Source organism: Saccharopolyspora sp. NPDC047091 (assembly GCF_040643635.1).
In the GTDB taxonomy this organism is placed as follows: Bacteria; Actinomycetota; Actinomycetes; order Mycobacteriales; family Pseudonocardiaceae; genus Saccharopolyspora_C.
In genome coordinates this window covers 1-49076 of the sequence record NZ_JBEYUS010000051.1, presented here as the reverse complement: position 1 = coordinate 49076, position 49076 = coordinate 1, and the positions used below count along the sequence as shown (strand labels likewise).

At 71.8% G+C, this 49076-nt stretch carries 39 protein-coding genes and 2 CRISPR repeat arrays; of the genes, 16 read left to right on the top strand and 23 right to left on the bottom strand.

The window, feature by feature from the left end; translation table 11 throughout:
* Positions 1–125: 125 nt before the first annotated feature.
* A CRISPR array of direct repeats spans positions 126–458; the repeat unit is 28 nt; unit sequence GGAGCATCCCCGCGTGCGCGGGGCCGAC.
* A gap of 310 nt (positions 459–768) precedes the next feature.
* A CRISPR array of direct repeats spans positions 769–1287; the repeat unit is 29 nt; unit sequence GTCGGCCCCGCGGGCGCGGGGATGGTCCC.
* A gap of 76 nt (positions 1288–1363) precedes the next feature.
* From ABZ805_RS20670 to ABZ805_RS20660, 3 genes are read right to left on the bottom strand one after another with little or no spacing between them, the layout of a single operon-like run.
* Positions 1364–2707: a carboxyl transferase domain-containing protein gene (locus ABZ805_RS20670; protein ID WP_358442616.1), complete on the bottom strand. Its 1344-nt coding sequence runs from the start codon at positions 2705–2707 to the stop codon at positions 1364–1366.
* Positions 2708–2738: 31 nt separating this feature from the next.
* Positions 2739–4190 carry an acyl-CoA synthetase gene (locus tag ABZ805_RS20665; RefSeq protein WP_358442607.1) on the bottom strand — a complete coding sequence of 484 codons (1452 nt, stop codon included), beginning with the start codon at positions 4188–4190 and terminating at the stop codon, positions 2739–2741.
* Position 4191: 1 nt separating this feature from the next.
* Complete coding sequence (locus tag ABZ805_RS20660) at positions 4192–5442, bottom strand: SLC13 family permease (RefSeq protein WP_358442604.1); 1251 nt, start codon at positions 5440–5442, stop codon at positions 4192–4194.
* Positions 5443–5614: 172 nt separating this feature from the next.
* On the opposite strand from ABZ805_RS20660, the gene ABZ805_RS20655 reads away from it, so the two are divergent.
* The 4 genes from ABZ805_RS20655 to ABZ805_RS20640 all read left to right on the top strand — a co-directional run bounded on the left by ABZ805_RS20655 (position 5615) and on the right by ABZ805_RS20640 (position 10738).
* Positions 5615–6328 carry a FadR/GntR family transcriptional regulator gene (locus tag ABZ805_RS20655; RefSeq protein WP_358442601.1) on the top strand — a complete coding sequence of 238 codons (714 nt, stop codon included), beginning with the start codon at positions 5615–5617 and terminating at the stop codon, positions 6326–6328.
* Between the two features lie 124 nt (positions 6329–6452).
* Positions 6453–6941 carry a VTT domain-containing protein gene (locus tag ABZ805_RS20650; protein WP_358442598.1) on the top strand — a complete coding sequence of 163 codons (489 nt, stop codon included), beginning with the start codon at positions 6453–6455 and terminating at the stop codon, positions 6939–6941.
* 86 nt (positions 6942–7027) lie between these two features.
* Entirely contained in the window at positions 7028–9133 is a 2106-nt protein-coding gene (locus ABZ805_RS20645; protein ID WP_358442595.1) for a catalase, read from the top strand.
* Positions 9134–9271: 138 nt separating this feature from the next.
* A complete protein-coding gene (locus ABZ805_RS20640; protein ID WP_358442592.1) occupies positions 9272–10738 on the top strand; it encodes an amino acid permease in 1467 nt (488 codons plus the stop codon).
* Here ABZ805_RS20640 and ABZ805_RS20635 read toward each other — a convergent pair.
* Positions 10716–12125 carry an MFS transporter gene (locus ABZ805_RS20635; RefSeq protein WP_358442589.1) on the bottom strand — a complete coding sequence of 470 codons (1410 nt, stop codon included), beginning with the start codon at positions 12123–12125 and terminating at the stop codon, positions 10716–10718. The two genes, ABZ805_RS20640 and ABZ805_RS20635, sit on opposite strands and share 23 nt — an antisense overlap.
* A gap of 194 nt (positions 12126–12319) precedes the next feature.
* On the opposite strand from ABZ805_RS20635, the gene ABZ805_RS20630 reads away from it, so the two are divergent.
* The 3 genes from ABZ805_RS20630 to ABZ805_RS20620 all read left to right on the top strand — a co-directional run bounded on the left by ABZ805_RS20630 (position 12320) and on the right by ABZ805_RS20620 (position 14325).
* Positions 12320–13231, top strand: a complete 912-nt coding sequence (locus ABZ805_RS20630; RefSeq protein ID WP_358442587.1) for a TetR family transcriptional regulator C-terminal domain-containing protein — start codon at positions 12320–12322, stop codon at positions 13229–13231.
* A gap of 93 nt (positions 13232–13324) precedes the next feature.
* Positions 13325–14098 (top strand): enoyl-CoA hydratase-related protein, encoded by a 774-nt coding sequence (locus tag ABZ805_RS20625; RefSeq protein WP_358442584.1) that lies wholly within the window; start codon positions 13325–13327, stop codon positions 14096–14098.
* A gap of 56 nt (positions 14099–14154) precedes the next feature.
* A complete protein-coding gene (locus ABZ805_RS20620) occupies positions 14155–14325 on the top strand; it encodes a hypothetical protein (protein WP_358442581.1) in 171 nt (56 codons plus the stop codon).
* Positions 14326–14574: 249 nt separating this feature from the next.
* Here the strand turns inward: ABZ805_RS20620 and ABZ805_RS20615 are convergent, their stop codons facing one another.
* The 3 genes from ABZ805_RS20615 to ABZ805_RS20605 all read right to left on the bottom strand — a co-directional run bounded on the left by ABZ805_RS20615 (position 14575) and on the right by ABZ805_RS20605 (position 17404).
* On the bottom strand, positions 14575–15516 hold the full coding sequence (locus ABZ805_RS20615) for an NAD(P)-dependent oxidoreductase (protein ID WP_358442579.1): 942 nt from the start codon (positions 15514–15516) through the stop codon (positions 14575–14577).
* Between the two features lie 123 nt (positions 15517–15639).
* A complete protein-coding gene (locus ABZ805_RS20610) occupies positions 15640–15849 on the bottom strand; it encodes a cold-shock protein (RefSeq protein WP_358442576.1) in 210 nt (69 codons plus the stop codon).
* 331 nt (positions 15850–16180) lie between these two features.
* Positions 16181–17404 carry a Glu/Leu/Phe/Val dehydrogenase dimerization domain-containing protein gene (locus ABZ805_RS20605; RefSeq protein ID WP_358442613.1) on the bottom strand — a complete coding sequence of 408 codons (1224 nt, stop codon included), beginning with the start codon at positions 17402–17404 and terminating at the stop codon, positions 16181–16183.
* 573 nt (positions 17405–17977) lie between these two features.
* On the opposite strand from ABZ805_RS20605, the gene ABZ805_RS20600 reads away from it, so the two are divergent.
* Positions 17978–18865 carry a hypothetical protein gene (locus ABZ805_RS20600; protein ID WP_358442574.1) on the top strand — a complete coding sequence of 296 codons (888 nt, stop codon included), beginning with the start codon at positions 17978–17980 and terminating at the stop codon, positions 18863–18865.
* 20 nt (positions 18866–18885) lie between these two features.
* Complete coding sequence (locus ABZ805_RS20595) at positions 18886–20454, top strand: amidohydrolase family protein (protein WP_358442571.1); 1569 nt, start codon at positions 18886–18888, stop codon at positions 20452–20454.
* A gap of 16 nt (positions 20455–20470) precedes the next feature.
* On the opposite strand, the gene ABZ805_RS20590 is transcribed toward ABZ805_RS20595, so the two are convergent.
* Positions 20471–21256 (bottom strand): serine hydrolase, encoded by a 786-nt coding sequence (locus ABZ805_RS20590; RefSeq protein WP_358442569.1) that lies wholly within the window; start codon positions 21254–21256, stop codon positions 20471–20473.
* Positions 21257–21265: 9 nt separating this feature from the next.
* Complete coding sequence (locus tag ABZ805_RS20585; protein ID WP_358442567.1) at positions 21266–22210, bottom strand: ornithine cyclodeaminase family protein; 945 nt, start codon at positions 22208–22210, stop codon at positions 21266–21268.
* A gap of 588 nt (positions 22211–22798) precedes the next feature.
* Here ABZ805_RS20585 and ABZ805_RS20580 point away from each other — a divergent pair.
* The 5 genes from ABZ805_RS20580 to ABZ805_RS20560 all read left to right on the top strand — a co-directional run bounded on the left by ABZ805_RS20580 (position 22799) and on the right by ABZ805_RS20560 (position 30085).
* A complete protein-coding gene (locus ABZ805_RS20580) occupies positions 22799–24376 on the top strand; it encodes an aldehyde dehydrogenase family protein (RefSeq protein WP_358442565.1) in 1578 nt (525 codons plus the stop codon).
* Positions 24373–25515 carry an FAD-binding oxidoreductase gene (locus ABZ805_RS20575; protein WP_358442563.1) on the top strand — a complete coding sequence of 381 codons (1143 nt, stop codon included), beginning with the start codon at positions 24373–24375 and terminating at the stop codon, positions 25513–25515. Before ABZ805_RS20580 ends, ABZ805_RS20575 begins: the two co-directional genes overlap by 4 nt.
* 115 nt (positions 25516–25630) lie before the next feature.
* A complete protein-coding gene (locus tag ABZ805_RS20570; protein ID WP_358442560.1) occupies positions 25631–26806 on the top strand; it encodes a Glu/Leu/Phe/Val dehydrogenase dimerization domain-containing protein in 1176 nt (391 codons plus the stop codon).
* 5 nt (positions 26807–26811) lie between these two features.
* Positions 26812–27894 carry a LysR family transcriptional regulator gene (locus ABZ805_RS20565; RefSeq protein ID WP_358442557.1) on the top strand — a complete coding sequence of 361 codons (1083 nt, stop codon included), beginning with the start codon at positions 26812–26814 and terminating at the stop codon, positions 27892–27894.
* On the top strand, positions 27878–30085 hold the full coding sequence (locus ABZ805_RS20560; RefSeq protein ID WP_358442555.1) for a transketolase C-terminal domain-containing protein: 2208 nt from the start codon (positions 27878–27880) through the stop codon (positions 30083–30085). The genes ABZ805_RS20565 and ABZ805_RS20560 overlap by 17 nt, the downstream gene beginning before the upstream one ends.
* A gap of 350 nt (positions 30086–30435) precedes the next feature.
* On the opposite strand, the gene ABZ805_RS20555 is transcribed toward ABZ805_RS20560, so the two are convergent.
* The 7 genes from ABZ805_RS20555 to ABZ805_RS20525 form a co-directional block, all read right to left on the bottom strand.
* Entirely contained in the window at positions 30436–31824 is a 1389-nt protein-coding gene (locus ABZ805_RS20555; RefSeq protein ID WP_358442552.1) for an FAD-linked oxidase C-terminal domain-containing protein, read from the bottom strand.
* Positions 31825–32246: 422 nt separating this feature from the next.
* On the bottom strand, positions 32247–32438 hold the full coding sequence (locus tag ABZ805_RS20550) for a DUF397 domain-containing protein (protein ID WP_358442549.1): 192 nt from the start codon (positions 32436–32438) through the stop codon (positions 32247–32249).
* Between the two features lie 163 nt (positions 32439–32601).
* Positions 32602–33594: a phosphatidylinositol-specific phospholipase C gene (locus tag ABZ805_RS20545; RefSeq protein ID WP_358442547.1), complete on the bottom strand. Its 993-nt coding sequence runs from the start codon at positions 33592–33594 to the stop codon at positions 32602–32604.
* Between the two features lie 63 nt (positions 33595–33657).
* Positions 33658–33843, bottom strand: coding sequence for a DUF397 domain-containing protein (locus tag ABZ805_RS20540; RefSeq protein ID WP_358442544.1), 186 nt, complete (start codon positions 33841–33843; stop codon positions 33658–33660).
* A gap of 95 nt (positions 33844–33938) precedes the next feature.
* Positions 33939–34124: a DUF397 domain-containing protein gene (locus tag ABZ805_RS20535; RefSeq protein ID WP_358442541.1), complete on the bottom strand. Its 186-nt coding sequence runs from the start codon at positions 34122–34124 to the stop codon at positions 33939–33941.
* Positions 34124–34606 carry a DUF5753 domain-containing protein gene (locus ABZ805_RS20530; RefSeq protein WP_358442538.1) on the bottom strand — a complete coding sequence of 161 codons (483 nt, stop codon included), beginning with the start codon at positions 34604–34606 and terminating at the stop codon, positions 34124–34126. The genes ABZ805_RS20535 and ABZ805_RS20530 overlap by 1 nt, the downstream gene beginning before the upstream one ends.
* Positions 34501–34887, bottom strand: a complete 387-nt coding sequence (locus ABZ805_RS20525) for a helix-turn-helix transcriptional regulator (RefSeq protein WP_358442610.1) — start codon at positions 34885–34887, stop codon at positions 34501–34503. The genes ABZ805_RS20530 and ABZ805_RS20525 overlap by 106 nt, the downstream gene beginning before the upstream one ends.
* Positions 34888–35112: 225 nt before the next feature.
* Here ABZ805_RS20525 and ABZ805_RS20520 point away from each other — a divergent pair, with 225 nt between their 5' ends.
* A complete protein-coding gene (locus ABZ805_RS20520) occupies positions 35113–35337 on the top strand; it encodes a hypothetical protein (protein WP_358442536.1) in 225 nt (74 codons plus the stop codon).
* Positions 35338–35391: 54 nt separating this feature from the next.
* Positions 35392–36321: a homocysteine S-methyltransferase gene (gene mmuM / locus ABZ805_RS20515; RefSeq protein WP_358442533.1), complete on the top strand. Its 930-nt coding sequence runs from the start codon at positions 35392–35394 to the stop codon at positions 36319–36321.
* Between the two features lie 482 nt (positions 36322–36803).
* On the opposite strand, the gene ABZ805_RS20510 is transcribed toward mmuM, so the two are convergent.
* The 7 genes from ABZ805_RS20510 to ABZ805_RS20480 form a co-directional block, all read right to left on the bottom strand.
* Positions 36804–37697, bottom strand: a complete 894-nt coding sequence (locus ABZ805_RS20510; RefSeq protein ID WP_358442530.1) for a mycobacterial-type methylenetetrahydrofolate reductase — start codon at positions 37695–37697, stop codon at positions 36804–36806.
* A gap of 222 nt (positions 37698–37919) precedes the next feature.
* Positions 37920–39380: an adenosylhomocysteinase gene (ahcY, locus tag ABZ805_RS20505; RefSeq protein ID WP_358442527.1), complete on the bottom strand. Its 1461-nt coding sequence runs from the start codon at positions 39378–39380 to the stop codon at positions 37920–37922.
* A gap of 121 nt (positions 39381–39501) precedes the next feature.
* Positions 39502–43095 carry a methionine synthase gene (gene metH, locus ABZ805_RS20500; RefSeq protein ID WP_358442524.1) on the bottom strand — a complete coding sequence of 1198 codons (3594 nt, stop codon included), beginning with the start codon at positions 43093–43095 and terminating at the stop codon, positions 39502–39504.
* A 100-nt stretch (positions 43096–43195) separates the two neighbouring features.
* Positions 43196–44170, bottom strand: a complete 975-nt coding sequence (locus tag ABZ805_RS20495; RefSeq protein WP_358442521.1) for a carbohydrate kinase family protein — start codon at positions 44168–44170, stop codon at positions 43196–43198.
* A gap of 141 nt (positions 44171–44311) precedes the next feature.
* On the bottom strand, positions 44312–45514 hold the full coding sequence (metK, locus tag ABZ805_RS20490) for a methionine adenosyltransferase (RefSeq protein WP_358442519.1): 1203 nt from the start codon (positions 45512–45514) through the stop codon (positions 44312–44314).
* Positions 45515–45646: 132 nt separating this feature from the next.
* A complete protein-coding gene (locus tag ABZ805_RS20485) occupies positions 45647–47356 on the bottom strand; it encodes a methyltransferase domain-containing protein (RefSeq protein ID WP_358442516.1) in 1710 nt (569 codons plus the stop codon).
* A gap of 930 nt (positions 47357–48286) precedes the next feature.
* Positions 48287–48934, bottom strand: coding sequence for an MSMEG_1061 family FMN-dependent PPOX-type flavoprotein (locus ABZ805_RS20480; RefSeq protein WP_358442513.1), 648 nt, complete (start codon positions 48932–48934; stop codon positions 48287–48289).
* Positions 48935–49076 lie beyond the last annotated feature (142 nt).

Genomic DNA, 49076 nt, shown 5'->3' with positions numbered 1-49076 from the left:
GCCTCGGGCCTGACCGCGATGGTCGCCGGGCTCGGTGGCGGCAAGTCGTTCCTCGGCGGCGGCACCGTCTACAAGACGTTGCGGGCCGGGGCTCTGAAGCCGTGGTCCACTGCCTCTCCCCCCTCGGAGCATCCCCGCGTGCGCGGGGCCGACGTTGCGGTTCCGGTTCGGACGGGCGGAGATCGAGGAGCATCCCCGCGTGCGCGGGGCCGACCGAGGCCGCCAGCTCCTGAGCGGAGAGGTTGCGGGAGCATCCCCGCGTGCGCGGGGCCGACACCGGCAAGACGATCATCTCCGTCACCGAGGGGGGAGCATCCCCGCGTGCGCGGGGCCGACGATGTGCATGAGGGACTGGACGTGCTCGCAGAGGGAGCATCCCCGCGTGCGCGGGGCCGACCCGGATGGACAGCGAGGCCGGGTGCTGGGCGCAGGAGCATCCCCGCGTGCGCGGGGCCGACACTTGTTGACCTGCGGGTTCATCGACGGATGGGGCTGTTTTCATTCAGTGCGTTCTGGGTGTTGATCATGGATGCCTGTTGCGGCCGGAGTCGCAGCAGGATCGTTCCTCTTGTGCTTGGCGGGCCTCGATTTCCACCATGCACACTTCCATCCCCGATCCCCTCAGTAACATCGGACGCACGAACCGTAGCGAAGCCCACCGACGAACCAGCCCCGAACACATGAAACCCCACAGGACCTCGACCCCGCCTACGAAGCGGAGTGAATGAAAACCAGACCTCCACGAGATAAACCAGCAGGTCAAGAAGTGTCGGCCCCGCGGGCGCGGGGATGGTCCCTGGCCGCTGACCTCGACCGCCTGCGGGCCGAGGTCGGCCCCGCGGGCGCGGGGATGGTCCCGCGTCGGCCGGGATCGCGTACCGCCGCCCCACGTCGGCCCCGCGGGCGCGGGGATGGTCCCGCCACCGCGAACACCGGGGTGTGCACCAGACCGTCGGCCCCGCGGGCGCGGGGATGGTCCCCCGTAGGCGAGTTCGAACTCACCGGCGGTGTTGGTCGGCCCCGCGGGCGCGGGGATGGTCCACCGGATGCCACCCCTGATGCCACCCGCCCCTGGTCGGCCCCGCGGGCGCGGGGATGGTCCCCCCGCGGGTGCCGCCGTAGACGTCACGGGTCCGGTCGGCCCCGCGGGCGCGGGGATGGCCCCTTGGTCACACCGAGTGATCAAGTTGTCCCGTCGTCGGCCCCGCGGGCGCGGGGATGGTCCCCGATCCGGCAGAGCAGTCACCGGGCCGTTGCTGTCGGCCCTGCGGGCGCGGGGATGGTTTCTCGTTGCTGTGCGGGGAGATCCGTGCGATCAGGTCGGGGTCGCGGATAGCACGGGCCCGCTGCCGGTGGCGGTCGGTCAGCCGGGCGGGGGCCCGTCGAGGATGCCGCGGACGAAGCCGAGTTCGAGCAGGTCCCGGGGCCGCAACCGCAACTGGTCCGCCAGGTGCGGCACCTGCTCCGGCGGGAGCTTGAGGATCGACGCCGCCGATTCCGGGGCGATGACGGCGAAGTAGGCGTCCGCGGTGATCCACGTCGCTCCCGGCGCGGCCAGCGCCAGCGCTCCCCCGGACCCGCCCTCGCCGATCACGAGCGTGGTGATCGGCACCTCCGCTTCGGCGACCGCGGTGAACAGCTCGCCGATCGCGGGCCCGGCCCCGGCGAGCTCGGCCGCCGCGCCGTTCGCCGCCCCCGGGGTGTCCACCAGCGTCAGCACCGGCAGCCGCAGCCGGTCCGCCAGCCGCACCAGCCGGGCCGCGGTGCGGAAACCGGCCGGGGTGTTCGCGGTCCCGGTCTGCGCGGCGTAGGCGACGGGGCGGCCCTCGTGCTCGCCGATTCCGCACAGCATTCCCGAATCCACGCCGCCGGCCCGGTCACCGCTGAGCGCGAACCGGCGGGAGAAGCAGTGGTCCAGGTGCTCGACGGCGCGCGGGCGCCCGGTCGCGCGCGCCCGCTGCACGGCGTCCCACCCCGTCTCCGGAAGCCCAGCCCCCGGAGCCCGCCCCGTCTCCGGCGCAGGACTCCTCGGCGGCGGCGCGGGCGGCGCGACGGATTCCGGGACCGCACGGCCCGGTCGCAGCAGGTCCATCAGCTCGGCCAGCACCGCGGGCAGCTCGTCCTCGGGCACCAACCGGTCCACCTGGCCCGCGGCGAACTTCCCGGCCGCGGTGAACGCCTCCCCCGACTCCTCGGCCGGGCGGACCCGGCTGCCGCCGAACGCGACCTCCGCGCCGGGCACCGCGAGCACCACGTCGGCGCCCGCGGCCAGCGACGCCCACATGCCGCCGGTCGTCGGATCGCGCAGCACCGCCACGTGCGGCAGGCCCGCCCGCCTGGTCCGCGAGCAGGCCTGCGCGATCGTCTGCAGCTGGGTGAGCGCGCGAATCCCCTCCTGCATCCGGCTGCCCCCGGACGCGACCAGCGAGACCACCGGCAGCCGCAGTTCCCGGGCCCGGTCGAAGGCATCCACCACCCGGGCGCCCGCCTCCTCGCCGACCGAGCCGCCGAGGAAGCCGAACTCGAAGGCGATCAGCACCGCGCGACCGGACCCGACCGAGCCGAGCCCGCAGCGCACCGATTCCGCCGCGCCGGTGCGCTCGGCGGCCCGCTGCCGCTGCTCGCCGTACCCGGCCCAGTCCAGCGGGCCGTCCGCCGGGCGGGTTCCGGTGCGGCGCGGCGCGAACTCGGTGAAGTCCGCGCACACCGCGGTGATCAGCTCGCGCGCGCCCACCGGATCACCCCAGCGCCTTCTTCATGACCTTGCCCATCTCGTTGCGCGGCAAGGACTCCACGAACCGGACCTCGCGCGGGCGCTTGTGCGGGGTGAGCAGCCGGGCCACGTGCTCGGCCAGCTCCCGGCCGGTCTCGTCCGCGTCCGCGGGCGCCGCGGTGGGCACCACCCAGGCGAGGATCCGCTCGCCCAGGTCCGGGTCGGGCCGCCCGGTGACGGCGACCTCGGCGACGGCCGGGTGCTCCAGCAGCGCGTTCTCGATCTCGCCCGCGCCGATCTTGTAGCCACCGCTCTTGATGATGTCGGTGGCCTTGCGCCCCACGATCCGCAGGTAGCCGTCGGGGGCGCGGGTGGCGACGTCGCCGGTGCGGAACCAGCCGTCGACGAACGCGGCGGCGGTGGCGTCGGGCCGGTTCAGGTAGCCGGTGAACAGGTTGCGGCCGCGCACCAGGATCTCGCCGACGGTCTCGTCGTCGCTGACCTCGATGTCGGCGCCCGCGTCGTCGACGAGCTTGATCTCCACCCCGTCGAAGGGCAGGCCGACGTAGCCGGGCCTGCGGTCCCCGGAGGCGCGCACGCCCGAATTCATGATCGTCTCGCTCATGCCGTAGCGCTCCACCACGCGCTGCCCGGTCAGCCGCGAGATCCGCTCGTGCTCCACCGCGGGCAGCGCGGCCGACCCGGACACCAGCAGCCGGGCGCGGCCCACGGCCCGCGCCAGTTCCGGATCGCGCTCGGCGTCGTCGGCGAGCCGGTGGTACATGGTCGGCACCCCGAACAGCATCGTCGCCGGACCGGCCAGCTCCGCCGCCACCGCCGCCGAGGAGAACCGGCCGAGGTGGTGCACGGTGCCGCCGAGCCGCACCGGCCCGAGGGTGCCGAGGATCAGCCCGTGCACGTGGAACAGCGGCAGCGCGTGCGCCAGCACGTCCTGCTCGGTCCACTCCCAGGCGTCGGCGAGCGCGTCGAGGTTGGCGCGGATCGCCCGGCGCGGCAGCACCACGCCCTTCGGCGGGCCGGTGGTGCCGGAGGTGTAGACGATCAGCGCGGGGCGTTCCTCGTCCGGTTCGGGCGGCAGCTGACCGCCCGGTGCGAGGTCCACCTCGTGCAGCGGGACCTCGGACAACGCCGCGGGGACGGCGAAACCGGGGGCGGCGAGCAGGAGTTCCGGTTCGCTGTCCCGGGCGATGTGCGCGAGCTCCCGCTCCCCCACCTTCGGGTTCACCGGCACCACCGCGGCTCCGGCGGCCAGCGCGCCGAGCACCGCCACCGCGGTCTCCAGCTCCGAGGTCGCCCACACCGCGACCCGCCGGGCGTCGCCGACGCGCTCGGCGACACCCGCCGCGGCGGCCGCCAGCTCCGGGTAGGTCAGGGCGCGGTCGCCGAAGCGCACCGCCTCCTTCGCCACCGGCCTGCGCAGCGTCGGGAACAGTTCCATGCCTACCTCCGGTTCCATGTCACCCCAGTCCGGGGACGACGAACACGAGCCACGCCAGCAGCGGGCCCACCGCGACCACCACTCCGCCGTAGACCATCAGGCGGCGGAAGAACACCTCGCGGTCCACGCCCTTGGCGTTGGCCAGCACGATCGCGCCGTTGGTGGAGAACGGGCTGACGTCCACCAGCGTCGCCGACACCGCCAGCGCCGTCACCACGCCGATCGGCCCGATCGTGCCGGTCGCCAGGAACGGCACCGCCAGCGGGATCAGCGCGCCCATCAACCCGACCGAGGACGCGAACGCGGACACGACACCGCCGATGTAGCACAGCAGCAGCGCCGCCAGCAGCGGCAGCCCGACCCCGGCGACGGCGTGGCCCACGTAGTCGATCGTGCCCATCTCCTGCAGCACCCCGACGTAGGTGAGCACGCCGCAGATCAGCAGCACCGTCGGCCAGGTGACCTCGGCGGGCGCGTTCGCGGCGACCTTCGGCGACAGCACGGTGAGCACCACCGCGACGGTCATCGCCACCAGCCCGGCGTCCAGCTCGAACACCAGCGTGCACACCACCAGCGCGGCGAGCCCGAGCAGCGTCAGCACCCGGTCGCGGTCCAGGCGCAGCACCTCCGGCTCGTCGACGGCCGCGTCCTGCTCCACCCCGGCCCGGGCGGTGCGCAGTCCGCCGAACACGACGAACACCACGCCCGCGATCACCAGGTTCAGCGCGAAGCTCCCCAGGAACAGCACCAGCGGGCTGCCGGGCAGCGCGTTGTCGGCGACCACCCCGTTGACGATCACGCCGTACACGCTGATCGGCGAAAAGCCGCCCGCCTGCGCGCCGTGCACGACCATCGCCCCCATCAGCAGCGGGTTGATGCCGTGCCGGGCGGCGAGGTTCAGCGCGATCGGCGCGATGATCGCGCAGGCCGCGGGGCTGACCGCGCCGATGGCGGTGAGCAGCGCGGCGATGCCGAACATGACCCACGGGATCACCACCAGCCTGCCGCCGACCAGCCGCACCGCCCAGTGCACCAGCCAGTCGGTGGTGCCGTTGGCGCGGGCGATGGCGAACAGGTAGGTGACGCCGACGAGCACCACGAAGATGTCGCCGGGGAACCCGGCGAAGATGTCGTCGTCGGAGAGGCCGCCGGCGAGCTTGCCGACGGCGAAGGCCGCGGCGAACGACAGCACCCCCATGTTCACCGACATCGTCGTGGCCAGCACGAAGCAGGCCACGAGCGCGTAGATGGAAATCAGCTCGGGCGACACCGTTGTCTCCTCACCGTCCCTGCGCCGCGGACGCGCAGTGGTTCACTGGCTGGACCACTGTGCGCCGACGCCCCTGGACCGTCAAGACCCCGAGTGGTCCAGTGCCCGGACCTCTGACCCGCGTTCCGGTGCTAGCCTGGGCGTTCCGCTCCGAACCGGGAGGGAGACGCCGGTGTCCGACGCGCTGCGCCCGCTGACCAGGCCGAAGCTCTACGAGCAGGTCGTGGTGCGGCTGCGCGAGCACATCGCCGCCTCCGGGCTGGACGTCGGCGACCGGCTGCCCCCGGAGCGCGAGCTCGCCGAGCGGCTCGGGGTCAGCCGCGCCTCGGTGCGCCAGGCCATCGTGGTGCTGGAGGTGCAGGGCCTCGTCGAGGTGCGCCACGGCGGCGGGACCTACCTGGCGCGCCGCGACCTGGAGGCCGAACCGGTCGACGAGCTGGTCGCCCGCCGCGACCGGCTGCCCGACGTGCTCGACGCCCGCGAAGGCCTGGAGACCAAGCTCGCCGAGCTCGCCGCCGAACGCCGCACCACCGCCGACCTCGCCGAGATCGACGCGGCGGTGGCCGACATGCGCGCCCAGGTCGAGCGCGGGGAGCGCGGCGCCGATGGAGATCGCCGGTTCCACGCGGCCGTCACCGCCGCCGCGCACAGCTCGATGCTCGCCGAGTTCATGCGCACCATCGCCGCGGAGATCGCCGAGAGCCGCCAGGAATCGCTGCGCCAGCCGCACCGCCCGCCGAAGTCGCTGGCCCAGCACGAGCGCATCGCCGACGCCATCCGCGCCGGGCAGCCGCGGGCCGCGGCCGCCGCGATGCGCAGGCACCTGCGCACCGTCAGCCGGGTCCGGCTGCTGTCCTGGAACCCGGACGCCGACGAACCGCGCTGACCGGCCCGGAGCCGCCGCCCGGTAAGGTCGGCCCGTTCCCCCGTTCGAGTTCCGTGGAGTACGTCCCGATGCCCGCTCGCCCCCGCACCGGCAGCAGGCGCGCACCCGCTCCGGAGCCCGCACGATGATCTGGTGGCTGCTGGCCACGGCGGGCACCGCGCTGCTGGGCAGCGTCTTCCCGCTGGCGAACATCGAGCTGTACCTCGTCGGCGTCCTCACCACCGTGGACGGGCTGAACTGGTGGGCGCTGGCGCTGGCCGCGGCGGTCGGGCAGATGACCGGGAAGACGCTGTTCTACCTGGCGGGCCGGGGCGGGTTCAGCCTCGGCACCCGGCTCGGCCGGATGGCGGACGCCCGCAAGGGCGGCCGGTGGGCGGCGTGGCTGGAGAAGTTCCACGCGCGCACCGAGCAGCACCCGTGGTGGGGGCTGGGCGTGCTGTTCGTGAGCGCGGTGGCCAGCTTCCCGCCGTTCACCGTGCTGTGCTTCCTCTCCGGTGCGGCGGGATTGCCGCTGCTGGGCTTCCTCGGCGTGAGCCTGCTGGGCCGCGCGATCCACTTCCTGGTGCTGGCCGCGGCACCGGAGATCATCCACCAGCTGCCGTTCTTCGGCTGACCTCCCGCGCCGACGCGCGCGATGCATGTCGATCCGCCGCGGCGGGCACCCGTCGGGCACGGACTACCCGTTCCCGGAGGCCTGGCATGACTTCGCACCGCGACAAGCAGGAACAGCTCGACGAAGTGCGGCACGACCCGCAGGACACCTACCTGACCACCCAGCAGGGCGTCCGCGTCGGCCACACCGACGATTCGCTCACCGCGGGCGCGCGCGGCCCCACCTTGCTGGAGGACTTCCACGCGCGGGAGAAGATCACCCACTTCGACCACGAACGCATCCCCGAACGGGTGGTGCACGCGCGCGGCGCGGGCGCCTACGGCTACTTCGAGGCCTACGACTCCTGGCTCGCGGACTACACGGCGGCGAAGTTCCTGACCGACCCGCAGCGGCGGACTCCGCTGTTCGTCCGGTTCTCCACGGTCGCCGGCTCGCGCGGTTCGGCCGACACGGTGCGGGACGTGCGCGGGTTCGCGGTGAAGTTCTACACCGCGGAGGGCAACTACGACCTGGTCGGCAACAACATGCCGGTGTTCTTCATCCAGGACGGCATCAAGTTCCCCGACTTCGTGCACGCGGTGAAACCGGAGCCGCACAACGAGATCCCGCAGGCCCAGTCGGCGCACGACACGCTGTGGGACTTCGTGCAGCTGCAGCCCGAGACGATGCACATGATCATGTGGTTGATGTCGGACCGGGCGCTGCCGCGCAGCTACCGGATGATGCAGGGCTTCGGGGTGCACACCTTCCGGTTCGTCAACGCCGACGGCACCGGCACGTTCGTGAAGTTCCACTGGAAGCCGAAGCTGGGCACCCACTCGCTGGTCTGGGAGGAGTGCCAGCAGGTGCAGGGCAAGGACCCGGACTACAACCGCCGCGACCTGTGGGACGCCATCGAGGCCGGGAACTTCCCCGAGTGGGAGCTGGGCGTGCAGCTGGTCGAGGAGTCCCGGGAGCACGACTTCGACTTCGACCTGCTGGACGCCACGAAGATCATCCCGGAGGAGCAGGTGCCGGTGCGCCCGGTCGGCCGGATGGTGCTGGACCGCAACCCGGACAACTTCTTCGCCGAGACCGAGCAGGTCGCGTTCCACACCGCGAACGTGGTGCCGGGCATCGACTTCACGAACGATCCGCTGCTGCAGGCGCGGAACTTCTCCTACCTGGACACGCAGCTGATCCGGCTGGGCGGGCCGAACTTCGCGCACATCCCGGTGAACCGGCCGGTCGCGGAGGTCTCCACGAACCAGCGCGACGGGTTCCAGCAGCAGCGGATCCACCGCGGGCGGACGAGCTACTCGAACAACAGCCTCGGTGGCGGCTGCCCGGTGCTGGCCGGGGCCGACGAGGGCGCCTTCCAGCACTACCAGGAGAAGGTCGAAGGCGCGAAGATCCGCAAGCGCAGCGAGAGCTTCCAGGACCACTACACGCAGGCGCGGCTGTTCTGGAACAGCATGGCCTGGTGGGAGAAGCGGCACATCATCGCCGCGTTCCGCTTCGAGCTGGGCAAGGTCGAGCACGTGCACGTGCGGGAAGGCGCGGTCGCGCAGATCAACCGGGTCGACCACGACCTCGCCGTCGCCGTCGCCGAAGGCGTCGGCGTCGACCCGCCGGAATCCGCCGGGGCGGGCCACGACGAGACCTCCCCCGCGCTGAGCCAGGCGAGCCCGCCGTTCACCATCGCCACCCGCACCGTCGCCGTGCTCGTCTCCGACGGCGTCGACCAGGCCGAGGTGGCGCGCATCCGCGAGGACCTCGCCGCGCGCGGCGCCACCGCCGAGGTGCTCGGCACCCGCGACGGCAGCGTGCGCGGTGCCGACGAGAGCCGGGTCGCGGTGGACCGCGCCCTGCCCACGATGTCCTCGGCGCTCTACGACGGGGTGATCGTGCCCGGCGGGGTGGAGAGCGTGCGGACGCTGTCCGCGGACGGCTCCGCCGCGCACTTCGTGGCCGAGGCGTTCAAGCACGCCAAACCGATCGGGGCCAGCGACGAGGGCATCGCGCTGCTGCAGCGCGCCGGGCTGGACGACCTGCGCCACGCCGGGGAAGGCGACGACGTGGTGACCGACCAGGGCGTGGTGACCGCCGCACCCGGCGGCGCCGGACTGCCCGCCGACTTCGTCGAGCAGTTCGCCGCGGTGCTCGCCGGCCACCGGGTGTGGGACCGCGAGACCGGCCACGTCGTCGCCTGATCGGGTGCCCGATCGGCGCAACCGCTGGACTGCACGGGTTGTCGCGGCTGCGCCGATCGGTCCCACTCCGGTACCAGGTCCATCACGCCGCGCCCGATGTTTCGCTTTCCCCGCGGTGAGCTTCTACCGTGCTGATCCGTGAGTGTTCTGCGAACCCTTCCCGTCCGGGACGTGCTGGACCGCACCGAGCGCAGCGGTCTGGCCCGGCGGCTGTCCGGTGTCGACCTCGTCGGTTTCGGCATCGGCATCATCATCGGGACCGGCGTGTTCACGCTGGCGGGCGTGGAGGCCAAGGACCACGCCGGCCCCGCGGTGGTGCTGGCGTTCCTCATCGGCGGGGTCGTCGCCTCGCTGGCCGCGCTCTGCTACGCCGAGCTGGCCTCGGCGGTGCCGACCGCGGGCAGCGCCTACACCTACGGGTACGCGACGCTCGGTGAGATCTTCGCCTGGATCATCGGCTGGGACCTGCTGCTGGAGTTCGCGCTCGGCGCGGCCGTGGTGTCCCGCAGCTGGTCCGGCTACGTCGCCAGCCTGCTCGGCCTGCCACCGGAGTGGTTCGGCGAGGAGGCGACGGTCAACGTCGGCGCCATCCTCATCATCGGCGTGCTCACCGTCGTGGCCGTGCTGGGCATCCGCGAGGCGTCCTGGCTCACCAACGCGCTGGTCGTGGTCAAGGTCGCGGTGTGCGTGCTGGTGATCATCGCCGGGCTGTTCTTCTTCACCGGCGCGCACCTCACGCCGTTCGTGCCGCCCGCGCAGCCCGCCGCGCAGGACGCGACCGTGCTGGAGCAGCCGCTGGTGTCCGCGGCGCTGGGCATGGAGCAGTCGATGTACGGGTTCGGCGGGGTGCTCACCGCCGCCGCGATCGTCTTCTTCGCCTACACGGGTTTCGAGGCGCTGGCCAACCTCGGTGAGGAGACCAAGCGGCCCAAGCGCGACCTGCCGGTGGGGCTGCTGGGCAGCCTCGTCGTGTGCACGGTGCTGTACGTGCTGGTGGCGCTGGTGCTCAGCGCGATGGTGGACTACCGGCAGATCGACGAGGCCGCGCCGCTGGCCGCCGCGTTCCACTCGGTCGGGGCGCACTGGGTGGCCGCGCTCATCGCGCTCGGCGCCGTCACCGGGCTGACCTCGGTGATGATGGTCGAGCTGGTGACCATCGGGCGGATCGGGTTCGCGATGAGCCGGGACGGGCTGCTGCCGCCGAAGCTCTCCCAGGTGCACCCGAAGTGGGGGACCCCGCACCGGGTGACGATCGGCGGTGCGGTGCTGGTGATGCTGCTCGGCGGGTTCGTCCCGATCGCGGAGCTCGCCGACATGGTGAGCATCGGCGCGCTGTCCGGCTTCGTCATCGTGGCCATCGCCATCCCGGTGCTGCGCCGCCGGGAACCGGACCTGCCGCGGCCGTTCCGGATGCCCTGGTCCCCGGTGCTGCCGGTGCTGACCGCCGTCGCCTGCCTGTACCTGATGTCGAACCTGAGCGTGCTGACCTGGCTGCGGTTCGCCGTGTGGCTGGTACTGGGCCTGGCGATCTACCTGCTCTACGGCTACCGCAAGTCCCGGCTGGCCACCGGCGCACCGGTGGTCAGCGACGGCGAGTCACGATGAGCTGCTCGGCCACGCCCAGCAGCAGTGCCAGCGTCACGAACCCGACGGCGACGAGCAGTCCGGTGGAGATCGCCGCGTCGTAGCCGCCGGTGGCGATCGCGCCGAAGAACAGCCCGGACGCGGTCGCGGTGCCGATGGCGGTGCCCAGCCGCTGCCCCGTCTGCTGCACGCCCGCGGCGGTCCCGCCGCGGGCGGCGTCCACCTTGGACAGCGTGACGGTTTGGTTCGGCGAGATGACCAGGCCGCTGCCGATCCCGGCCAGCAGCAGCGGCGCCGCCACCACCAGGCCCGCGGCCTGCCCCGGTCCGGTCGACAGCAGCAGGTCCGTCACCACTAGGCCCGCCAGCGCCCCCACCAGTCCCAGCACCACCAGCGACCGGCCGAACCGGTTCACCAGCCGCCCGCTCAGCGCCGAGGAACCGGCCGAGCCGATCGCGAACGGCGTCATCGCCAAGCCAGCCTGCAGCGGCGAATACCCCAGGCCCCGCTGGAAGTACAGCGCCAGCACGAAGAAGATGCTGGTGAACCCGGCGAAGTACAGCATCCCCAGCGCGGTGCCGAAGCTGTAGCTGCGGATGCGGAACAAGCCCAGGTCCACCAGCGGTTCCCGGCCGCGGTCGCGGTAGTAGCGCTCCCACAGCACGAACAGCACCAGCAGCACCGGCGCCGCGCCCAGCAGGTACCACGGCGAGCCGGACCCGCTCTCCCGCTGGATGAGCGGCAGCAGCACGGTCAGCAATGCCCCGGCCAGCAGCAGCACCCCGACCAGGTCGAGGCTGCGCGGCCCCTCCTTCACCTCGTCCTTCGGCAGCACCTTCGCTGCGAACGCCAGCGCGAACAGCCCGATCGGCACGTTCACGAAGAACACCCAGCGCCAGCCCTGCTCGCTGCCGGCGAACTCGATGATGAGCCCGCCCAGCAGCGGCCCGATCGCGGTGGACACGCCGATGACCGCACCGAACATGCCGAAGGCCTTCGCCCGTTCGGGTCCTTGGAACAGCTGCTGGATCAGGCCCAGCACCTGCGGGTTGAGCATGCCGCCCGCGACGCCCTGCACCAGTCGCGAGATCACCAGCCAGGTCGCCCCGGGCGCGAATCCGGCCGCCGCGCTGGCCGCGGTGAACAGCAGCAGCGAGAGCACGAACATCCGGGTGCGCCCGCGGTCGTCGCCGAGCCGCCCGGCCGGCACCAGCACCAGTCCGAAGGTCAGCGCGTAGCCGGAGACCACCCAGCCCAACGCGACCGGCGGGGCGTTCAGCCCCTGCTGCATGGAGGGCAGCGCGACGTTCACGATGCTGACGTCGAGCAGGGTCATGAATCCCGCCAGCAGGCACACCCCCAGGGCCTGCCACCGCTGCGTCGTCGTCGAGGCGGTAGTTGCCGTCATTCCCACATCCTGCCGGTGCGCCGAGGCCCCGTCTCGGCTGAGGGGGGCCGGTCGAGCGCACCGTGAGGTGCTACGGGAGCGCGCCCGGTCACCGTCCGGAGCCGCCGCGCACGTCGTTCGAGGGTTTCCGCTCCGCTGGTAGCGTCCTGCACGCGCAGCCGCGCCGACTCCGCCGCCGACGACCGCACGAGACGATGACCTCCGAACCGAGCGAGCACGCCGGACCCGCCGCCTTGCGCGCCAGGGTCCGCGAGGTGGTGGCCGCCCATCCCGGCAGCCACCGGGAGTTCGCCGACCGGATCGGGCTGGACGCCAGCAAGCTGTCCAAATCGCTCAGCGGGGTCCGCCGCTTCACGCCGGTCGAACTCACCCGCATCGCCGAACTCGGCCAGGTGACGGTGAACTGGCTGATCAACGGGCAGGACGACGCCGAGACGGTGGCGGCGGCGCCGCGGCGAGCGGCACGACCGCCGGAGCGCACCGGGGGCGACCGCTACCAGCAGATCCTCGACGCGGCCTGGGAACTCATCGCCGAGCGCGGGTACCACTCGGTGCGGGTCGCCGACATCGCCGAGGTGTGCGGCGTGAGCGCGGCCGCGATCCACTACCACTTCCCCGGCCGCGACGACCTGCTGACGGAGGCGTTGCGGCACTCGGTGCGCCAGGCCTTCGACCGGCAGGTCGCCGAACTGCACAGCATCGACGACGCGCACCGCAGGCTGCTGCGCCTGGTGGAGCTGCAGCTGCCCGGTTCCCCGGAGCTGCGCCGCGAGTGGTCCATCTGGCTGCAGGTGTGGAACGAGAGCGCGCTGCGACCCGAGCTGCGCGGGCTGCACGGCGACTCGTACACCCGTTGGCACGACACGATCGCGCGAACCATCCGGCAGGGCCAGCGGCAAGGCGTGTTCACCGATGGTGACGCCGAGGAACTCGCGGTGCGGTTGACCGCCCTGATCGACGGACTCGGCATCGGGGTGCTCACCGGCCGCCCGGAGCGCTCGGTCCCCCGGATGCGGCGGGTGCTGCACGACTTCATCAGGCGCGACATCGTCGGCGAGCGCGCCCCGGACCCCGTTCCCCGGCCTCCTGCCGATCACGGTTGGTGAGCTCCCCTCGCCCGTCCGGGTCGCTCGATCGCCGGTTGAACCTCCTGGTCCGGCTCGGTAGTTTCCGAGATCACTCGCCACGGAGGTGATCAGGTGCCGGAGGACGACGAGATCCTGGTCGAGCACCGGGAGGCGGTGCTGCTGCTGACCTTCAACCGGCCGGACCGGCTCAACGCCTGGACGCCGAGCATGCGGCGGCGCTACTTCGACCTGCTGGAGGCGGCCGACGCCGACCCGTCCGTGCGCGCCGTGGTGGTCACCGGCGCCGGGCGCGGGTTCTGCGCCGGGACGGACCTGTCCGCGCTGGACTCGGACCCCGAGCCGGACACCGACGAGCGGGCGATCTCGCTGTCGATCCGGATCCGCAAACCCATCATCGCCGCGATCAACGGCCCGGTCGCCGGGATCGGCCTGGTCGCGGCGCTGTTCGCGGACGTGCGCTTCGCGGCCGAGGACGCCAAGTTCACCACCGCGTTCAGCAGGCGCGGCCTGGTCGCCGAGCACGGCATCTCCTGGCTGCTGCCGAAGCTGGTGGGCGCGGGAGCGGCGCTGGACCTGATGCTCTCCGCCCGCACCCTGCCGGGCACCGAGGCGCACCGGATGGGGCTGGTGGACCGGGTGCTGCCCGCCGCGGAGGTGCTGGCGGCGGCGCTGGAGTACGCGCACGTGCTGGCCACCGAATGCTCACCCGCGTCGCTGGCCGACATCAAGGAGCAGATCTACTCCGGTCTGGACAGCGGATTGGAGACGGCCCGGGCCGACGCGAACAACCGCATGGTCACGGCCTTCGGCAGGCCCGACCTGCGCGAAGGGGTGCGCAGCTTCCACGAGCGGCGCCGCCCGGACTTCCCGCCGCTCGGGGGCTGAACGCGGCCGCAGCCGATACGGTGGCGTCGAGGAGCCCGATCCGCGGAAGGAGCGCCGTGAACTCCGAGACTCCGGAAGCCGACGCAGCCGACCAGAACCGCCCCGTCGAGGACACCGCGGCCGACGATCGCACCGACTCCGCCGAATCGTCGGCGGAGGCCGATCCGGCCGATCTCGCCGAGCAGCAACTGGTGGTCCCCGATGACGAGGACTACGAACGGGACTGACCCGATCCGCGGTGCGCCGCGCGCCGATCACGGTGAATGCCGGATTCGGGGCGCGGCGCTCCTCTAGCCGCACCCGATAGCGAGGTCAAGTTCTTCTCGGAAATTTCCCAGAACTTGCCGCCCGCAATTCTCGCACCCGGGAACTTAACGACGATCACCTGAACCGGCCGTAACGAGCGACCCCACCCTTTCCACCCGGACGGCCGAGCGAAACAACTCGCCATTTCCAGTGCGAACTCACCGACGGACTCAGCCCGGCCACAGGCCGAACATCGTCGCGAATCCCTCGCGCCAACTCGGCCATCCCGGACGCCAGCCCAGCGTCTCGCGGAGCCGGAAATTCGTCGCCCCCCGCTGCTCGGTCAGCCGGTGCACCGTCAGCCAATCCAGCTGCGCCCTGGCCTGGTCCAACGTCAGCGACAACGGCGCCGGACCACCGATCATCCGCGCATAGGCCGGTAACCACTCGGCGTATTCCGCCGGCTCGTTGTCCACCACGTTGAAGGTGCCGGTCTCCCCCGCCTCCAGCACCTCGACGACCGCGCTCGCCGCGTCCTCCACGTGCGTGAACGAGGTCAGCCCCACCCCGTCCAGCACCAGCGGCAGCGCGCTGCCTCGGACCTGCTCGTGCACCAGGCCGCCCGGCGCGTACCAGGTGTCCGGCCCGTACAGCGAGCCGTAGCGCAGCACCACGCCCTCCAGGTCGGTGCGCTCCACGACCGCGCGCTCCATGTCGGCGATCGCGCGCACCACCTCGCCCCAGCGGCCCGGGGCGTCGATCCACAGCGGCGACTCCTCGTCCAGCACGTCGTGGCCGTTCGGGCAGTAGGCGGCGACCATGCTCTGCGCCACCACCCGGCGCACCCCGGCATCAGCGGCCGCCTCCACCAGGTTTCCGGTTCCCTGCTCCCACAGCCGCGAGGTGCGGGCCAGCGCGTCGTCGAAGTCCGGTCCGCGGAACCCGGACACCTGCGCCACCACCACGTCCGGCTCGGCGCGCCGCACCACCTGGCGCAGCCGCGGCAGGTCCAGCACGTCGCCCACCACGACCTCGTCCGCGCCGGTCACGCCCTGCGCGCGACCGGCGGTGCGCAGCAGCGCCGTGACGTGGTGGCCGCGTTCCCGCAGCCGTGGCAGCAGGGTCGTTCCGACCACGCCGGTGGCGCCGGCGACGAACACACGAAGGGACACCCGGGACCTCGCAAAGATCGACTTCAGCGGGGTGGGCAGCCTACCGCGCGGCGACCGGCGCCCACGACGAACATGCGAGAGGCCCACGCCTGGCAGGCGTGGGCCTCTCGGTGTCGGCTCGACTCAGGAAGCGAGGCCGCGGATCTGCGAAGCTTGCGGACCCTTCGGGCCCTGGGCGATCTCGAACTCCACGCGCTGGTTCTCGTCCAACGTGCGGAAACCGGAGGCGTCAATCGCACTGTAGTGGGCGAACACATCGGATCCACCCCCGTCGGGAGTGATGAAGCCGAAGCCCTTTTCAGCGTTGAACCACTTAACGGTACCGGTAGCCATTCTCTTTACTCCTACTTCAGATGGCCAGGGCCGACACTGCGTCAACCCCAAGTCGCCGAGATGATCACCCGGGCCGAACGGCCTCCGGCACAACAAAGCGCCCACGCCACACTTGTTTCGCAGGCACTTTTAAGTACTTCTGGGAACCAAAACTGCAACCGCGGTCAACGCTAGCACCCCGAACGCGGGTTGTCACACACTTGTCACCCGAAGTCGTGGCGACCGAAGTCGGGTGTAACGCCGATCCGCATTCCGGCGATTTCCCTGAAATGGACGTGCGCGCCACCCCGGAGCCGGGATGGCGCGCACGTTCCAGTCGGATGCGGTGAGCCTACGGAATGCTGACCAGCAGCCTCCCCTCGGCCTCCGCCACCTTGTTCTGCTCGGTCTGCCAGTCCGCGAGCCGCAGCGCGGCCGTGCGCGGCGTGGTGCCGTCCGCATCCCAGGCCGCCAGCAGCGGCGGGATCTTCGCCAGCATCTCCTCCCGGAGCACGCTGAACGACAGCACCGGGTCGGCGTCCACCCGGCCGAGCAGCAGCCACCACGCCCAGGCGACCGCACCGGAGTTCGCCACGAAGTCCGGGATCACCGGCACTCCCCGGTCCGCGAGCAGCTCCTCCGCCTCGGGGGTGATCGGCGTGTTCGCCGCCTCGATGATCACCTTGGCGTTGACCTGCGCCACCCGCTCCGGGGTGATCGCGTAGGACACCGCGGCCGGGATCAGCACGTCCACGTCGATCGAGAGCACCGCGTCCCGCGGCAGCCGCTGCACGTCCGCGGGCACCTGGTCCCGGTCGATCTCGCCGAACCGGTCCCTGGCCTCCAGCAGCGCCGGCACGTCGAGCCCGTCCGGGTGGTACAGCGAGCCGGCGGCGTCGGCCACCGCGACCACCTTCAGCCCGGCCTCGTGCAGGTACCAGGCGGCGCCGCCGCCCATGGTGCCCACGCCCTGCACCGCGACGGTGGTGCTCGAGTGGCCCCAGCCGCGGGCGTGCACCACGCCGAGGCAGCACTGCGCCACGCCGTAGCCGCCGACCACGTCGCCGAGCAGCAGCCCGCCCGGGACCGGCGCGTTCAGCCCGGCCCGCACCCGGCGCAGCGTGTGCTCCACGTCGGGCGCCCGGCGGATCGCCGCGTGGTAGGACTGCTGCAGCCCGGCCTCGGAGAAGACGTCGTCGATGAGGTGCTGCGGCACGCCCAGGTCTTCGGCGGTCACCCAGTGCGCGTCGATCCACGGGCGCATGGCCTCGACGAAGCGGCGCAGCACGCCGTGCGCCTCCGGGTCCTTGGGGTCGCAGTCGATGCCGCCCTTGGCGCCACCGACCGGCAGGTCGAACACGGCGGTCTTGCGGGCCATTCCCCGCGCGAGGTCCTCCACTTCCGACATCGTGCATCCGGCGCGCATCCGGGTTCCGCCGGTCGCCAGGCCTGACACCAGGCTGTGCACGACGAGGTACCCATGCTTTCCCGTCACCGGATCTGTCCAGGTCACCCTCATCAGCGGGTCGCAGTCGACGAGTGCCACCGGCCGAACCTCCTCCCAAGTGCAGTGCATGGCATGGGCGCATCGGTCGGCGCCCACCAGAGTTACCTACAGAAGGGGCGTGTTCCGGGCGAGGAGGTTCGAGCACCGCTCAGGGACTGGTCCCGCGGGGCCCGGCTCGGCCGGCCGCACGCGCTGCGCGTCGTGACCACCGCCTTCAGGCGGTGATCAGCCTCAATGTCGCAGCCAGAGCGATGAAGAAGACAGCCAGCGGAGGGGACGGGGAAGGCCGTACTCGTTGGCCCGCATGGTCACCTCCACGTCTCGCTGGCGATGGATCGAAGCTAAACCCGCGCTGGATTTATTGTCAACAATCGTCGTATCCGACATTCGCGCCGTCATCCGGAGTTCACGGCGAAACCTGCACGTGATCCGCCGACAAGCCGCTGACCAGCGTAATCGTAGATCGCCTCGAAGGGGTCGGCTGGCGGCCGACACTCACTCGTCCGGGGTCTTAAGCTCTGGGCGCGGCAGTTGTCCACCGCGTCGGGGCGCGACTTCGCGCGGGTGAACGCAGGGCGTCGGGCGAGCACGAGTTCGGGGAATCGGCTCCGCCGCTCGCGCACGGACTGGGAGGATGCAGGCATGACCCAACCGGGACTCCCCGAGCAGGGGCCCCACCGGCCGGATCCGCAGGATCCACCGGGTGCGCTGGACCAGACGGCGCAGCAGAACCTCATCCAGGAGGTGGGCCGGGCGCTGCTGCGCTCCATGCCCCCCGCGTGGCGCGAGGTCACCGTCGAGTACCGCGCGGTGGGCGGCCACGCCGAGCTCGCCGCGCAGCTGCTGGCCCCCAACGGCACCCCGATCCCGCTCGCGGTCCCGAACGAGGTCGCGGAGCTGTTCGCCCGGCTCCGCCACGGGATGCACGAACCGGACCGCGGGACGTGGATCAGCGCGTTGTACCGCCTGCAGCGGCCCAGCAGCTACAGCGTGGACTTCAACGGCGACCACGAGCCGACCTGGACCCGCACCCCGCGGCCCGAGGAGTTCGCCGCGGAACTGCGCACCTACCCGCGCGCGGGCGCGAACGTCCCCGGCTGGCTCGCCGCCGGCGCGGGAATGCCGGACGCGACCGGCAGCGCCACCCGCGCGCCCGCGCTGCGCACCGCGGAGGTCTTCGACTCGGTCGACGAGCACGGGCACCCGCAGGTGGACCGGCCCGGCATCGACGACGCGGAGCTGCGCGGGATCGTCGACTACCTCGACCGGGCACCGGTGGTGCTCGCCGCGCGCAGCTACGACACCGACCAGCTGGACCCCGCCGCTCCGGCCGACGTGCCGCTGACCTTCCACACCGACGGGCGGTGGATCTGGCCGGGTGCGGTCGGCTACTACCTGCGCAAGCACGGGGTGCCGCCGGACGCGGCGCTGGTCGCGCACATCCGCGGCGCAGGCTTCCGGGTGCCCGAGGTGGACGAGCAGGCCAGGGAGCTCGCGGTCTCGGTGATCACCGGCGAGGGGCAGCGCTGACAGGCGCCGACCTGGCGTTCGTGGACGGCCCGGTCGTCACCTCGGACGCCACCGGTTCGCGCACCGACGCGCTCGCCGTGCGGGCGGGCCGCGTCGTCGCGCTGGGCGAGCGGGCGGTGCGGCCGCTGATCACCCGGCGCACCGAGGTGGTGCGGCTGTCCGGACGGTTGCTGCTGCCGGGTTTCCAGGACGCCCACGCGCACCCGGTGTTCGGCGGCCTGCGACGGCTGCGCTGCGACCTCACCGAAGCGGCCACGGCCGCCGACTGCCTGCGGCTGGTCGCCGCGCACGGCGGTGCGGGCTGGGTGCTCGGTGGCGGGTGGGACTCACCGCTGTTCCCCGGTGGCGCGCCGACCGCCGCCGAGCTGGACCGGGTGACCGGGGATCGGCCCGCGTACCTGATCAACCGCGACCTGCACAGCGCCTGGGCGAACACCGCCGCGCTGCGGCTCGCCGGGGTGCGCGCGGACACCCCCGACCCGTCGGACGGCCGGATCGAACGGGACCGGCACGGCGAGCCCACCGGGACGCTGCACGAGGGCGCCGCCGACCTGGTCGCCCGCGCGCTGCCCGAACCCGACCCGGCCGAGTACCGCGCGGCGCTGCTGGAGGGGCAGCGGGTGCTGCACGCGCACGGCGTCACCGGCTGGCAGGACGCGATCGTCGGCGCCTACCTGGGGCACGCGGACATCGCCGAGACCTACCAGGAGGTCGACCGGGCGGGACTGCTGCGCGCCCGCGTGCAGGGCGCGCTGTGGTGGGACCGCCGCCGCGGGGCCGAGCAGATCCCCGAACTCGTCGAGCGGCGGGAGCGGGCCCGCGGCGAGCGGTTCCGGGCCGAGCACGTGAAGGTGATGCTGGACGGGGTGTGCGAAACCCGCACCGCGGCCATGGAAACGCCCTACCTCGGCGAACGCGGCAGCGGACTGGCCCACGTCCCCGAACCCGAGCTGCGGGAGGTCGTCGCCCGGCTCGCCGCCGCGGGCTTCCCGGTGCACTTCCACGCCGTCGGCGACCGGGCGGTGCGCGCCGCGCTGGACGCCGTCGCCGGGGCGCCCGGATCGGGGCTGCGCCACCAGATCGCGCACGTGCAGGTGGTGCGGTCGCGCGACCTGCCGCGGTTCCGGGAGCTCGGTGTGACCGCCAACGTCCAGCCCGCGTGGGCGATCGCCGACGCGGCGATGACCGAGCTGACCATCCCCCGCCTGGGCGCCGAGCGCGCCGCGCGGCAGTACCCGTTCCGGTCGCTGCACGAGGCGGGCGCCCCGCTCGCCGCGGGCAGCGACTGGCCGGTCTCCGACCCCGACCCGCTGGGCGCGGTGCACGCCGCGGTGAACCGCCGGGAACCGGACGGCGCGGAGCCGTTCCTCCCGGAGCAAGCGCTGGAGCTCGCGACCGCGCTGACCGCGCACACCGCGGGCGCGGCGCGCGCGAACGGCTTCGCCGCCGAGACCGGGTCGCTGGAACCGGGCAAGGCGGCCGACCTCGTGGTGCTCGACCGCGACCTGTTCTCCCTGCCATCGCAGGAGATCGGCCGCGCTCGGGTGGAGCTGACCTTCGCGGACGGAGCACCGGTCCACGGCCGCTGACCGTCCACTGCGGACTTCAGTCCAGCGCGCGGAACACCCGCAGACCGAGCTCGGCGATGCGGTCGCAGGCGAGGCGGTGCGCGGCCCGCTCGTCGCCGAGCTCGTCCACCAGCACCGCCACCACCGCGCGCGGCCGGTGGTCGCCGATCAGCGCCACGTCGTGCCGGGCGTGCGCGATCTCCCCGGTCTTGTTCCAGCAGCGCGCGCCCTCCGGCAGCAGAGCGGGCAGGCGGTCGCGGACCTGCTGCCGGGACAGCACGCGCAGGGCGTGCTCGGTGAGCTCCGGGGGCAGCGCGCGGCCGGTGGCCAACCGGTCCAGGATGCGCGCCTGGTCGTGGGCGCTGGTCGCGTTCCGCCCGGGGGCGTGCACGTCCATCAGCCGCCGTTCGACCCTGGTGGACGTGCAGCCCAGCTCGGCGGCGCAGCGGGCGATCGCCGGGAAGCCCACGGCATCGATCACCGCGTTGGTCGCGGCGTTGTCGCTGATCACGATCATCAGCGCGATCAGGTCGCGGAGCGCGAGCCGGTCCACTCCGGACAGTTCGCGGAGCACGCCGGAACCTCCCGCTCGTTCCACGGGAATCGGCACTGATTCGCCCAGAGTGGACCGTCCGATGTGGACTTGCTGCAACGCGCTGATCATGACCAGCACCTTGATGGTGCTCGCCGGGTGCACCTCGCGGTCGGCGCCGCTGAGCACCGGCACCCGCTCGCGCAGGTCCCACGCGGCGAACCCGAGGCGGCCCGGGAGGTCCCGACTCGCCGCGGCCAGCGAGTGCTCCAACCGCCGTGCGAACCCCATCCGCGCCCCCTAGAGCGTGCCGAGCACCGCGTGCGCGGCGGCGGCGTCCTGCACCCCCACGCCCACGCTGTTGTAGAACACCAGGTCCGCCGTCTCGGCCCGGCCCGGAACGCGCCCGGTGAGCACCTCGCCGAGCGAGCGCAGCCGTTCCCGGTCCAGGTCGCCGTCGCGCAGCGCGCGCACGATCGGCCCGGCGTGGCCTGCGGCGGTGTCCACGTCGTCGACGACGACCGCGCCCGCGCGCCGCACGAGTTCCGCGTCGACCTCGTGGCGGTGCGGTTCGAAGGATCCCACCGACACCACCGTGGCGCCGGGCTCCAGCAGGTCGGTGGCCACGACCGGCTCGGTGCTCAGCGTGCAGGTGGCGATGATCGAGGCGCCGCGCACGGCCTGCTCCGCGGTGTCCGCCGGCCGCACGTCGAGCCCGAGTTCGGCGGCGAGCTCGGCGGCGAGCGCCTCCCGCCGCGGCCGGTTCCGGCCGTGCACGCGGACGGTGCGCAGCTCCCGGACGCGGGCGATGGCGCGCACGTGCGCGCGGGCCTGCACGCCGGAGCCGAGCACCGCGAGGTCGGCGGCCGACGCGGGGGCGAGGGCGTCGACGGCGACCGCGCTGCCCGCCGCGGTGCGCAGCTCGGTGAGCGCGGTGCCCGCCATGACCGCGCGGGGCGCGCCGGTGCGGGCGTCGAGGACGAGCAGGGTTCCGGAGATCACCGGCAGGCCCAGCTCGGCGTTGCCCGGGTGCACCGAGACGAGCTTGGCCACCGCGCCGTGCTCGGGCGAGACGGTGCCCAGGTAGCTCAGCGCGGTGCCGGTGCCGCTGGGCACCGACACCTTCGGGGCGAGCCGGGCGCGGCCGTCGGCGAGCGCCTCGAACGCGGTCCGCTGCGAGCGGATCGCGGTGTCGAGGTCCAGGGCCGCGGTCACGTCCGCGTCGGTCCACATCAGGTCGGTCATCGTTCCTCCGGTGCGCTTCTCCCCCTGCAACCTGGCACACCGCGCGGTGGCGACCGGAACGGGGTTCGGGTGCGGGGTTCGCGGGCCCCGACCTGGCGCAGGGCACGTCCGGTGGTCGCGCGAGGCGATCTTGCTGAGCATCAGCATCGCTGTTGCTCAGTTCGCCAGGAAATCACTCTTCTGATGCTCGATGTTCGAACGCTTGCGCGGTTACCGTGAGTTCCACGCCCGGTCGCGCACCGCAGCCGGCAGTCCGGCCGCCCCGGCGGCTCCCCCGCTCCGCCCGTTCCCGACGACCACCGTTCTCGGCGACCACCGGTTCCGACGAGCCCAGGCCCTGACCAGCACAGGTCTTCACCAGCACAGGTCTTAACCAGCACAGCTCCTGACCAGCACAGGTCCTGACGACCCGAGTCCCGACGAAACCGAGTCCTGCTGAACCCGAGTTCTGCTGAACGCAGGTTTCGCCGGTCCGAGCCCGGTGCCGACCAGCACCGGCCCGCGGTCCCGACGGCACGAGCGCGAGCACGCACACCCGCAAGCACGCACGAGGAACCGCAAGCACGCACGAGGAAGAGGTGGACCACGGTGTCGACGACGGTGAGTTCGGTGATCGGAGCAGGCGCGCACGAGGCGGCGGCCGGGTCCGGCGAATACCTCTCCCGCAACCCCGCACGGCTGGACGACGTGGTGGCGCGCGTCGAACTCGGCGGAGCGGACGCCCTGCACGCCGCAGCGAAGGAAGCCCGCACCGCGCAGCGCGAGTGGGCGCAGGTGCCCGCCCCGGTGCGCGGCCGGGTGATCGCCGAGCTGGGCAGGCTGGTCGAGGCCAACAAGGAATCGCTGGCCCGCCTGGTCACCAGGGAGATCGGCAAGCCCTACGCCGAAGCGCTCGGCGAGGTCCAGGAGATCGTCGACACCTGCGACTTCTTCCTCGGCGAGGGCCGCAGGCTCTACGGGCAGACGGTGCCATCGGAGATGCCGGACAAGCAGCTGTTCACCTTCCGGGTCCCGGTGGGCGTGGCCGCGGTGATCACCGCGGGCAACTTCCCGGTGGCGGTGCCGTCCTGGTACCTGGTGCCCGCCCTGCTCTGCGGCAACGCGGTGGTGTGGAAACCGGCGGAGTACGCGGCCGCGGCCGCCCGCGCCGTCGCCGAGATGGCCTGGCGGGCCGGTGTGCCGCGCGGGGTGCTGAACCTGGTCTACGCCGACGGCGAGGCCACCTACGCGGGGCTGGAGTCCGCGCTGCGCGACGGGCTCGTCGACAAGGTGGGCTTCACCGGCTCCAGCGCGGTGGGCTCCCGCGTCGGCGAGCTGTGCGGCCGGTACACCCAGAGCCCATGCCTGGAGCTCGGCGGGAAGAACCCGATGGTGGTGGCCGCGGACGCGGACCTCGACCTCGCCGTGGAGGGCGCGCTGTTCTCCGGCTGGGGGACGGCGGGACAGCGCTGCACCTCGCTGGGCAACCTGATCGTGCACCGGGACGTGCACGACGAGTTCGTCAGCAGGCTCGACCGGGCGCTGCGCGACGCGGTGATCGGCGACCCGGCGCAGGAGGTGCTCTACGGGCCACTGCTCGACCAGAAGTTCGCCGACGGCTTCGAGGCCGTGCTGGACACCATCGCGGACCACCACCGGGTGCTGGGTTCCGAGTTCATCGGGCGGATCCGCGCCGACGCGCCGCGCGCGGGATTCCTCGGCGACCCGGAAGCCGGGCTGTTCTACCACCCGGTGCTGCTGGACGGCCTGCGTCCCGAAGACCACGCGTTCGCCCAGGAGACCTTCGGGCCGATCGTCGGCGTCAGCACCTTCGACAGCCTGGACGAGGCGATCGAGCTCGGCGACGCGCCCGGCTACGGGCTCTCCGCGGCCGTCTACACCACCGATCCGGCCACCGCCTTCCGGTTCCGGCAGGGCACCCGGGCGGGCATGGTCAGCGTGAACAACTCGACCTCCGGCGCCGAGGCGCACCTGCCGTTCGGCGGGAACGGCCGGTCCGGGAACGGCAGCAGGCAGTCCGGCATCTGGGTGCTCGACCAGTTCACCCGGTGGCAGTCGTTGAACTGGGACTTCTCCGGCAAGCTGCAGAAGGCCCAGATGGACGTGGCCACCGTCGAGCCGGACCGCGGCTACCGGTTGCCGCCCGAGCTGGGCGGCACCGAGTGACCCCGCCGGGCCGGGCCGAGGTCGTCGTGATCGGTGGCGGGGCGATGGGCACCTCCATCGCCTTCCACCTCGCCGAAGCGGGCGCGGACGTGCTCCTGCTGGAACGCGGCGAACTCGGCTCCGGCAGCACCGGCAAGGCGGCGGGCGGGGTGCGGGCGCAGTTCTCCGACCCGGTGAACATCGAGCTCGGCGCGCGCAGCCTGCGCGCCTTCGCCCGCTTCGCCGAACGCCCCGGCGGCAACATCGACCTGCGCAGGCACGGGTACCTGTTCCTGCTCTCCGATCCGGCGGACGTGGCGGCGTTCGAGGAGTCCGTGCGGCTGCAGAACGAGTGCGGCGTCCCCAGCCGGATGCTCACCGCCCGGGAGGCGGGCGAGCTCTCACCACCGGTGTCCGTCGACGGGATCCTCGCCGGCGCCTTCTCCCCCACCGACGGGCACTGCACCCCGGACGGCGTGGTGCAGGGCTACGCAGCCGGGGCGCGCCGCTGCGGCGCCACCGTCCTGCGGCACTGCGCGGTGACCGGCATCGAGGTCACCGGCGGCGCGGTCACCGGGGTGCGCACCGCGGCGGGTCCGGTCGCCACCTCCGCGGTGGTGTGCGCGGCCGGTGCCTGGTCGGCCGCGGTCGGGGCGATGGCGGGCGTGGAGGTCCCGGTCCGGCCGCTGCGGCGGCAGATCCTGGTCACCGAACCCGCGCCCGGATTGCCGGACCGCCTGCCGTTCACCATCGACTTCGGCACCGGCTTCTACTTCCACGAGGAAGGCCCGGGCCTGCTGATGGGCATGCCGGACCCGGTGGACAGCGCCGAGCCGCACCTCGACGACGGCTGGCTCGAACTGCTCGCCGACACGGTGGCGCGGCGGGCTCCGGCGCTGGCCTCGCTGGGGGCGGCGCACCGCTGGGCCGGGCTCTACGAGCTCAGTCCCGACCACAACGCGCTGATCGGCTCGTCCGCCGAGGTGCGCGGATTCAGCTACGCGACCGGGTTCTCCGGACATGGGTTCCTGCAGAGCCCGGCCGTCGGCGAGGTGGTCCGCGACCTGGTGCTGGACCGGCCACCACCGGTCGACGTCAGCGGGCTCGGCCTGGACCGCTTCGCCCGCGACGAGCACCGCCCGGAACGCAACCTCGTCTGAGCCGGTCTGGTTCCCGCTCCGCGTTCCCGCCTTCACCCCGCCAGCGGTGCCGCCGCTGCGGTTCCGCCACCGATCCCCTCGCGCGACGAGGAACGACATCCCGCTGGAGGCAGCCGTGAACGATCCGTTGCAGTCGATCGACGAATGGGGACCGGAGAAGATCGTCTGCGTCTCCGACTCCCGCACCGGGATGCGCGGGGTGCTCGTGGTGGACAACACCGCCCGCGGCACCGGGAAGGGCGGCATCCGGATGAGCCCCGCCGTGACGGTCACCGAGATCGCGCGGCTCGCCAGGGTGATGACGTGGAAGTGGGCCGCGGCCGACCTGTTCCACGGCGGCGCGAAGGCCGGCATCGTGGCGGACCCGTCCGGGCCGGACAAGGAACGCGTGGTGCGCGCGTTCGCCCGCAAGCTCGCCGACCAGATCCCCGCCAGCTACGTGGCAGGCCTGGACATGGGCATGACCGAGCGGGACGCCGCGATCATCCAGGACGAGCTCGGCGACCGCGGTGCCGCCGTCGGGGTGCCCGAGGTGCTGGGCGGGGTGCCCTACGACGAGCTCGGCGTCACCGGGCACGGCGTCGTCGCGGCCCTCGACGCGGCGCTCGCGCTGCGCGGACAGCCGCTCGCCGGGGCGCGGGTGGCGATCCAGGGCTTCGGCGCGGTCGGCGCCGCCGCGGCCCGCCGGTTGCACGAACTCGGCGCGCAGGTGGTCGCGCTGTCCACGGTGGACGGCGGGGTGCACGACCCGGACGGGCTGGACGTGCCGTGGTGGCTGGCGCGGCGCGCCGAGCAGGGCGATAGGTGCGTGCTCGACGCCCCCGCGGTCAAGCGGCTGGACCGCGGCGCCGAGCTGCTCGTCGACTGCGACGTCCTGGTGCCCGCCGCCGGGCAGGACGTGCTCGGCGAGGGGCTCGCCGCCGAGGTCCGCGCCGGGCTCGTGGTCGAGGGCGCCAACCTGCCGACCACGCCCGGCGGCCGCGCGGTGCTGGCGGAGCGCGGGATCACCGTGGTGCCCGACTTCATCGCCAACGCCGGGGGCGCCATCGCCGCCGGGTTCGCGATGGACGCGCGCCGCTCCGCGTTCCGGCCCGCCGCGGACCGGATCCTCGACGAGGTCGCCGAACGCTGCCGGAACAACGCCGCGCTCGTGCTGCGCTCCGCCCAGGACCGCGGCGTCGATCCGCGCACCGCCGCGCTCGACCTCGCCCAGGACCGGGTGCGAGCGGCGATGGAGCTGCGCGGGCGGTCCGCGCGGGTCGAGCCGGAACCGATCGGGGCGGGTGGCTGATCGCGGTGCTCAACCCGATCCACCTGCGAACCCTGCAGGAATGCGTGCGCACCGGCTCCTTCGCGGAGGCGGGCCGGGTGCTGGGCTACACCGCTTCGGCGGTGTCCCAGCAGATGGCGCTGCTCGAACGCGCCGTCGGGGCGCCGCTGTTCGAGCGCTCGGCGCGCAGCGCCCGCTGCACCGCGCTCGCCGTCCGGCTCACCGAACGCAGCCGCGACGCGCTGGGGGCGCTGGAATCCCTCGAACGCGAGGTGCGGGCGATGGTCAGCGGCGAGGAGGGCAGCCTGCGGCTCGCCGGGTTCGCCACCGCCAACGCCCGCATCCTGCCGGGCGTGCTGGCGTCGGTGCTCGAACGGCGCCCGCACGCGGAACTGCAGCTCGACGAGGGCGAGCCGGACGAGGTGGTGGACAGCGTCCTCGACGGCGTCCTCGACGCCGCGGTGGTGTTCGAGTACGACCTGGACCCGCGCCAGTGGCCGCCGGAACTGCGGGTGGACGAGGTGGTGGCCGAGCCGATGCGGCTGGTGCTGCCCGCCGGGCACCGGCTGACGGCCGCGGCGGAGATTCCGCTGCACGAACTGGCGGACGAACCGTGGATCTGCACCCGCCGGGACACCTCGGGGGCCCGTTCCCTGGTGCGGCTGGCGGCCGCCAGCGGGTTCGTCCCGCGGATCACGTTCCGCAGCAACGACTACTCGGTGATCCGGGACCTGGTGGCCCGCGGCATGGGCGTGGCGATGTTGCCCGGCCTCGCGCTCGGTGCGGCCTCGGTGCGCATCACCCGCATCGCCGGACGGCAGCCGCAGCGGCGGGTGCGGGTGCTGTACCGCAAGGAGAACACCAACCCGCTGCTGCCGATCGCGCTGGACTGCCTGCACCGGGCAGGCGCGGAGCTCACCGAGCGCTGGGCGGGCGAAGGCGCATTCCCCGTGTGGCCCGAAGGCGCGGAACCCGGGCTGGAACCCGGCGTCCCGCCGGACGGGCCGGTCGACCTGCGGTGGCACGGCACCGAACCGGTGGCGGGCACCGATGCCGGGCCCGTGGTCGGTGCGAGCGCGGAACGGAGTGATCATGAACCCCGACGGTGAACCGGTCGAGCAGATCGACGAGGACTTCCGCACCGCGGTCGCGGCACTCCCGCCGGGCGGCCCGTCCTCCCCCGGTGCGGGACCGGCGTCGGACGCCGCGTTGCTGGGCCTGTTCGACGCGCAGGCGGGCAGCAGGCACCTGGACTTCGCCGCGCGCTCGCTGGGACGCCGCAAGCTCGGCTTCTACAGCATCGGTTCCAGCGGGCACGAATCGAACGCCGCGGTCGCGGCGGCGCTGCGCCCGACCGATCCGGCGCTGCTGCACTACCGGTCCGGGGCGTTCTACCTGCGCCGTGCCGCGCAGGTGCCGGGGCACGACGCGCTGCGGGACGTGCTGCTCGGCGTCGTCGCCTCCGCGGAGGAACCGATCTCGGCGGGCAGGCACAAGGTCTTCGGGCACGGCGAACTGGGGATCGTCCCGCAGACCTCGACGATCGCCTCGCACCTGCCACGGGCCACGGGGCTGGCGTTCGCACTGGGCCGCGCCGAGCGGCTCGGGGTGGGTTCCGAGTGGCCGGCGGACTCGGTGGTGGTGAGCAGCTTCGGCGACGCCTCCGCGAACCACTCCACCGCGCTCGGCGCGATCAACGCCGCCGCGCACACCGCGCACCAGGGCCTGCCGGTGCCGCTGCTGCTGGTGTGCGAGGACAACGGGCTCGGCATCAGCGTGCGCACCCCGCCGGACTGGATCGCCGCGGCACGGCACCCGGCGCTGCGCTACTCCACTTCGGACGGTGCCGATCCGGTGCGCTGCCTGGAGATCGCGGCCGAGCTCGCGGACTGGGTGCGGGTGAACCGACGTCCCGCGCTGCTGCACCTGCGCACCGTCCGGCTGATGGGGCACGCCGGTTCCGACGTCGAATCGGGCTACCGCACCAGGTCCGAGATCCTCGCCGACCACGCGCGGGATCCGCTGCTGGCCACCGCCGTCGAGTTGGTGCGCCGCGGCGTCCTCTCCCCGGACGCGGTGCTCGGGCGCTACGAGGCCGCGCGCACCGAGGTCGCCCGCACCGCCGAGCAGGTGCTGTCCCGGCCGAAGCTCGCCGACCGGGCCGAGGTGATGGCCGCGATCGCCCCGGCGCACCCGGCCGCGGTGCGGGACCGGGCGACCCGTGTCGAGCCGGGGCGCGCGGCGCACTTCGGCACCGCGCCACCGGAATCGGAAGGGCCGCTCACCCTCGCCGAGTCGATCAACCGCGGGCTGGCGGACGCGCTGGCCGGCGACCCCGGGGTGCTGGTGTTCGGCGAGGACGTCGGGGCCAAGGGCGGGGTGTACGGCGTGACGCGGGGGCTGCGCCGCGCCTTCGGCGGGCTGCGCGTGTTCGACACCCTGCTCGACGAGCAGAGCATCCTCGGCACGGCGCTCGGCAGCGGGCTGGCGGGGATGCTGCCGATCCCGGAGATCCAGTACCTCGCCTACCTGCACAACGCGGCGGACCAGCTGCGGGGCGAGGCGGCGACGCTGGGGTTCTTCTCCGACGGCAGGTTCCGCAACCCGATGGTGGTGCGCATCGCGGGCTACGGCTACCAGAAGGGGTTCGGCGGCCACTTCCACAACGACAACTCGGTGGCGGCGCTGCGCGACATCCCCGGCCTGGTGGTGGCCTCCCCGTCCCGGCCGGAGGACGCCGCGGCGATGCTGCGCACCTGCGTGGCGGCGGCCCGCGAGGACGGGCGGGTGTGCGCATTCCTCGAACCGATCGCGCTCTACCACGAGCGCGACCTGCACGAGCCCGGCGACGACGGCTGGCGCGCCCGCTACCCGGCACCGGCCGAGGAGCACGTGCCGATCGGCCGGGCCCGCACGCACGGCGACGGCGGGGAACTGACGCTCGTGACATTCGGAAACGGGCTGCCCCGATGTCTGCGGGTGGCACGGCGGCTGCGCCGCGAGGGTGCCGGGGTGCGGGTGCTGGACCTGCGTTGGCTGAGCCCGCTGCCGGCCGCGGACCTGCTCGCCGCCGCCCGGGCGACCGGGCGGGTGCTGGTGGTCGACGAGACCCGGCGCAGCGGGGGCGTCTCCGAACCGGTGGTGACCGCGCTCGTCGACGGCGGCTTCACCGGTCCGATCGCCCGGGTGACCAGTGCGGACAGCTTCATCCCGCTCGGCGCCGCCGCGGGGCACGTGCTGCTGGACGAACGGACCGTGGAGGACGCCGCCCGCGATCTGCTCCGGAAGCGGCCGAGGTGATCACCCGCGCCCGCACCGGCAGAAGACCCGCGCTACGGCAGAAGATGAGCGCGGTCCGACCGAGCGGCCGAGGCCGGACCTCGCCCACAGCACGGCCACCGTCCCGACGAGCACGACCACAACCCGCGCGCACCGCCGAGCTCCGAACCCGCGCAGCGTTCTCGTCCGATTCAGGTCAGCGGCGAAGCGCTGAGCAACGACCCCGCACGCAACCTCCGCTGCCGCGGGTTCTCAGCGGAATTCTCGCAAGGACACTGCTGCTGTGGCGGAGTGACCCGGTGAGAACGATCCCGCAGCGAGGGAACCGCTGAGGTTCCGCCACCCGCCCCCGCTCGGAGCGAGCGAGCGGCTCAATCCGTGCCGAAGACCTTGCCCGGGTTGAAGATCCCCGCCGGGTCGAGGCCGTTCTTCACCGCGTGGTGCATGCCGACGACGGTGGGCCCGAGCTCGTCGTGCAAGCCCGCCCGCTTGAGCAGCCCGATGCCGTGCTCGCCGCTGACCGTGCCGCCGAGGGCGATGGCGTCGGCGACGATGTCGTCGAACGCGCGCTGCGCCCGAGTCCGCGCCGCATCGTCCCCGGCCGGGGTGATGATCAGCGGGTGCAGGTTGCCGTCCCCGGCGTGCGCGATGTTCGCGATGAGCGTGTCGTGCCGCTGCGCGGCCGCCTCGACCTTCGCCAGCATGTCCGGCACCAGGGCGCGCGGCACGCACACGTCTTCGGTGAGCAGCGGGCCGAGCCGTTCCAGCGCCGGGTAGGCCAGCCTGCGCGCGGCGAACAGGGCGTCGGCCTCGTGCTGGTCGGTGGAGGCGGCGCTGAAGGTGGCTCCGCCCTTCTCGAAGCACTCGACGAGCGCGGCGACCTCCTGCTCACCAGCTTCACCGGGGGTGTCGGAACGGCCGAGCAGCAGCACTTCGGCTTCGTCGCTGAGCCCCATGTTCTTCCACTGGTCCACGGCGCGCAGGCAGTGCCGGTCGAGCAGTTCCAGCGCGGACGGCACCACCCCGGAGGCGGCGACGGCGGCCACGGCCTCTCCGGCGGCGACGAGCGAGTCGAAGTAGCCGACGACGGTGCGTTCCGGGGCGCGCACACCGGGCAGCAGCTTCACGGTGATCTCGGTGATGATGCCGAGGGTGCCTTCGGAGCCGACGAACAGCCCGCACAGGTCGTAGCCGGTGACGCCCTTCGCGGTGCGCCGCCCGAGCCGCACGACCTCGCCGCTGCCGACGACGGCTTCGAGGCCGAGCACGTAGTCCCGGGTGACGCCGTACTTCACGCAGCACACGCCACCGGCGTTGGTGGCGACGTTGCCGCCGATGGTCGACCAGGGCGAGCTGGCCGGGTCCGGCGGGTACCAGGCGCCGTGCTCGCGGCAGGCGGCCCGGAAGTCGTCGTTGACGACGCCGGGCTGGGTGACGGCGAGCTGTTCCCGCGGGTTGATCTCGAGGATCCGGTTCATCCGCTCGAAGGAGATCAGCACGCAGCCGTCGAGGGCGTTCGCACCGCCGGAGAGGCCGGTGCCCGCGCCGCGCGGCACCACGGGGACGCCGAGTTCGTGGCAGACCTGCACGACGGCGACGACGTCGTCGGTGCTCTCCGGCCGCACCACGGCGGCGGGGGTGCCGTGCGGGGCCCACTCGGCCTCGTCGTGGGCGTAGCGGCCGACGGAGTCCGGGTCGGTCACCAACCGCTGTTCCGGTACCCGTGCCCGCAGCGCCGCGAGCGTGCTCTCCGTGTCCATCACGCCTCCGTTCTCACCTGACTTCCCCCACGTTAACCCGGTGCAGCGACACCACCCAGCACCGTTCCGGAAAACGCGATCATGGTCTCCCCACGGCCGTCGCCTCATCCCGCCGCAGGTGAGCGACTCGCCCGCACGCTCCCCGAGCCGGACCGACCGTCCTTCGAGTCGGACCGACGGTTCCTCGCCCCGAGCCCGAGCGATGGTCCCTCGCCCCCAGCCCGACCGGCCGTGCACCGTGCCCGGCCGATGGTCTCTCCGGCCCGACCGACCGTGCACCGAACCCGGCCGATGGTCTCCCCAGCCCGACCGGCCGTGCACCTGACCACCGCGCGCCAGCACCGGGCGAACGGCCCATCGGACCGTTGCCTGCGGCGACCGGGTCGCTCACCTGGGGTGGCGCGGTGGTTGCGGCGGTCGGGTCAGGGGTGGTGGCGCCAGTGATCGGAGCCGACGAGGTCCAGGAACCCTCGCCAGCGTTCCGGGGAGACCCGCAGCCGCGCGCCGTGCGGCTGCTTGGAATCGCGGATGAGGGTGACATCAGCGCAGCGCGCGACCTCGATGCAGTTGCCGACCGAGCCGCTGCGGCTGCTGCGAAGCCATTTCTCGGGCATGCCGGCCCTCTCTGCTGGAGGCGGGTGACACGTCCATCTTCGTTGCTGCGACGGCGGATTCCAGTGGGCACCTGCAGTAACACCGCACGGCGAGCGATCATGCGTGCTGCCCCGTTCGCGCGGCGCGTGCGCGCGAACGAGGCAGTCGGGCGCAGCGGCCGCGTCAGGAGTTGCGGTCGATGATCCGGTCGATGAGCTCCCCGCCGGGGAAGTCCATCAGCACGACCCCGGTGCGCGGCACGTCGTTGTCCGCGAGGTGGCCGAGCGCGTGGTCGTTGACGCCGCGGATGTCGCCGGTGCCGCAGGCCACGGTCTTCGGGTTGGCGCCGAGGCTGGATCCGCTGCTGAAGTTCCAGAACATCTCACCGGAGTCGGCGTCGTTCGTCTTGTCCCAGTGGTCGCGCACGTGGTTCCACTTGGTCTCGATGTCGCCGATGGTGGGCACCTGGTACTCGTCCTGGACGTAGTCGCCCCAGTTGTCGTTGGTGAACTGGGACAGCCCGTACCCGTCGACGAGCCCGCCCTGCGCTTCCTGCAGCGAGCCGAGCACGATCTTGCCGCGCACCGAACCGAGGTCGGGCATGCCGTCGTCGGCGGGGTTGAGCAGCCGCCCGCCGTTCGGGTCGTTGTCCCGGTACCAGTCGAGGATCTCGGCGGTGTCCTTGCTGCTGTTCTCGTCGGTGCAGGACCCGATGTCGCCGGTGCACTCGGCCTTGAGCCGCAGCACGATCGTCTCGCCGGGGTGCGCGGCGAGGAAACCGTCGGCCTTGGCGAGCACGTCGGCGAAGTTGGCGTTCTGGTAGAAGGTGCCGTGGTGGATGGTGAACAGGTCGTCCACCTTCCGCACCCGGATGTCGATGGCGCGGACCCCGGCGTCGAGCTGCGCGGTGAGCGTTTCCGCGCTGTCGCCGTGGTCCTCCTGGGTCTGGGTGATGTCCCCGCCGTGCAGCGAGAGCGTGTCGTGGGTGCCGGGGATGGACAGCGCGGCGAGGCTGGTGTCGTCGGGCAGCGCACCCATCCAGTCCGGGTGCGAGGCGTCGGTGAGGGATTCGCAGTAGGCCGTGGCGGCCTGCGCGGTCCCCGCGGGCACGAGGGTCACGGCGAGCGCCGCGGCGAACGTGACGGCGATCCGGGCGGTGGTCGAGGCGGTGGTCATGCGGCGATGATCGCGCCGCCACCGCTGCTCCCGGTCCCTCCTGGCGACATCCCGCCAGGCCGTTCACCCGCCGAAGCGCCCGCTCACCACCGAGGTCAGGAATCCACGCCACCGCGCCGCCGGAATCCGCAGCCACGCCCCGCCGGGTTCCTTGGAGTCCCGCACGACCGCCTCGGCAGGCTCGGCCGCCACCTCGACGCAGTCACCGTTCGATCCGCTGTGACTGCTCTTCCGCCAACGGTGTGCCATCGGACAACCCCTCCTCGCTGGATGAGATCAACTCGGCGGATCGGTCGCCGTTCAACACGACATCTTCGACGTCGAGCAGACCAGCCGGAAAGGGCTCACCCGCCGAAGCGCCCGCTCACCACCGCAGTCAGGAATCCACGCCACCGCGCCGCCGGAATCCGCAGCCACGCCCCGCCGGGTTCCTTGGAGTCCCGCACCCGGGTCTCGGCGGGGGCGATGGCCACTTCGACGCAGTTGCCGTTGGAGCCGCTACGGGTGCTCTTGCGCCACACCTCAGCCATCAGACTTCGCCCAGTTCCTCGCAGATCCGCCGGATGAGCTTCGCAGAGCTCTGCTCGCACAGCGCTTTCGAGTCGATATCTTCCACTCCGCGGATGAAGGGTTCAACGTCCTGGGGACGAGTCAGGAAGAGCCCGACCCGACGCGCTTCGACGTACACGTGGGGTTCGCGCGCCGGGAACTCGAGCACGACGAAAGCACCGTCCAGACCGGCGTGGATCCCCGCATCGCGCGGCACGACCTGAATTCGGACTCGCGGGTTCTCCTGCACCCGGTTCAGGCGCTCGAGCTGGTGGCGGGTGGCCGTATTCCCGCCGATCACTCGGCGCAGCGCGAACTCGTCGACGAGGAAGCGGACCGACGGGCCGTCCGGCCGGGTCAACAACGCCTGCCGGGCCGGCCTCGTCGACAGCAGCCATTCGGCATCGTTCCCGGTTCCGATGACGGCGCGGGCGTACTCGGGTGTCTGCAGCAGTCCCGGCACACCAGCCCGAGGGAGACATCGGTGATCTCCGAAGCCCTCGTCTCCAGCGCCACCAAACTGGTGATCTGCTGCGCGGTCGCGGGTCCGGTCGCCAACCAGGCGGTGCTGAAGTCGGTGCCGTCCACCTGCTCGATCAGCTGGTCGCGGCGCCTTCCGATGATGCCGTACACGGCGCACAGGGCGATGACCTCTTCCGGCTCCGGTGTCCGCGTCCCGAGTTCGGTGCGGGCGATGGAGGTGTGCGAGACACCGATCCGTTCGGCCACCGATCGGGTGGACATCCGGCATTCCTCGCGGGCCTTGCGCAGATCCGCGCCCAGCCCCACCTGACGCACCTTGCTCCCCCGCCGCACCGGCCTACCTCCGATTCCGCGCATTCCGTTGGCACACTTCGTGAAACAGCTGATACACCCGCGATTCCCACCCCGATTCGCAACCGGTTGCCGTGCCGGCCGGAAGCCTTCCAGCGTGCGCTTCACGCAATCGGTTGATCATGAGGAGCGGACGTGGCGAACGAGGGATGGCGCATTCCGGCAGGGGTGGATCCGGCGAGCGCGGAGGTGGTGCTGAGCGTCGCGACACCGCGTTCGGTGGCGCTGTGGCAGGGGGAGGCGGCGATCGAGCTGACCACGGCGCAGCTCGGTGAGCCGGCCGACCGAGCGTTCTACCTGCACGAGCTGATGCGCGCCGAGCAGTCCGACGTGGCGGAGGGGTTGCAGCCCACCTGGTGAGAGGCACGGCGTGGGCGGCGGGAGGACCAGCGCCGGAAGGATTACCTTGCCCGTATGGGTGTCGGGGTGGACGAGCTGGTCGCGGACGGCCCGCGGATCTTGGACGGCGGGCTGGCGACGGCGCTGGAGGCGCGGGGCGCGGACCTGTCCGGCGGGTTGTGGTCGGCGCGCTACCTGGTGGACGCGCCGGAGGACATCGTGGCCACGCACGAGGACTTCTTCGCCGCGGGGGCGGAGGTCGCGAAGTCCGCCGGGTACCAGGCGAGCTTCGAGGGTTTCGCGGCGCACGGCATCGGCCGGGAGCAGGCGGCCGAGCTGATGCGGCGCAGCGTGGAGCTCGCGCAGGAGGCCGCGCACCTGGCGCCGGTGCCGGAGCGGGTCGGCAAGACCGCGGCGCACCGCACCGGCCGGTTCGTGGCCGCCTCGGTGGGACCGTACGGGGCGATGCTGGCGGACGGTTCCGAGTACCGCGGCCGCTACGGGCTGGGGCACCGGGAGCTGGTGGCGTTCCACCGCAGGCGGATGGAGGTCTTCGCCGAGGCCGCGCCGGACCTGTTCGCCCTGGAGACGGTGCCGGACGCCGACGAGGCGGCGGCGCAGCTGGAGGCGCTGGACGGGCTGGGCGTCCCGGCGTGGTTGTCGTACACGATCTCCGGGGAGCGGACCCGCGCCGGCCAGTCCCTGGAGGAGGCGTTCGCGGTCGTGGCGGGCCGGGACGACGTGCTCGCGGTCGGGGTGAACTGCTGCTCCCCCGCCGACGCGACGCGCGCGGTGCCGGTGGCGCGGGAGGTCACCGGCAAACCGGTGGTGGTGTACCCGAACAGCGGTGAGGGCTGGGACGCGGTGCACCAGCGGTGGACCGGCACCTCCCGGTTCGACCCGGCGCTGGTGGGCCGGTGGGTCGCCGACGGGGCCGCGCTGGTCGGCGGCTGCTGCCGGGTGGCGCCCGCGGACATCGCGGCGATCGCCGGTCACCTGCGCTGAACGAGAACGGGCCGCCCGGCCCAAGGGAGTGGCCGGGCGGCCCGTTCGGTGCGCGGCGCCGAACGCCGGTCCCGGAGTGGCGCACGACCAGGCATCAAGCCCGCGCCACCGTTCTCGTCCGTTGCCCCGTCAGCGGCGAAGCAGCTGAACCAGCGACCGCCGGAGCGGCAAGACCACCCGCCGGTTCTCGACATCCTCCCCGCGCGGACGGCGTTTCTCCGTTGCGGCGGAGTGAACGATCACAGCGCGAGGACGACGCCGACACCTGCCTTCGAACCCGCCCGGCGGGTCGTGCCCGTGCCTGGGCAGCGGCGAAGCCGCTGAGCCGCCGACCACCAGAGCGACCGGACCACCCGCCGGGTTCTCAGCGCCCTGCTCGCGAGGACGGCGTTCCTCCCGTGGCGAAGCCACCGGTGACAACGATCCCGCGGCGAGGCGGACGCCGAGGTTCCGCCACCCGAGCACTGCGCTAGAAGGGAACCTCAGGCCGCCCGCTGGGCCGGGGCCCAGTAGTCGACCATCTCGGCGAACACCTCGAACGCGGGCTTCGAGTACCCGTACGGCGCTTCCAGGTGCAGGCTCAGCGGGAACCCGAGCCCGGCCACGCCGTCGATGACGCTCTTGTACAGGTCGAGCAGCTTGCGCTTGCGCTCCTCGAAGGACAGGCCGGTGATCGAGGCGACGAACCGCTGCTCGGCCTCCACCGCCGGATTGCCCGGGTCCTGGATGAGCCAGTCGATGAGCCCGCGCTTGGCCTCCACGCCCGGCACGAAGCCGAACGAGAGCAGGATCTCCGGCCGGTGCGGCGTCTTCTCGGCGAATTCCCGCAGGAAGCCGACGATGGCGTCCGAGTACAGCAGCTGCGTCATGCCGTAGTTCGCGCCGCGCTCGCACTTGAAGTTGAACCGGCCGTGCTCGCCCTCGCGGGTCGGGATGAGGATGGAACCGCGGTTCGGCACCACGTCCTGGAACTTGGCGAGCGCGTCGGTGGGCGGCACCCCGCCGCCCTCTCCGTCGGACATGGTGCGGGGCACGCCGACGAACGCGATGCCCTCCATGCCCGCCTTGCGCAGGTCCACCAGCCGGTCGCCGAGCTGCTGCTCGTCGAGGAAGGCGGTGACCTGGGTGCACAGCCCCTTCACATCGCCGATCTCGGGGCGCACCGCGTTCCAGAAGTCGATGACGTCCATCTTCGGCTTCATCTCGATCGGACGGTCGTCGTCCTCGGCGATGATGCCCGGGATCATCAGGTGCCCGATGCGGTCGGCGAGCCCGGCGGCGCGGCTGTTCTCGGCCACCTTGCGGCCTTCCGCCACGGCCTTCTCGTGTCCACCGTCGAGGTCGGGCGGTGCCAGTTCGAGTGCGATCGTGTCCATGTCGGCCTCAGGCCTTCCTTCCTCGCCGGTCCTCGCGAACCGCCCGGCCCTGTCGGAGGCCGGGCGCGTTCGGACCGCGCGACCGGAAATCGGGTTCGAGGGACGGGAGCGGGAGGGCACCGACCCCTCGACGGGTCTTGTCGTGGCAGGCGGGGGCCGCCACCGCCCGGGACGAGGTCCGGGCGGTGGCGCCCACGCGGGGCTGGTCCGCGGTGCGGCGGATCAGTACCGGTAGTGCTCCGGCTTGTACGGGCCGTCCACGTCGACACCGATGTACTCGGCCTGCGCCTTGGTCAGCGTGGTGAGCTTGACGCCGAGGGCGTCCAGGTGCAGCCGGGCGACCTTCTCGTCCAGGTGCTTCGGCAGCACGAAGACGTCCTTGGCGTACTCGCCGGGCTTCGTCCACAGCTCGATCTGCGCCAGGGTCTGGTTGGTGAACGAGTTGGACATGACGAAGCTCGGGTGCCCGGTGGCGTTGCCCAGGTTGAGCAGCCGGCCCTCGGACAGCACCAGGATGGAGTGGCCGTCGGCGAAGGTGAACTCGTGCACCTGCGGCTTGATCTCGACCTTCTTGATGCCCGGGGTCTTCTCCAGGCCGGCCATGTCGATCTCGTTGTCGAAGTGGCCGATGTTGCCCACGATGGCCTGGTGCTTCATCTTCGCCATGTGGTCGGCGGTGATGATGTTGAAGTTGCCGGTCGTGGTGACGAAGATGTCGGCGATCTCGACGACGTCGTCGAGGGTCTTGACCTCGTAGCCCTCCATCGCCGCCTGCAGCGCGCAGATCGGGTCGATCTCGGTGATGATCACCCGGGCGCCCTGGCCGCGCAGCGAGTCCGCGGAGCCCTTGCCGACGTCGCCGAACCCGGCGATCACGGCGACCTTGCCGCCGATGAGCGTGTCGGTGGCGCGGTTGATGCCGTCGACCAGGGAGTGGCGGCAGCCGTACTTGTTGTCGAACTTCGACTTGGTGACCGAGTCGTTGACGTTGATCGCCGGGAACAGCAGCTCACCGGTCTTCACCAGCTCGTAGAGCTTGTGCACGCCGGTGGTGGTCTCCTCGGTGACGCCCTTGATCTCGGCGGCGAGCTTGGTGAAGCGGTCCTTGCTCTTCGCCAGGCTGCCGCGCAGCGTCTCCAGGACGACCTTGAACTCGTCCGGGTCGTCCTCGGTGGCCTGCGGGACCGCACCGGCGGCCTCGAACTCGACGCCCTTGTGCACGAGCAGGGTGGCGTCGCCGCCGTCGTCGAGGATCATGTTGGCGACCTTGCCGTCGCCGAACTCCCACAGCTGGTCGGTGCACCACCAGTAGTCCTCGAGGGTCTCGCCCTTCCAGGCGAAGACCGGGACGCCCGCGGGCTTGTCCGGGGTGCCGTTCTTGCCGACGACGACCGCGGCCGCGGCCTCGTCCTGGGTGGAGAAGATGTTGCAGGACACCCAGCGCACCTCGGCGCCGAGCTCGACCAGGGTCTCGATGAGCACCGCGGTCTGCACGGTCATGTGCAGCGAACCCGCGATCCGGGCGCCCTTGAGCGGCTTGGAGTCCGCGTACTCCCGGCGAGTGGCCATCAGACCGGGCATCTCGTGCTCGGCCAGCCGGATCTGGTGCCTGCCGGCCTCGGCCAGGCTCAGGTCGGCGACGGCGAACTCGATGCCGTTGGCCTTCTGCAGCTTCGCGCTCATGATTTCCTTTCTAGAGTTCCCTGCTCGGGTTTCATCCCTGTCAGGGCGCTTTCCCTGCTCGGGTTTCCGCGGCACGCGCGCGGACCGGCGGTGATCAACCCTACGGCCCGCGCGGGCGGCCTCATGTGTTGAAGTACTTCGCCTCGGGGTGGTGGGCGATGATCGCGTCGGTGGACTGCTCCGGGTGCAGCTGGTACTCCTCGGACAGCTCCACGCCGATGCGCTCGCTCTCCAGCAGTTCGACGATCTTCGCGCGGTCCTCGATCTCGGGGCAGGCGCCGTAGCCGAACGAGTAGCGGGCACCGCGGTAGCCGAGCTTGAAGAACTCGGTCACGTCCGACGGGTCCTCTTCGGACACCGCGCGGCCGCTGGACCACAGCAGTTCCCGCCGCACCCGGCGGTGCCAGTACTCGGCGAGCGCCTCGGTCAGCTGCACGCCCATGCCGTGCACTTCCAGGTAGTCCCGGTACGAGTTCTTCGCGAACAGCTCGTTGGCGTAGTCGGCGATGGGCTGGCCCATGGTGACCAGCTGCATCGGCAGCACGTCGACCTGCCCGGTCTCCAGCGCCTTCTCCCTGGTGCGGAAGAAGTCGGCGAGGCTGAGCCTGCGGTCGCGCTGCTGGCGCGGGAACGTGAACCGGGCGCGTTCGGGGGCGTCGGGCTCCTCCTTGTCCAGCACGATCACCGAGTTGCCCTCGGTGACGACCGGGAAGTAGCCGTAGACGACCGCCGCGTGCTGCAGGATGCCCGCGGTGGCCAGCTCGTCCATCCAGTAGCGCAGCCGCGGCCTGCCCTCGGATTCGACGAGTTCCTCGTACGACGGCCCTTCGCCCTTGCGGGCGCCGCGCAGCCCCCACTGGCCGAAGAACGTGGCGCGCTCGTCGAGCAGCGCCAGGTAGTCGGCGGTGGGCACGCCCTTGATGACGCGCGATCCCCAGAACGGCGGGGTCGGCACCGGGGCGTCACCGTCCACATCGGACCGGATGGAGTCGTCGTAGAGGTCGGGCAGCGGACCCTGCTCGGCCTTGCGCTTCTCGGCGATGCGCTTGGAGCGCTCGTGGCGTTCCTTGCGCTCGGCCTTCTTCGCCTCCTCGGCCTCGCTGACCTCCGGGGAGTCGCCGCGCTTGATGGCCATCAGCCGGTCCATCAGGTTGAGGCCCTCGAAGGCGTCCTTCGCGTAGCGCACGTCGCCCTGGTACATCTCGTCCAGGTCGTTCTCCACGAACGAACGGGTCAGCGCCGCGCCGCCCAGCATCACCGGGTACTTGTCGGCGATGCCGCGCTCGTTCATCTCCTGCAGGTTGTCCTTCATGATCACGGTGGACTTCACCAGCAGGCCGGACATGCCGATCACGTCGACCTTGTTCTCGTCCGCCGCGTCCAGGATGGCGTTCACCGGCTGCTTGATGCCGATGTTCACCACGTCGTAGCCGTTGTTGGACACGATGATGTCGACGAGGTTCTTGCCGATGTCGTGCACGTCGCCCTTGACCGTGGCCAGCAGCAGCTTGCCCTTGCCGCCGGAGTCGTCCTTCTCCATGTGCGGTTCCAGGTAGGCGACCGCGGTCTTCATCGTCTCCGCGGACTGCAGCACGAACGGCAGCTGCATCTGCCCGGAGCCGAACAGGTCGCCGACGACCTTCATGCCCGCGAGCAGGTGCTCGTTGACGATCTGCAGCGGCGCCTTCTCCTGCATGGCGGCGTCGAGGTCGGCCTCCAGGCCGTTGCGCTCGCCGTCGACGATGCGCTTCTCCAGCCGCTCGAACAGCGGCAGCTTCGCCAGCTCCTCCGCCCGGGAGGCACCGGCCGAGGACGCGGTCTTGCCCTCGAACAGCTGCATCAGCTTCTGCAGCGGGTCGTAGTCCTCGGTGCGGCGGTCGTAGACGAGGTCCAGGGCGACCTGGCGCTGCTCGTCGTCGATCTTGCTCATCGGCAGGATCTTGGACGCGTTCAGGATCGCCGAGTCCAGGCCGGCTTCGCGGCACTCGTTGAGGAACACCGAGTTCAGCACCTGCCGCGCGGCCGGGTTCAGGCCGAACGACACGTTGGACAGGCCCAGCGTGGTCTGCACCCGCGGGTGGCGGCGCTTGAGCTCCCGGATGGCCTCGATGGTCTCGATGCCGTCCCGGCGGACCTCCTCCTGACCGGTGGTGATCGGGAAGACGAGGCAGTCGATGATGATCGCCGACTCGTCCAGGCCCCAGGTGCCGGTGATCTCGGCGATGAGGCGCTCGGCGATCCGCAGCTTCCACTCGGCGGTGCGGGCCTGGCCCTCCTCGTCGATGCACAGCGCGACGACGGTGGCGCCGTGCTCGCGCACCATCGCCATCACCTTCTGGAACCGCGAGTCCGGCCCGTCGCCGTCCTCGTAGTTCACCGAGTTCACCGCGCAGCGCCCGCCGAGGTGCTCCAGCCCGGCCTGCAGCACGGCGGCCTCCGTGGAGTCCACCATGATCGGCAGCGTGGAGGCGGTCGCCAGCCTGCTCGCCAGCTCCCGCATGTCCTCGGCGCCGTCGCGGCCCACGTAGTCCACGCACAGGTCGAGCATGTGCGCGCCCTCGCGGGTCTGGGCCTTCGCGATCTCCACGCAGTCCTCGTAGCGGCCCTCGAGCATCGCTTCGCGGAACTTCTTGGAGCCGTTGGTGTTGGTGCGCTCGCCGACGTTGAGGATGCTGGCGTCCTGCTCGAACGGCACCGACTGGTACACCGAGGACACCGCGGGGATCACCTCGGGGGTGCGCTCCACCGGGGTCAGCTCGGCGACCGCCTCGGAGACGGCCCGCACGTGGTCGCCGGTGGTGCCGCAGCAGCCGCCGACCAGCCGCGCGCCGAAGTCGGTGACGAACCCGGCCAGCGCCGTCGCCAGCTCGTCCGGCTGCAGCGGGTACACCGCGCCGTTCGGGCCGAGCTCGGGCAGGCCCGCGTTCGGCATCACCGAGATCGGGATCTGCGCGTGCTGGGCCAGCACCCGCAGGTGCTCGCTCATCTCGGCGGGGCCGGTGGCGCAGTTCATGCCGATCAGGTCGATGCCCAGCGGCTCCAGCGCGGTCAGCGCGGCGCCGATCTCGGAGCCGACCAGCATGGTGCCGGTCTGCTCGACGGTGACCTGCGCGATGATCGGCAGCCACCGGCCGGTCTGCTCCATCGCGCGCTTGGCGGCCACGATCGCCGCCTTGGTCTGCAGCAGGTCCTGGGAGGTCTCCACCAGCACCACGTCGATGCCGCCGTCGATCATGCCGAGCACGTTCTCGACGTACGCGTCGCGCAGGTCCGCGTACGGCGCGTGCCCCAGGGTGGGCAGCTTGGTGCCCGGCCCCATCGAGCCGAGCACGAACCGCGGCTTGTCCTTCGTGGCGTACTCGTCGGCGGCCTCGCGGGCCAGCCGGGCACCCTTCTCCGCGAGGTCGCGGATGCGCTCCGGGATGCCGTACTCGCCGAGGTTGGCGAGGTTCGTGCCGAAGGTGTTGGACTCGATCGCGTCCGAACCGGCCTCCAGGAAGCCCCGGTAGACCCCGGAGACCACGTCCGGCCGGGTCTCGTTCAGGATCTCGTTGCAGCCTTCGAGGTTCGCGAAGTCGTCCAACGACAGGTCGTAGCCCTGCAACGCGGTACCCATGCCGCCGTCCGCGACGAGCACGCGCTCGTTGAGCGCGGTCAAGAATCCGCTCGGATCACGCCCCGAGCCGTTGCCGCCGTTCGTGTTGACCCCATTCATCCAACTGCCTCTTCCCACGCTACCTGCGCCACGCCCGAACCCCAGTGTGCTCGCCGGGGCGGTGCCGGGAACCGCCGCCCCGGACACCGCCCCGGGGAACTCAACGCAGCTTCGAACCGATCTCGGCGGCGGCGGTGTCGCCGTACGCCTCACCGATGCGCGCGAGGAACGACTCGCGCTCGACGTCGTACTCCTGCGGCCCGTCCGTCTCCAGCGAGACGGTGGCCAGCGTGCAGCCCAGCTGCAGGGACCGCTCCACGCTCAGCTCGCCGGAGAGCCCGGCCAGGAAGCCGGCGCGCAGGGCGTCGCCGACACCGGTCGGGTCGCCCTTCTGCTTCTCCTTGGGCGGCTGGATCTCGAAGGTCGGGGCGTCGGCCGACTCGACCTTGAGGCCCTTGGCGCCCAGCGAGGTGACCCAGGCGCCGACCTCGGCCAGCACCTCGTCGTGGCTCCAGCCGGTGCTCTGCAGCAGCAGGCCGTGCTCGTACTCGTTGGTGAACAGGTACCGCGCGCCGCGGACCAGCTCGCGGACCGACTCGCCGTCCATCCGGGCCAGCTGCTGGCCGGGGTCGGCGAGGAACGAGTAACCGCGCTCCCGGCACTCCGCGGTGTACTTGACCATCGCGTCCGGGTCGTTCGCGGAGATCACCACGAGGTCCAGCCCACCCGCGCGGTCCGCGACGGACTTGAGCTCGATCTGCGCGGCCTCCGACATGGCGCCCGGGTAGAACGAGGCGATCTGGTTGAAGTCCTGGTCGGTGGTGCACAGGAACCGGGACGTGTGCTTGGTCTCGGACACGTGCACCGAAGCGGTGTCCACTCCGTGGCGTTCCAGCCACGCGCGGTACTCTTCGAAGTCCTGGCCGACGGCGCCGACCAGCAGCGAGGTGACTCCGAGCTTGCCGAGACCGAAGGTGATGTTCGCCGCGACCCCGCCGCGACGCACCTCCAGCTCGTCGACGAGGAAGGACAGGGACACCTGCTCCAGCTGGTCCGCGATCAGCTGCTCGGCGATCCTGCCCGGGAAGGACATCAGGTGGTCGGTGGCGATCGACCCGGTCACCGCAATCCGCACTGCAACAACTCCTTCTCGGCCGGCCGGCGACATCGTCGGCCACCGGCCTTGAGAACTTCTCGATTCCTGGGGCGCACCGGGCCGCGGGGCGCGGCAGTACCGCGCCCCGTGGCAGCCCGTGCGTTCGTCCGCACTAGTCGATCAGATGCCCGCTGCGCTCTTGAGCGCGGCGGCCCGATCGGTGTTCTCCCAGGGCAGGTCGACGTCGCTGCGGCCGAAGTGGCCGTAGGCGGCGGTCTGCGCGTAGATCGGGCGCAGCAGGTCCAGGTCCCGGATGATCGCCGCCGGACGCAGGTCGAACACCTCGTTGATCGCGGCCTGGATCTTGACCGGGTCGACGTTCTCGGTGCCGAAGGTCTCCACGAACAGCCCGACCGGAGCGGCCTTGCCGATCGCGTAGGCGACCTGCACCTCGATGCGCCCGGCCAGCCCGGCCGCCACCGCGTTCTTCGCCACCCAGCGGGTCGCGTAGGCCGCGGAGCGGTCCACCTTCGACGGGTCCTTGCCGGAGAAGGCACCGCCGCCGTGGCGGGCCATGCCGCCGTAGGTGTCGACGATGATCTTGCGGCCGGTCAGGCCCGCGTCGCCCATCGGACCGCCGACCACGAACCGGCCGGTCGGGTTGATCAGCAGGCGCAGGTCGGAGGTGTCCAGGCCGACGCGCTCCAGCTCGGGCGCGATGACCTTGTCGTTGATGTCCTTGGTCAGCGTCTTCTCGAGGTCGATGTCCTCGGCGTGCTGGGTGGACAGCACGACGGTGTCCAGCCGCACCGGCTGGTCCCCGGCGTACTCGATGGTCACCTGGGTCTTGCCGTCGGCCCGCAGGTACGGCAGCGTGCCGTCCTTGCGCACCTCGGTCAGCCGGCGGGAGAGCCGGTGCGCCAGCGTGATGGGCAGCGGCGCCAGCTCGTCGGTGTCGTTGCAGGCGTACCCGAACATCAGGCCCTGGTCGCCGGCACCCTGCTTGGCGATCTCGTCGATGACGCCCTCGACGCGGCTCTCGTGGGCGGTGTCCACGCCCTGGCCGATGTCGGGGGACTGCGCGCCGATCGCGATGTTCACGCCGCAGGAGTTGCCGTCGAAGCCCTTCGACGACGAGTCGTAACCGATCTCGAGGATCTTCTCCCGCACGATGGACGGGATGTCGACGTAGGCGTCGGTGGTGACCTCACCGGCCACGTGCACCTGGCCGGTCGTGACCAGGGTCTCCACCGCCACCCGGGAACGGGGGTCCTGGGCCAGCATCGCGTCCAGCACGGAGTCGCTGATCGCGTCGCAGATCTTGTCCGGGTGCCCCTCGGTCACGGACTCACTGGTGAACAACCTGCGGTTGATCTCACTCACGGCTCAACCTCACCTCTCAGCTTCTTTGGCTGCTTCGATCCTTGCGCACTCGTGACACGGATGTCATGAGTGTCCACTCACTGGCACCCCGCCGACCGGCCCAGCGGAGCCGACCGTACGCACGATTGATGATCATGCACGGGCGTGGATGATGCCCCATGCCAGGCTTCCTGCGTTCCCGGAGTCCACCCAGGCCCGCAGGCCTCGCTTCATCTTCGTGCGATATTCCTCACCGATGCGGTCGGACAGTTCGGACTCGCGGCTCTCCAGCACGTCCAGCACCCGCTGGTAGTGCACGGGCAGGTACGAGCTGAGGTCCTCGAAGTCGATCGTCTGGAGGCCCAGGCGGGCCAGTTCGCGCCGGTAGAAGCCGGGCGAACCCATAGTGTCCAGGTTCAGCCGATCCAGGATCGGACCCAGGTCCCGCTTGCGGGCCGTGTCGGCGGCCATCGGGTCGGTGAACACGAACGAACCGCCCTTGCTCAGCACCCGGGCCACCTCCTCCAGCACGCGCTCGCGGTCGCCGCTGTGCAGGATCGCGTCCTGGGACCACACCAGGTCGAAGGCGTTGTCCTGGAACGGGATGTCCTCGAAGGAGCCGTCCTTGACCTCGATGAGGTCGGCGAGTCCCGCGGCCTCGTTGAACTGGACGTTGCGGGCGTTCTCCACCTCGCTGAGGTTCAGGCACGCGACCTTGCAGCCGTAGGTCTTCGCCAGGTACCGGGCGGCACCGCCGTAGCCGGAGCCGATGTCGAGGATCCGGGTCTCCGGGGTGATCTCGACCTTGCTCGCCATGCGCTCCACGGTGCGCCGGGACGCGGCGTCGATGTCCTCGTCCGGGGTGTTGTAGAGGCCGACGTGGATGTCGTTGCCGCCCCACACGTGGTAGTAGAAATTGTCGGCATCCTCGGAATTGTAGTAATCCCGAGCGGTGTGCACCGCCGTGGAATACACGTCCGCCAATTGCTCCTCGGTCCGGTAGTTCTTCTCCGCCACGTGGATGAAGAAGTCCGGGTCCTGGTCCGCGTAGGTTTCCTGGAAATCGCCGTACGTGTCGATCCGCTGGAATCCGACTTCGCGCAGCAGTCGCCGCACGTAGTTCTTCCGCAACGGATACATGTTGAGGTAGAACTCGCTCTTGTCCGGGAAGGTGTACTTGAACCGGGCGAGCCCCTCGTCGACGTGGTCGGGCTCCGCGGAGACGTCGTCGCCCGCGTAGTAGTAGGTGTGCTTGCTGGAGAACCCGTCGTCCAGGATCGCGTCGTAGTTGCGCTGGTCGATGATCAACACGCCGTCGTGCTTGAGCATCGCGTAGAACTCGGCCAGCGCCTTGCGCCGGTCCCGCTCGGAGAACAGGTGCGTGAACGAGTTGCCCAGGCAGATGATGGCGTCGTACTCGCCGTGCACGTCGCGGTTCAGCCAGCGCCAGTCGGCGTGCACCACGCGCAGGATGTGCCCGCCGTAGGTCAGGCCGTTGCTGAACGCCTTGGCCAGCATCTGGGGGCTGCCGTCGGCGCTGACCGTCTCGAAGCCCTCCTCCAGCAGGCGCACCGAGTGGAACCCGGTGCCGGTGGCGACGTCCAGCACGGACTCGACACCACGGGCCTTGAGCTGGTCGATGAAGAAGCGGCCCTCGCTCTCGTAGCGCTTCTTCCAGTCGATCAGGTCGTCCCACTTGTCGACGAAGCCGCCGACGTACTCGTGGGTGTAATGGTCGGATTCGCGCACTTCCAACGGGTTGTCGCCGAAGACCTGCTCCTCGCGGGCCACCAGTTCGGCCGAGTCCTCGGCCGCTCCACCGCGTTCACCGTGCTGAGCCAGGTCGTCCACGCTCTTGGCCATGCTTCACTCCCACCACTCGCGTTGGTCATGCGCCTCATGCACCACTCAGTCCGCGCGAATCCGCCTCGTCGAGATCAACTCGCGGTCGTGCGGGGTCGCCGCTCGAATAAAGGCGACACCTACGCGCCGGCGTGGGCGGCCGAAGAATTCAGGCCGCGCACCTACGCCAGTCGTCGCACTCGGCCCGCTCCATTGCCGACCGGCGCTCGACGCGAAATCCGTGCGTCGAGTAACCAAACTATTCGAATGAGTTGCCGAAGCAAGCGTGCAGAGGTGTGACGCTGATCACGCCAATGGGATATAAGCGTGATTCGTCCCGTCACCCAGGGTAAAAATATGCGCTGCCACCAGCGATTTTTCTTCCCCATTTTGCGGCATGTCACGATCGCATAAGTGCACCGCAGCGCCGATGTGTGTAGTATCGCGTACGCAGCACTTACCACGACAACAGCGAATAGCGCAACCGCGAATGCCCACAAAACTTCGGCGGCGGGGCTCGCGGCGGGTACCGATTTCCCTTTTTACGCCGGTGACATCGGTCCGGGGAGCTCAGGATGTTACGATGCCAGCCCCCGCAGCGCTAGCCCCCGACACGGTTTTTCCGGATTTTCCGCACTCTCCGCGCTCGGCCCCCGCTCCGGTCCCCGCTCCACCGATCGGACCATCGCCGCAGCGCACACGCGCGCCGAGCCCGCCGGAGCCCCCATCCCCCGCCCGGCCGCCACCTGCTCGGCCGCGCAGCCCCGACCGCGGCCCGCACTCGCCGACCCACCGGCCGCGCACCGCGCGGGGGACGAATTCGACGAATTCTGAATTGATTCCCACGAATGGCGGCGGATTTCAGGCGGAGACATGACTCACCCGAATTCCGCCGCCCCGCGCAATGCGGTGCGCCCGCCTGGGCGCCGCCGGACGTGTCCGCGCCGGGCGTCAGTACTTCCGGAAGCGGGCGTCCAGCTTGAGCGCGGCGTTGAGCACCGACTCCGGCATCCGGCTGCCCGCCTGGCTCTTCGCGATGCGCCCCGCGCTCGGGACCGCGCCGCGCTCCGGCCAGCTCGCCGGATCCCACAGCGCGGAGCGCAGGAACGCCTTCGCGCAGTGCAGGTACAGCTCGTCGATGCGCACCCGGATCGCCAGGTCCGGGCGCTTGCCGTCCACCGCCAGCTCCGCCAGGTGCGGGCCGCCGCGCAGGATGGTGGCGGTGCCGTTCACCCGCATCGTGTCGTTCGAGCCGGGGACGAAGAACAGCATGCCCACCTGCGGGTGCCGCAGGACGTTGCGCAGGCTGTCCAGCCGCCGGTTCCCCTTGCGGTCGGCGAACACCAGGGCGCGCCCCTCGTCGACGACCAGCACGCCGCCGGGCGGATCACCGCGCGGCGAGACGTCCATCGAGCCGTCCGGGCACGTGGTGGCGAGCACGAAGAACGGGGACGCCCGCAGGAACAGCGCGGACTGCTCGTCGACGTGGTCGATCGCCTTCTCCGCGATGGCCCGGTGCGGCTCGGCGATGATCTCGCGCAGCTGCTCCTCGGAGCCCACCTCGTCCGAGTCCGCCTCGATGCCGTTGCGTCCGCTCACGTCGTCTCCCCAGTCGTCGGCGCGATCCCACCCCCGGGACCACTTGTTAGGTTACCCTAACTCACCGCGAGCGGGCCATGATCCGGCTCGACCGGGGGCCGCTCCGACCGGGCCGGGTGGAGCAGTCGGCCCGCCGCCGAAC

Coding starts and splice junctions, on each gene's coding strand:
- ABZ805_RS20525 (WP_358442610.1), bottom strand. CDS start 34,887: ATGTCCACCCGATCGGTGGCCGAACGGATCGGTGTCTCGCACACCTCC.
- ABZ805_RS20485 (WP_358442516.1), bottom strand. CDS start 47,356: ATGGCCAAGAGCGTGGACGACCTGGCTCAGCACGGTGAACGCGGTGGA.
- ABZ805_RS20585 (WP_358442567.1), bottom strand. CDS start 22,210: ATGACCGACCTGATGTGGACCGACGCGGACGTGACCGCGGCCCTGGAC.
- ABZ805_RS20635 (WP_358442589.1), bottom strand. CDS start 12,125: ATGACGGCAACTACCGCCTCGACGACGACGCAGCGGTGGCAGGCCCTG.
- ABZ805_RS20600 (WP_358442574.1), top strand. CDS start 17,978: ATGACCCAACCGGGACTCCCCGAGCAGGGGCCCCACCGGCCGGATCCG.
- mmuM (WP_358442533.1), top strand. CDS start 35,392: ATGGGTGTCGGGGTGGACGAGCTGGTCGCGGACGGCCCGCGGATCTTG.
- ABZ805_RS20650 (WP_358442598.1), top strand. CDS start 6,453: ATGATCTGGTGGCTGCTGGCCACGGCGGGCACCGCGCTGCTGGGCAGC.
- ABZ805_RS20510 (WP_358442530.1), bottom strand. CDS start 37,697: ATGGACACGATCGCACTCGAACTGGCACCGCCCGACCTCGACGGTGGA.
- ABZ805_RS20665 (WP_358442607.1), bottom strand. CDS start 4,190: ATGGAACCGGAGGTAGGCATGGAACTGTTCCCGACGCTGCGCAGGCCG.
- ABZ805_RS20605 (WP_358442613.1), bottom strand. CDS start 17,404: ATGCACTGCACTTGGGAGGAGGTTCGGCCGGTGGCACTCGTCGACTGC.
- ABZ805_RS20560 (WP_358442555.1), top strand. CDS start 27,878: ATGAACCCCGACGGTGAACCGGTCGAGCAGATCGACGAGGACTTCCGC.
- ABZ805_RS20630 (WP_358442587.1), top strand. CDS start 12,320: ATGACCTCCGAACCGAGCGAGCACGCCGGACCCGCCGCCTTGCGCGCC.
- ABZ805_RS20555 (WP_358442552.1), bottom strand. CDS start 31,824: ATGGACACGGAGAGCACGCTCGCGGCGCTGCGGGCACGGGTACCGGAA.
- ABZ805_RS20645 (WP_358442595.1), top strand. CDS start 7,028: ATGACTTCGCACCGCGACAAGCAGGAACAGCTCGACGAAGTGCGGCAC.
- ahcY (WP_358442527.1), bottom strand. CDS start 39,380: ATGAGCGCGAAGCTGCAGAAGGCCAACGGCATCGAGTTCGCCGTCGCC.
- metH (WP_358442524.1), bottom strand. CDS start 43,095: ATGAATGGGGTCAACACGAACGGCGGCAACGGCTCGGGGCGTGATCCG.
- ABZ805_RS20535 (WP_358442541.1), bottom strand. CDS start 34,124: ATGGCTGAGGTGTGGCGCAAGAGCACCCGTAGCGGCTCCAACGGCAAC.
- ABZ805_RS20590 (WP_358442569.1), bottom strand. CDS start 21,256: ATGGGGTTCGCACGGCGGTTGGAGCACTCGCTGGCCGCGGCGAGTCGG.
- ABZ805_RS20545 (WP_358442547.1), bottom strand. CDS start 33,594: ATGACCACCGCCTCGACCACCGCCCGGATCGCCGTCACGTTCGCCGCG.
- ABZ805_RS20540 (WP_358442544.1), bottom strand. CDS start 33,843: ATGGCACACCGTTGGCGGAAGAGCAGTCACAGCGGATCGAACGGTGAC.
- ABZ805_RS20610 (WP_358442576.1), bottom strand. CDS start 15,849: ATGGCTACCGGTACCGTTAAGTGGTTCAACGCTGAAAAGGGCTTCGGC.
- ABZ805_RS20550 (WP_358442549.1), bottom strand. CDS start 32,438: ATGCCCGAGAAATGGCTTCGCAGCAGCCGCAGCGGCTCGGTCGGCAAC.